The organism is Actinoplanes subtropicus, from assembly GCF_000721705.1.
Lineage (GTDB): Bacteria > Actinomycetota > Actinomycetes > Mycobacteriales > Micromonosporaceae > Actinoplanes > Actinoplanes subtropicus.
This window is the reverse complement of sequence record NZ_JOJL01000011.1, coordinates 280,041-336,462: the sequence shown is the minus strand read 5'-3', so window position 1 is coordinate 336,462 and position 56,422 is coordinate 280,041. Positions and strand designations below refer to the sequence as shown.

Genomic DNA, 56,422 nt, shown 5'->3' with positions numbered 1-56,422 from the left:
CGGCGAAGACGAGGACGGACAGCACCCGCCGCTGCCGCGGTAGGCTTATTGACAGGTCCCTGACGGTCATGAGCTCACCCTCGCAGGATTGTCAGGTACCTGTCAATAGGACGCTGTCGCACAATGGGCGGGTGACACAGAACTTGGGCTGCTCGACCTTTCTCGTCCGCCATGCCTGGCTGGCCCTGCGGGGCGTGGTCGCCGAGGCGCTCGTCCAGCACGACCTGTCGGTGGCCCAGTTCGCCTCGCTGCTGATGCTCGACGAGGTGCCCGGGCTGTCGGTCGCCGACGTGGCCCGCAAGGTGTCCACCGCGCGCCAGTCCGCCAACGAGATGCTCGGCGGCCTCGAGCGGGCCGGCCTGGTCGAACGCCGGCCGCACCCGAGCGATCGCCGTACCCAGCAGATCTTCCTGACCGACGCGGGCCGGCAGCGGCTCGCCGAGGCCGTCCCGACGGTCCAGGCGGTCGAGGCCCGGCTCGCGGCCGGTTTCACCGCCGAGGAGATCGCCGTGGTCACCGCCTGGCTCGAGCGGATGACCGAGGCCCCCGCGCCGGGCGAGGAGATCTCTACTCTGTAGACCTGGCCGGGCAGACCACGAGCGGGTCCGGGGCCGGGACGCGGGCCGCCGGGGAGCAGTCGAAGCGCTGGTTGAGCAGGGCCCGCACCTGCGGGCCGGCGGCGTTCACGTCGAACCATCCCTTGTGGATGATCACGTACCGGTAGTGGTGGCCGGGGTCGGTGAGGCAGCGCAGGTTGTCCTGGTAGCTGGGGAACGCGGTGACCCGGCTCCAGGTGTTCGCCCGCTGCAGCCACTGCGGCGACGGGTATCGGCAGCTCGTCGGGTTCAGGATGGAGTGGTTGAAGGTGCCGAAGGTCAGGTAGAGCACCGGGGTGTCCCGGCCCAGCCGCTTGCTCAGGTCGACGAACCTGCTGTCGCTCGACGGCCGGTTGTAGATGTTGTAGTTGTAGCCGCCGAACGCGTACGGATCGCCGGGCAGCACCGCCGGCACGAGCGCGACGCTGAGCGCCACCACACCCGCCGCCCAGGGCAGCGCGGGCCTCGATCGGCCGGCGAAGAACCAGGTCAAAACCGCAAGGCCAAGACCGATCAGCTCGTACGCGAGGGCGACCTTGCCGTCGTGGGAGTGCCGCCACCCCGCGGGCAGGCGCAGCAGCGCCACGCTCAGCACGGTCACCGCCAGCGTTGCCGCGGCCAGCGGCAGCCGGAACGACGGGACCAGGGCGAAGGCGGCACCGACGACGCCCGCGGCGAGGACCGGGACCGCCGCGAAGTGGTACATGTAGAACTCGCCCTGCCCGTACGCGGAAAGCACCGACAGCAAGCCCGCGGCCAGCGCGACCAGAACGCCCAGCCATTGCGGCCGGCCGGCCGGCAGGCGGCGGATGAGTCGGGCCGCGGCGGCCGGCGCGACCATGACCAGCGGGTTGAGCACGGCGATGTCGCCGATCGCCACGTACAGCCGGTGCAGCTCGGCCAGGCGGATGCCGTGGATCGGCGAGTTGTCGACGAGGTTGGCCTGGTCCCGCAGCCAGATCCACTCCCAGGGCAGGAAATGCCTGGTCACCAGGTACCACAGGCCGACGAAGACGAGCGCCGAGAGCGTCGTCCAGGCGGCCCGGCGCCGGTGGAAGACCGCGATGATCAGCAGGGTCAGCAGCGCGACCGGGAAGGTGGCCAGTTTGACCGCGACCACCAGCATCGTGGCGAAGCCGCCGAGCAGCACGCCGGCCCAGAGCCGCCGGGGCAGCAGCGCGGCGCCGACCGCCAGCACGCCGCAGAGCGGGGCCACCCAGTCCGGCTCGAGGAAGTGCCAGGGCGGCGAGACGATCAGCGCCAGCGCGGTCGCGGCCGCGATCCCCACCGCCGCCGGCCGCCCGGCGACCCGTCGCACGCCCAGGAACAGCACGGCGGCGACCGCCAGGATCAGCACGTACGTCTCGAGCCGGAGCACCAGGTGGCCGGCCGTCGGCGAGTCGCCGACCAGCAGCCGCCGGCCCCCGTCGAGGACGGCCATCAGCAGCTTGTAGACGACCGGGCGGGCGATGAAGATGTCCCAGACGCTGACGCCGCCCTTGCCGGCCGTCTCCAGACCGCCGAGGGCGTACGTCACATCGCCGTTGATGTTGGTGCGGATCGCCAGCCCGACGACGGCGAGGACGGCCAGCGAGGCCACCACGACCCCGGCGACCGGGCGCTCGGTGCGCCGCGCCTCTTCGACGTCGTGGTGCAGCGTGCTCATGCGACCCTCCGGTCGTTCCGTCGGGTCACTTCAGTCTTCCGCGCTGCTCGAGCCCCGTGTTGCCGGATCGTGGATTTCGGGCGGCGGCGGCCGCGTCCGATCCCCCGATCTCGCGAGCAGGATCGTACCGAAGGCGCGCCACCCGCCCTATCGATCGGCGAAGAGTCCTAGGACATTGCTAGCCCTCTCCCAGCATGTCCACAGCGTGCGGGCCGGCCCTAGCCCCAGGTGGTGGCGTGCTCGGCGAAGTCGGCGCTGTGCCGGGGAATCACGCACAGCAGGTGGCCGCCGGGGGCGCGGAGGATGCGGCACTCCAGCCAGCGGTCGACCTCGACGGCGCCGAGCGCGATCAGGCGCGCGGTCTCGGCCTCGACGTCGTCGGTCTCGAGGTCGACGTGGTAGCGGGCCTCGGCGTCCACCGCCTGGACGGCCAGGGTCAGGCCGGCGAGGGCACCGGGGAGCGAGGTGAACTGCTCCTCGCCGGGGACCGGGTCGGCGGGGACGCCCAGGGCGGCGGACCAGAAGGCGGCGGCCCGGCCGGCGTCGGCCGCCGGGACGTCGATCAGAATCGTGGAGAGACGGCTGCGGTGCACGGTCGGAACCTACCTCAGGGGCGCAGCAGCGCCGGGTGGAGCAGCGTCGCCGTGCCGCGGCGGTAGAGCTGGGCGGGACGGCCCCGGTCGCGGATCGTAGACTCGCCGGTGGGCTCGACGAAGTTCTCGGCGCCGGTGACCTTGCGGTGGAAGTTGCGCGGGTCGAGCTTGGTGCACCAGACCGTCTCGTAGACCGCGCGCAGCTCGGCGATCGTGAAGACCGGCGGGCAGAACGCGGTCGCCAGCGGCGTGTACTCCAGCTTGGCCCGGGCCCGCTCCCAGCCGTCGGCCAGGATCCGGGCGTGGTCGAAGGCGAGGGGGTCGCCGGCCGCGATCGGGCGCCAGGAGGCGCCGGCCGCGTCGCTGCCGGCCACCGGGGCGGGCAGGTCGGGCAGCAGGGCCAGGTAGGCGACCGTCACCACCCGGCCGCGCGGGTCGCGGCCGGGCGCGCCGTACGTGGCCAGCTGCTCGAAGTGCCCGGCCGCCGGGTCGACGCCGGTCTCCTCGCGCAGCTCGCGGGCGGCCGCCTCGGCGAGATCCTCGGACTCCAGCACGAAGCCACCGGGCAGCGCCCACTCCCCCTGGAACGGCGGGATCCCGCGGCGGACCAGCAGCACCTGCAGTTCGCCGTTGCGGATCGTGAGGAGCACCAGGTCCACCGTTAGCGTCATGTTGACGATAATAGCGGCATGCTTTATCGTCAGTGTGACGACAAAGAGCGAAGGGCGGCCGAGATGGCTGACGTGACACGACGACTGCACCTGCGGCACCTGCGGGGCACCCCGACCAGCTGGGTGCGCCACACCGTGGGCGGCAAGCCGCGGAAGCAGGGCACCGGGCTCTCGTTCTGGTACCGGCCGCTGACCGCGGTGCTCTCCGAGGTGCCGGTCGACGACCGGGAGCTGCCGCTGCTGTTCCACGCCCGCACCGAGGACTTCGCGGACGTGACCGTGCAGGCGACCGTCACGTACCGGTTCAGCGACCCGGGCGCGGCGGCCGGGCGGCTCGACTTCTCGATCGACCCGTACCAGGGCCGCTGGCGGGGGCAGCCGCTCGACCAGGTGGCCACCCTGCTGGCCGAGCTGGCCCAGCAGCCAGCCCTCGACCTGCTGGCCCGGCTGCCGCTGGCCGAGGCGCTGACCGCCGGCATCGCGCCGGTGCGGCAGGGGGTCGCGGACGCGCTCGCGCACGACCCACGGCTGACCGAGACGGGGGTGACCGTGGTGAGTGCGCGGGTCGTCGCGATCCGGCCCGAGCCCGACCTCGAGCGGGCGCTGCAGACGCCGACCCGCGAGCAGGTGCAGCAGGACGCCGACCGGGCCACCTACGCTCGCCGGGCCAACGCGGTGCAGCAGGAGCGGGCGATCGCCGAGAACGAGCTGCAGAGCAAGATCGAGCTGGCCCGCCGGGAGCAGCAGCTGGTCGAGCAGCGCGGCGCCAACACCCGGCGCGAGGCCGAGCTCGACGCGGAGTCGCAGCTGGTGACGGCCCGCGGCGAGGCGCAACGGCAGGAGGTGGCGGCCCACGGCGCCGCCGAGCGGGCCCGGCTCACCGCGGGCGCGGAGGCGGACGCTTCCCGGGTGCGCGACGAGGCCCGGGCCGCCGGAGCGCGAGTGGTCGGCCTGGCCGAGGCGGAGGCCGAGGCCGCCCGCCTGGCCGCCTACCGGGACCTGCCGCCGGCCGTGCTCCGCTCGCTGGCGCTCAAGGAGCTGGCCCAGCACGTCCCGGCGATCGGCGAGTTGACCGTGACACCCGACCTGCTGAGCAAGCTGATCGGGCGGCTCGGCGAATGAGCACCCTGAGCCCGCGGGTGGTGGTCGTGTCGCGGCGCAGCGAGCTCGACGAGCTGCTCGCCCGGCACGGCACCCGGGGCGCGGCCGCGTATTTCCTGCGGCAGCGCGGCCGCGACCTGGAGGAGGTGACCGCCCGGCACGAGGCGCTGCGGGCGGCGCTGACCGAGGTGGGCGCCGCGGTGCCGGCCGACTGGCGCCGCGGGCACGTGGAGCGGGCCGACCTGCCGCGCTTCCTGTTCGGGCCGGAGGACGTCGTCGTCGCGGTCGGCCAGGACGGCCTGGTCGCGAACGTCGCGAAATACCTGGACGGGCAGCCGGTGATCGGCGTCGACCCGGAGCCGGGACGCCATCCGGGCGTGCTGGTGCGGCACGAGGCGAAGGCGGTCGCCGGGCTCCTGCGCCAGCACGCCCCCAGCGAGGAACGCACGATGGTGGTCGCCCACCTCGACGACGGCCAGGAGCTTTACGGTCTTAATGAGGTATATGTCGGGCATGCGTCTCATCAGTCCGCCCGCTACGTGCTCGGTACACCGGATGGCCATCGGGAGCGCCAGTCGTCGTCCGGCCTGATCGTGGGCACCGGGACCGGGGCGACCGGTTGGTGTGCGTCGATCGCGCGCGAACGCGGGGCGGCGCCGAGGCCACCCGCCCCGGGTGATCGGGAGCTGTGCTGGTTCGTACGGGAAGCATGGCCATCTCCCACCACCGGCGTGCGGCTGGACGCGGGGTTGCTCGCCGGAGGCGAGGAGATCGAGCTGACGAGCGAGTCCGAGCGGCTGGTGGTCTTCGCCGACGGCCTGGAGTCGGACGCCCTGGAGCTGTCGTGGGGTCAGCGCGTGCGGGTCGGCGTCGCGGAACGGAGGCTGCATATGACTTGATCTAAGTATGTAGGGTATGCGCCGATGGAATTGCCGACCCCACCCCCGAAAGCGCCCGAGTTCGGTGCCGACGCGCTGATCGTCTGCGAGAGCCTGGTCCGCATCTACCAGACCGGACCGGTCGAGGTGCAGGCACTGCAGGGCCTCGACCTGGTCGTCGACGCCGGCGAGATGATCGCCGTGGTCGGTGCCTCCGGGTCGGGCAAGTCCACGCTGCTGTCCATCCTGGCCGGGATCGACGCGCCGACCGCCGGGCGGGCCCGGGTCGACCGGTGGAACCTGCTGTCCATGAACCGCTCGGACCGGGTGCGGTACCGGCGGCACACGGTCGGGTTCGTCCGGCAGCAGACCGCCAACAACCTGGTGCCGTACCTGACCGCACGGCAGATGGTCGACCTGCCGATGACGGCGGCGCGCGTGCCCTCCCGTACGCGCAAGAAACGAAGTTTGGATCTTTTGGGCGCGCTCGGGGTGGCGGACTGCGCGGATCGGCGGCCCGGGCAGCTCTCCGGCGGGCAGCAGCAGCGGGTGGCGATCGCGGTGGCGCTGGCCAACGAGCCGCGGGTGCTGTTCGCCGACGAGCCGACCGGTGAGCTGGACACGACCACCTCGGCCGAGGTCTTCGGGGCGCTGCGCACGGTCAACCGCGACCTCGGCGTCACCATCGTCGTGGTCACGCACGACCCGGCGGTCAGCGGCCAGGTCGAGCGGACCGTCGCCATCCGGGACGGGCGCACGAGCAGCGAGGTGCTGCGCCGGACCGCCACCGCCGACGACGGCGGCGAGCACGTGATCGCCGAGGAGTACGCCGTGATGGACCGCGCCGGCCGGGTGCAGATCCCGGCCGACTACCGGGAGGCCCTCGCCCTGACCCGGCGCGTACGGCTGGCCCTGGAACCCGACCACGTCACGATCCGGCCGGACGCATGACCGCCTGCACCGAGCGGCACCTCCGTGAGTTGCGCGCTCAGGCCGCAGGCGAGGGCCAGAAGGGCATGCGAAAGGTGGGCACAGCATGACCGCGCCGATCCTGACGGTCCAAGGTGTGCACCGCACCTTCGGATCCGGGCCCGCCGCGGTGCACGCCCTGCGCGACATCTCGTTCGAGGTGGAGCCGGGCACGATGGTGGCGCTGGTCGGGCGCTCCGGCTCGGGCAAGACCACGCTGCTCAACGTCATCGGCGGCCTCGACCGGCCGGACGAAGGGGCGGTCACGGTGGACGGCGTCGACGTGACCGCGCTGGACGAGGACGGGCTGTCCCAGCTGCGGCGGGAGCGGGTCTCGTACGTCTTCCAGACCTTCGGCCTGATCCCGGTGCTGTCCGCCGCCGAGAACGTGGGCGTGCCGCTGCGGCTGGCCCGGGCCGAACCGAAGGAGCGCGAACGCCGGGTCGAGCTGCTCCTCGACCTGGTCGGGCTCTCCGGGCACGCCGCCCAGCGGCCGGGCGAGCTCTCCGGCGGCCAGCAGCAGCGGGTGGCGATCGCCCGCGCGCTGGCCGCCTCGCCCCGGCTGCTGATCGCCGACGAGCCGACCGGCCAGCTGGACGCCGAGACCGGCCTCGCGGTGATGGCGCTGATCCGCGGGATCGTCGAGTCCGAGGGGGTCACCGCGCTGGTCTCCACGCACGACCCGGTGATGATGGCGCTCGCCGACCGGGTCGTGCGGATCGCCGACGGACAGCTGGTTCCGTGATCGCCCTGCTCGCCCGGCGCGCCCGCGCCCAATGGCCGCTGCTGGCGTCGCTGCTCGCCGTGCTGACCATCGGGGCGACCCTGCTGGGCACCTGCGCGCTGCTGGTCACCCGCACCTCGGAGCGGGCCGTCGAGGTGGCCGCGGCCCGGGCCACCGCGGACGACGTCGAGGTCACCGCGTACACGGTGGAGATCCCGCCGGGGAACGCGCGGTCGGTCGCCGCCGACACCCGCGAGATCCTCGCCGCCTCGATCGAGCCGTTCCCGGCGGCGCTCACCACGCGCGCCTCCTCGGTCATGCGGGCGCTGCCCGGCGACGGACGGGAGGCGTACCTCTCGGGGGTGGAGGGTCTGTCGGCAAGGTCCACGCTGATCAGCGGGCGGTGGCCGCGGGCGGCCGGCGACACCTCCGCCGGGCGGCCGCTGGAGGCGGCGATCTTCGACAACACCGCGCGGCTGCTGGGGCTGAAGGTGGGCAGCCGGATCCGGCTCGGCGCGGAGCTGACCGTCGACCCGGCCGGGCCGGTCACGGTGACCGTGGTCGGGCTGGTGCACCCGCTGCCGGACGCCGGGTGGGACCGGGATCCGCTGGGCGGCGAGGGCTTCGACCCGGACCCGAGCGACGCCGCGTTCGGGCGCAAGATGCAGGCGTACGGGCCGTTCCTGGTCGACCTGGCCGACCTGCTGGCCAGCGGCTCGGCGCTGGACCGGCTCGAGGTGAACGCCCGGCCGGACCTGGCCGATCCGAAGGCCCGCGACCTGGACACGCTGAGCGCTTCGGTGCTCGGCGCCGACGCGCGGCTGGCCGCGAAGCTCACCGGCCGGGTCCGCGTCGAGCGCGTCTCCTCGGCGCTGCCCGGAACCCTGGCCGGTGCCCGGGATCAGCAGGAGCTCACGGCCGAGGCGGTGCTCGCGCTGGCGCTGATCGGCATCGTGCTGACCGCGATCGCGCTGGCCCTGGCCGGGCGGCTGGCCACCGGCGTACGGGCGGACGAGAGCGAGCTGCTGAGCGCGCTCGGCACGAGTCGCCGGCAGTTCGCGGCCGCCGCCACCGTCGAGGCCCTGGCGCTGGCCGTGCTCGCGGTGGCGCTGGCCGTCCCGGCGTCGGCCGCGCTGCACGCCGCGCTCACCCGGATCCCGCCGCTCTCCGGGGCCGGGCTGGCCGCGCGGCCGGCGGTGACCGGGCCGCAGGTGCTGTCGGTCGCCGGCGGCGCGCTGGTCCTCGCCGTCCTGCTGATCTCCCTGGCGGTCTGGCCGGCCGCCTCCTCCGGCGACCGGCGCTCCCGGCGCGAGCTGCTCGCCCGCTCCGGCGCCGACCTGCTGCTGGTGGCGCTGGCCGGGGTCGGCTGGTGGCAGCTGACCACCCAGCCGGCGGGGGCGGGAACCCGGGCCGATGCCGTACGCGTGCTGGCTCCCGCCCTGCTGCTGACCGCCGGCACCGCCCTCGCCCTGCGGCTCGTCCCGCCCGCGCTGAACCGCGCCGAACGCCTCGCCGCCCGCACCCGGGGGCTGGTCGCGCCGCTGGCCACGGTCCAGGCCGCCCGCCGCCCGCAGGCCGTCGCCGCCGGGCTGCTGATCGGGCTGGGCTGCGCCGCCGCCACGTTCGGCGCGGCGTTCGACGACACCTGGCACGCCGCCCAGCACGACCAGGCCGATCTCGCGGTCGGCACCGACCTGTCGGTGGTGCTCGGCGCTCCCCCGCTCACCGGGCAGAGCACCGCGGTCGCCGCGGCCGTCGGCGGGGTGGTCAGCCCGGTCGCCGAGCACACCGTCGCGGTCGGCCAGTGGCTCGGCGGCGCGGGCGCGGCGCCCCGGCTGCTCGCGCTGGACACCCGGAAGGCGGCCGCGGTGCTGCGCGGCCGCGGCGACTGGCCGTCGGTCGCGAAGCCGCTCATCCCGGCCACGCCGGTCCCCGGGATCGCCCTCCCGCGCGGATTCGTGCCGGTCATCTCGGGCACGGCCACCGACAACGCCGCCGTCACCGTGACCCCGTTCCTGGTCCTCGAGGACGCGACCGGGCTGCGCACCGCGTGCAGCGGCACCGCCGTCCCGCTCGACGGGCACGCCTACCCGGTGCCGGGCTGCGTGCCGGACGACGGACTGCGGCTGGTCGCCGTCGCGCTGCCGGTCAGCGGCGTGCCCGGCGGGTGGGCCGCGGTCAGCACCGTGGACGTCGGCCTCACCGTGCCCGGCGGCGCCACCGCGGACAAGTGGGGCGTCAAGGCGGCCTCCCCGGAGTCGGGACAGCTCAGCGGCACCACCGTCGCGATCGCCGGCGGCCGGCTGCGGATGACCGGCACGGTGAAGTTCGCCGAGCCGATCGCGGCGAGCCGGACCTTCGTCGCGACGGCGTTCGGCAACCCCGGCCCGGTGCCGATCGCCATCTCGACCCGGCTGGCCGGGGACGTGAGCGCGCAGGTCGGCTCGAAACTCAGCCTGACGTACGGGGTGACCCCGGTCGACGCGGTGGTCACCGAGGTGGTCCCGGCCATCCCGTCCGCGCCCGGCGCAGCCGCCGCGATGGCCGATGTGGACAGCCTCTCCCGGGCCCTGATCAGCCGCGGCGACCTGGACTCGCCGGTGACCGCGTGGTGGGCCGGCCACCCGCGCGCCGACGCCGCCGCCCGGGTCGCCGGGCTGCACGTCGGGCCTACCATCACCCGGGCCGGCGAGACCGAGCGGCTGACCGGCAGCCCGCTGCGCGCCTCGGTGCCGGCCGTGCTGCGATTGCTGGTCGCCGCCGCGGTCGTGCTGCTGCTCGGCGGGGTGGTGCTGCACGTGACCTGCGACGTCCAGCTGCGGGCGCTGGAGGTGGCCCGGCTGCGTGGGCTCGGCATGTCCCGCCGGTCGATCCGCCGGGCGCTGCTCGGCGAGCACGCCGCCGTGCTGCTGCCGCTGCTGGTCGCGGGCGCGGCGGTCGGCGCGCTGGCCACCCGGGTGGTGGCGCCGCTGATGATCCGCTCGGACACCGGGGGCGCGCCGATCCCGGCCGCCCACGCGCACTGGCCCTGGCTCACCGAGGGGCTCCTGTTCGGGCTGCTGGTGGCCGGGACCGGGCTGGCCGTGTTCGCGGTCGTCACCGTGCAGGCCCGCCGCGCCGACGCCGCCCACCTGCGGGTGGCCTGATGAAATACTTGCCTGCCCTGCATTGGCCGAGCATCCGGGGCCGGGCCCGGGCTGACTTCGGGCCGCTGCTGCTGGTCGCGCTGGTGGTGGCGGCGGTCAGCCTGCTCGCCGCCGCGGTGCCGCCGCTGATGCGGGCCACCGCCGACGACGCCGCCCGGGCCGCCGTCCGCGACAACCCCGACGAATCGGCCGTACGGGTGGATGCCCGCTGGGAGGACGACTACGGCCCGAACGGCGGCCGGGTCCGCGACCCGCACCTCGCCGACGACGTCGACTCCCTCGGCGAGCGCGCGGCCGACACTCTCGACCCGGAGCTGAGCGCCCTGCTGCGCCCGCCGGTCACCACCGCCACCAGCATCTCCCTCATGATCGCCGACGGCAGCGTGCAGCGGCACTTCCAGGTCGACTACCTGCGCAGCGGCCCGGACGGCCCGAAGGTCACCTGGGTCGCCGGCCGGGCGCCGGCCGCCACCCGGGCCGGCAACCCGGAGATCGTCCAGTTCGTCGGGCCGCCGTGGGAGATGCAGGTCGGCGTCTCCGAGGCCGAGGCGGCGCAGCTGAAGGTCCGCCCCGGCGATCACCTTCCGGTCAAGGACGAGCTGCGGACCCCGTACAACGTGAAGGTCTCCGGCATCTTCCGCCCGGCGGACCCGGCCGACCCGGCCTGGAAGCAGCTGCCCTCGCTGCTCAAACCGGTCGCCGGGCTGGACGGGGCCGGCGCCACCCGCTTCGGCGGGCTGCTGTCGGCCGACTCGCTGCCGGACGCCCGGCTCGCGTTCCAGCAGGACCAGTTCCGGCGTACGGTGTGGTTCGCCGCCGAACCGGACCGGCTCACCTGGCAGTCGGCCCAGCGGCTCGCCGCCACCGTGGCCCAGCTCAAGGCCCGGTCGGCCTCGTCCGCCGAGCGCGACACCTCGCTCAAGTGGCAGACCGAGCTCGACCTCGTGCTGCGCGAGGTCAAGGCCCGGGTCGACGCCGCCGAGGCGCAGGCGTCGGTGCTGCTGATCGCGGTCCTGGCGGGCGCCGGCCTGGTGCTTCTGCTCGCCGCCGACCTGCTCGTACGCCGGCGGTCCGCCGCGCTGATCGCGGCCCGCCGGCGCGGCGCCTCGCTGCCGAGCCTGGCCACCGAACTGCTGCTCGAATCGGTCGCCGTGACGCTGCCGGCCGCGGCCCTCGGGATCGGCCTCGCCCTCGCCCTGGCCGGCGGCGCGGCGATCGGCTGGGCGGTCCCGGTGGCGGCCTGCGCGATCCTCGCCGGCCCCGCCTTCGGCACCGTCGCGGCCGCCCGGGGCACCCGCGACCGGCGAGCGGCGGCCAACCGCGCGGCCCGCCGCTTCGCCGAGCGCACCGCCCAGCTGCGGCGCGCGGCGCTGGACGTCGCCGTCGTCCTCTTCGCCGCCGGCGCGGTCGTCGCGCTGCGCCAGCGTGGCGTCGGCGACTCGGCGCTGCCGGCCACCGCGCCCGCCCTCGGCGTCCTCGCCGGCGCCGTCCTGCTGCTGCGGCTGATGCCGGCCGGCACCGGGTTCGCGCTGCGGCGGTCGCTGCGCTCCCGGCGGCCGCTCGCCGTCTTCGGGGCCGCCCAGGCGAACGCGACCGCCGCCCGGGCGCTGCCGCTGCTGGTGCTGACCACCACCGTCGCGCTCGCGTCGTTCGCGGTCACCCTCGCCGCCACCACGTCGAACGGCCTCGCCGACGGCGCCTGGCGCACGGTCGGCGCGGACGCCCGGCTCGACGTCGCCCCCGAGGAGACCGGCTCGACAGCCGCCGTGACCGCGAAGCTCGCCGCGGCGCCCGGGGTGACCCACGCGGTCGCCGGCGCCTTCGTGACCGGCGCCCGGATCGTCGCCGGCGACACCTCGGTCACGCCCGGCGTCGTGGTCGTCGACGCGGCCGCCTTCCAGTGGATGCTCGCCGACACGCCGCTGCCGGCCGCGCCGGACCTGGCCAAGCTCGGCCCGGGCAAGGCGCTGGTCCGCGGCAGCCTGCGCCCCGGCCAGTCGTTGAAGCTCTACCTGACCACCGAGGACGAGGGCTACGCCGCCCACGGCTACGCGACGGACAAGGACGCGATCGCGCTGACCGCGGTGGGCACCGCCCCGGCCGTCGACGGCCTCGACGACGTGGTGGTGCTCGACGCCTCCGCGCTGCCCAGCACGCCGGACACCATCTGGGTGACCGGCCCGGGCGCGGCGGCCGCGGTCAACGCGGCGGCCGCGAGCGGGCATCCGGTGGTGCGCCAGGAGATCCTGCGTACGCGGCAGCAGTCGCCCCTGACCGCCGGATTGGTGGCCCTCGCCCGCACCGCGGCCGGGGTGCTACTCGCGCTGGGCGTGCTCGGCTTCGCGCTCGGCGCGGCCGCCACGGCACCCGAGCGCTGGCGGACGCTGGCCCGGCTGCGCACGCTCGGCCTGCGGCCCCGCGACAGCCGCCGGGTCGCGACCGGCGAGCTGCTGCCGCCGGTGCTGGCGGCGGCGGTGTGCGGGCCGCTGCTCGGGGTGCTGTTCGTCCGGCTGACCTTCGGGCCGCTGTCGCTGCGCCTGATCACCGGGCAGAGGGCGCGGCCGGCCACGGTCGTGCCGTGGTGGCTGCTGGGGGCGGCGGCGATCGTGCTGCTGCTGAACCGGGCACCGGGCACCGGGCACCGGGCACCGGGCACCGGGCACCGGGCACCGGGCACCGGGCACCGGGCACCGGGCACCGGGCACCGGGCACAGGGCACCGGGCACAGGGCACCGACGACGCGAGGGGGCTCGGCGGGGGCGGCCGCGCCGTGTTGCCGTTGGCCGAAGGACGGTTACCCCTCCCACCACCGCCCAGATCGGCCTGGCATGTCACGAACCCGCAGGTCAGCCACCCCCCGCCAACCCCTTTGCTCTGCGCACCTATACGCACCGAAACCGAACGCCCGTTCCTTTTCGGTGCGTATAGGTGTGCAGAGCAAAGTGCCCCGCACCGATGGCCTGAGCTGGGACGATCCCGCCGAAGCGGTGCTCGCGGCGGACCGGGCCCGGCCTCGACGACGCGCCCGCTGTGGAGACGACGCGGTCCTCGGCTCGTCGTGCCGACGCTGGTGGACGAGGCGATCAGCACGGACTTACTCGGTTACCGAGAACGGTGATGCTGCGCTCGACGGTGGCCGACCGGCACAACCCTGCCCGGTGCCGACCAGCACAACCCAGTCGTGGTGGCGAGCTCGCGGAACGCCCGGCGGGTGGTGGGCGGGGCTGCTGCGGCGGGCAGGACGGCTGCTGCGGCGGGGGCGGCGGAGGCGGCGGAGGGGCGGCTGGGGCGGGAGCGGCGGCAGGCGGCAGCTGCGGCGCGGGCAGGCGGCAGCTGCGGCGCGGGCAGGCGCAGCTGCGGCGCGGGCAGGCGGCAGCTGCGGCGCGGGCAGGCGGCAGCTGCGGCGGGGGCGGCGGCAGCTGCGGCGGGGGCGGCGGCAGCTGCGGCGGGGGCGGCGGCAGGCAGCGGGGCGGCGGCAGGCAGCGGGGCGGCGGCAGGCAGCGGGGGCGGCTACTGCGGCGGGGCTGCGGCGGCGGGGGCGGCGGCAATCAGGTTGCCCCGTCCTGGTCGATCGATAGACTTCGGCGCATGCCCGGGCAATCGCCTACGCGCTGACCTTTCCCCGTCATCGCGTGCCGCATCGGATGGGTGCGGCCCTCATCAGGGTGTTGCCTTTCCGTGCCTGCGTTTCGCCTGGCCTGCCTGGCCTACATCGGTGCCGCCCTGCCCGGCTCGACCCTGGGCCTGCTGTGGCCGTCCATCCGAGTCGGTCTTCATCAGCCCGTCGCCACGCTCGGCGTCCTGGTCGTCTTCGGGGTGGTGGCGTCGGCGGTGGCCAGCACCGCCGCCGGGCGGCTGCTCGCCCGGTGGAGCGCGGGGGCGCTGCTGGCCGTGGGGACGCTGCTGACCGGGGTCGCGCTGGCGGTCGAGTCGGTCGCGTCGTCGGTGGTGGTGTTCGGCACCGGGATGGTGCTGTTCGATCTCGGCTTCGGGACGGTCAACGCGGCGCTCAACGCCTATGCGGCGGCGCACTTCGGGCCGCGGCGGATCAACTGGATGCACGCCGCGTACGGGCTCGGCGCCACCGCCGGGCCGGTCCTCGCCACCGCGATGCTCGGCGCCGGGATGTCCTGGCGCGGGGTGTACGGCTCGATGGGCGCGGCCCTGGCGCTGGTCGCCGGCGCCTTCGCGCTGACCCTGTCGGCCTGGGCGGCGCCGCGGCCCCGGCCCGCCGGGAAGACTCGGCGGCCGGCGGTGCTCGGGTCGCTCGTGTTCACCGCGGTCGAGGCGGGCATCGAGGGGGCCGCCGGCCTCTGGGGATACGTGTTCCTGACCGAGGGCCGGGGGGTGCCGGCGACGGTCGCGGGGCTAGTGGTCTCGGCGTACTGGGGAATGATGTTCCTGGGTCGGGTTCTGCTCGGCGCGGTGGCCGAGCGCCTCGGCGCGCGCCGGGTGCTGGGCGCCGCGGTGCTGGGGGTGAGCGCCGGCGCCGCACTGATGATCGTGCCCGAGGCGGCCACCGCGGCCGCCGGGCTGATCGTGCTGGGGCTGGCCGCGGCGCCGGTGTTCCCGCTGTTCGTGCTGACCACCGGCGGCGCCGACGAGGTGGTCGGCCTGCAGGTGGCGGCATCGGCGGTGGGCAGCGCGGCGCTCCCGGCCGGCATCGGGCTGGCGATCGGCGCCTCGACCGCGAACGCGCTCGCCCCGCCCCTGCTGGCGCTCGGCCTGACCATGTGCGTGGTCTACCGCGCGGTGTCACGCTGACGGCGGCGTGCGGTGCATACCCGGCTCGGACCGGGGTATGCGGTCCCCATGCGGATCCTCACCCGACTCGAAACGGCCCGCGAGCTCGACCCGGTCAGCGACAAGCTGCAGGAGGTGGTCACCGCCGTGGTGCGTCCGCGCCGGCTGCGCGACCTGCTGCACGGCACCTGGCTCGGCCACCCGCTGCACCCGGTGCTGGTGGATTTGCCGGTCGGAGCGTTCCTCTGCGTCGGCGCGCTCGACCTGATGCGGGGCCGCCGGCGGGCGGCGACCACGCTGGTGGCGCTGGGCGTGGCGACGGCGGGACCGGCCGCGGTGGCCGGCTGGGCCGACTGGTCCGAGATGACCAAGGACCGGCGCCGGGTCGGCCTGGTGCACGCGGCGTCGAACCTGCTGGCGGTCGGCCTCTACGCCGGCTCGCTCGCCGTCCGCCTGCGCAGCAACGGCATGCGGGGGCGGGCGCTCGGCTTCGCCGGCCTGTCGGTGGCCGGGCTGGGTGCGTTCCTCGGCGGGCATTTGGCGTACGCGCAAAGCGCCGGCACCAATCAGGCCGCGCCCGAGATCGCCCGCCTGCCCGAGGACTGGACGGTGGCCGGCTCCCTGTCCTTCCTGCCGGAGGGCAAGACCTCGGTGCGCACGGTCGGCGGCGTACCGGTGCTGTTCTACCGGCAGGGCGACCACGTCTCGGCGCTGATCGAGCGCTGCGGCCACGAGACCGGCCCGCTCGGCGAGGGCGAGGTGACCGGCGCCGGCCCGGACGCCTGCGTGGTCTGCCCCTGGCACGGCAGTACCTTCCGGCTCGCCGACGGCGCGGTGGTGCACGGCCCGGCGGCCAGCAGCCAGCCGGTGCTCCCCTGCCGGGTCCGCGATGGCATGGTCGAGGTCCGCCAGCCCTAATCGCCTGCGCTGACCGACTTGTCCTCCTGCTCGTCGTCCTCGTCGATCCAGTTGTGCCGGTAGATCGGGATGCCGCCCCAGAGGACCAGGAAGAAGACCGCGGTGGCGCCGCCGAGCAGCCCTGCCATCGACGGGCTGAGCAGGAAGTCGACGATGAGGAAGACGCTGGTGACCATCGAGATCAGCAGGAACCCGAGGCCGCCGGTGGCCATCCGGTGCGCGTAGCGGACCAGTTCCGGCTTGCGGCCCTGGCGGAACAGCGCCCGGTGGAAGGCGACCGGCCCGATGATCATCGCGGCGGCGCCGGCCGCCGCCAGCAGCGCCACGACGTAGAGGTCCTTCTGGAAGGACGTGGTCTTGGGGAAGCCGTTGCTGAACGGGAGGGTGAGCAGGAACGCGAAGAGGATCTGGACGCCGGTCTGCGCCACCCGCAGCTCCTGCAGCAGATCGCCGAAGTTGCGATCCCAGCGGTGCTTCTCGTCCTCGTCCTTGATGTGGCGCTTCTCCTCGGTCATGCCGCTGGCGAGTGCCCCGATCAGCGATCATCCAAACGGCGTACGACCAGCAGCGCCACGTCGTCGGTGGGCTCGTCCAGGCCGACCGTCGTCATGACCTTCTCGCAGAGCTGCTCGGCCGGGGCCGGAGTGATCGCCTGGGCCAGCCGCTCGATGCCGTCGTCGATCAGCTCGCCGCGCCGCTCGATCAGGCCGTCGGTGTAGAACGCCAGCACCGCGCCGGGCGGCAGGGCGACCGTGGTGGTACGCCGGGGCTGCCGGGTGATGTCGATGCCCAGCGGCGGGTCGGCCGGCAGCTCGAGCACCCGGGCCGGCTCGCCGGGGGCGGCCAGCACCGGGGGCAGGTGGCCGGCGGTGGAGACGCGCACGGTGGAGCGGTCCGGCGAGATCAGCGCGTACATGGCGGTGGTCATGCTGCCCGCCTCGAAGTGCCGCACCTTGCGGTCGAGCAGGGTGAGCGCCTCGGCCGGGTCGTCGGTGATCAGGGTGTACGCGCGCAGGGCGCTGCGGACCCGGCCCATCACCACCGCGGAGGCCAGGCCGTGCCCGGAGACGTCGCCGATCACCACGCCGAGCCAGCCGGAGGGCAGGGTGAACACGTCATACCAGTCGCCACCGATGCCGAAGGCGTGGCCGGGGACGTAGCGGGCGGCCAGTTCGACGCCCGGCAGCCGGGGCAGGGTGGTGGGCAGCAGGCTGCGTTGCAGGGCGAGCGCGGTGGCCTGCTCGAGCTTCTGGTTGCGGATCTGCCCGGCGGTGCCGGCTCGGTCGGCGGCCAGCTCCAGCAACTGCACGTCGTCCTGGGTGAACTCCCGAGGGTGCAGCGAGCCGATGTGCAGCACCCCGATCACCTCGCCGGCCGCCATGATCGGCACGCCGAGCAGCGACCGGATGCCCAGGTCGAGCAGGATCGGGTTGACCACGTCGTCCGCGGTGACCTCGGGCAGGATCAGCGGCCGGCGGGTCTCGGCGACCCGGCCGGCGAAGCCCCGGCCGATGGCGATCCGCACGCCACGCCGTACCTCCTCCTCGATGCCCTTGGCCGCGGTCGCGACCAGCTGGCCGGAGTGCGGGTCCAGCAGCAGGATCGCGGCGGTGTCCGCGCCGAGCAGATCCCGCACCCGGTCCAGCAGCTCGTCGAGCAGGTCGGAGGCGTCCAGGCGGGACAATGTCGCGTCGGTGACGGCCTCGAGACGACGCAGGCGCTCATCGGTCCGCACGCTGTCGACATCCATGGGCAACAACCTACTCAATCGTGGTCACCGAGCAGGTCACGGACCGCCCGCTCGCTGTCCCGGGCAATCGTCTCGCCGTCCTCGTAGCGCTCGATCACCCGGGGATCCACATATGATGCCCGAGCCACCGCCGGGGTGTTACCGAGCCGGTCGGCGACCTCCTTCATCGCGGTCGCGACGACCTTCCTGCGCTTGGCGGCGGTGGGCCGCGGGCCGGCCTCGGCGAGCGCGGTGGCGGCCGTGACGGTGCCGTGCCAGGTGCGGAAGTCCTTGGCCGTCATCTTCCCGCCGCTGATCTCCTTCAGGTAGTCGTTGACCGCCGCCGCGTCGACCTCACGCCAGCGGCGGGCATGCCCGTCCCAGTACGCGAAGAGCCGCTTCTGGCCGCGCCGCCGCCGCTTGAGGTCGGTGAGCACCGCGCAGACCTCGCCCTCGTCGACCGTGCCGGAGTGCTCGACGCCCGATTTTCCGGGGAAGGTGAGCAGCACGCAGCCGTTCCGGGTGCTCAGATGCTCCGGGCGCAGGGTGGACAGCCCGAACGAGGGGTCCTCGGCCCGGGCCGCGTACTCGTCGCTGCCGACCCGGAACATCCCGAGGTCGAGCAGGCTGACGATGGCCGCGAGGACCCGCTCCCGGCTCATCCCCCGGCCCGCCGTGAGGTCGGCGCGCAGCCGCCGGCGTACCGCGGGCAGCTTTCCGGCCGCCGCGAGCACCCGATCGAACTTCTCGGCGTCCCGGGCGGTGCGCCACTGCGGGTGGTAGAGGTACTGCTTGCGGCCGGCGGCGTCGACGCCGGTGGCCTGGATGTGCCCGCGCGGGTCCGGCGAGATCCACACCTGCTGCCAGGCCGGCGGGATGACCAGCCCCTTGATCCGCTCCAGCGTCGCGGCGTCGGTGACCCGGGCGCCGTCGGCGTCCAGGTAGGTGAAACCGCGGCCGGACCGGCGGCGGGACAACCCCGGCCTGGTCAGCTTGCTGCGCCGCAGCCGCACCACGGACCCCTTCCTTCCCATCCCGGGCCGACGGAATGCCCGAGTGGTGAAGCGCGCAAACTTGTCACATCCGGGTGTGGGGCGGCGGTATCGGGGTAGCCGCCATGCGTGGCAGAAATTACTTCGGAGCTATTGATCACGCGGCTGGCCGAGTGGGGCGTCGACACGATCTTCGGCCTGCCCGGCGACGGCATCAACGGAATCATGGAGGGCCTGCGCCGGCACACCGACAAGGTCAAGTTCGTGCTCGTGCACCACGAGGAGGCGGCGGCGTTCATGGCCACCGCGTACGCGAAGGCGACCGGGAAGATCGGGGTCTGCCTGGCCACCTCGGGCCCGGGCGGCATCCACCTGCTCAACGGCCTGTACGACGCGAAGCTGGACCACGCTCCGGTGCTGGCGATCACCGGCATGCAGGAGTCCGCCGTGCTCGGCACCGGCTACCAGCAGGAAGTCGCGCTGGACAAGCTGTACGAGGACCTCACCGAGTACAACCAGGTCGTGATGAACCCGGCGCAGCTGCCGACGTTGGTCGACGTGGCGATCCGGACGGCGTACGCGCGCCGCGGGGTGGCCCATCTGACCGTCCCGAACGACATCCAGATCGCGCCGGCCGGCAAGGACCCGTACTCGACGGTCGCGCCGGTCCGCCCGCCGTCGACGGCCCCGGTCTACCTGGCGCCCGCCGTCCGTCCCCGGGACGCGGATCTGCGCCGGGCGGCCGACCTGCTGAACGCCGGCGAGAAGGTCGCGATCCTGGTCGGCATCGGCGCGCGCGGCGCGGGCCGGCTGGTCGAGCAGGCCGCCGACAAGCTCGGCGCGCCGATCGTGAAGTCGCTGATGGGCAAGATGGTCGTCGCGGACGACTCGCCCTACGTGACCGGCGGCATCGGCCTGCTGGGCACCAAGCCCAGCGAGGAGCTGATGGAGGAGGCCGACACCCTGCTGATGGTCGGCACGAACTTCCCGTACACGAAGTTCCTGCCGGAGCCGGGCAAGGCCAAGGTCGTGCAGATCGAGATCGAGCCGGCCCGGGCCGGCACCCGGATCCCCACCGACGTGCCGCTGGTCGGCGACGCGGCAGCCACGCTGGAGGCGCTGCTGCCGCTGCTCGACGCCAAGGACAAGGGGCTGCTGGCCAAGTACCGGGAGAAGATGAAGGACTGGCGGGAGTCGATGACCGCGCTCGAGTCGGGCGAGCGGGACCCGATCGCGCCGCAGTACCTGGCCCAGCAGCTGGACGCGCTGGCCGCCGACGACGCGGTGCTGACCTGCGACTCCGGCACGATCGCGACCTGGGCGGCGCGGCACTGGCACATCCGCGGCAACCGTGAGTTCTACCTGTCCGGCACGCTCGCCACGATGGCGCCGGGCCTGCCGTACGCGCTCGGCATCCAGCACGCCTATCCGGGCCGGCAGGTCATCGCGTACGTCGGTGATGGTGGTTTCGCCATGCTGATGGCCGAGTTCCACACGGCGGCCCGGTACCAGCTGCCGATCAAGGTCGTGATCAACAACAACAACTCGCTCGGGCAGATCCTCTGGGAGCAGATGGTCCTGGGCTACCCCGAGCACGGGATCCGGTTCGGCGAGCCGAAGCCGGACTTCGCGGCCTGGGCGCGCGGGTGCGGCGGCTTCGGCGTGCACGTCGAGAAGCCCGGCGACCTGCCGGGCGCGCTGCGGGAGGCGCTCGCCCACCCCGGGCCGGCGCTGATCGACGTCGCGGTCAACCCGGACGAGCCGCCGCTGCCCGGCAAGGTCAGCTACGACCAGGCGAAGAAGTTCGCCGAGGCCTGGCTGCACGGCCAGCCGCGGAAGGCGTCGATCGCCTCCACCCTGTTCAAGGACAAGATCCAGCAGTTGAAAGGCTGACGATCGATGGCGGTCATCTCGCTTCCCACCCCGACCGCCCGCCGCTCCGCCCCCACCACCGACTACACGGCGCTCGAGAAGGCGCTCAAGGCGGTGGTGCGGGGTGACGTGCGGTTCGACGCGGGTGCTCGCGCGGCGTACTCCACCGACGCGTCCAACTACCGGCAGGTGCCGATCGCGGTGGTCTGCCCGGTCGACGTGGACGACGCGGTCGCCGCGGTCAAGATCTGTCACGAGCACGACGTGCCGCTGCTCAACCGGGGCGGCGGCACCAGCCTCGGCGGCGAGTGCTGCAACGTCGCGGTGGTGCTCGACTGGACCAAGCACGTGCACGGCGTCGAGTCGGTCGACCCGGTCAACAAGAAGGCGATCATCCTGCCGGGCACCCCGCTGGACGACGCGAACAAGGTGCTGGCCGAGCACGATCTGATCATCGGGCCGAAGCCGGCCACCCACTCGCACTGCACGATCGGCGGGATGGTCGGCAACAACTCCTGCGGAGCGACCGCGCAGTGGAGCGGCACGATGGCGGCCAACGTCTCCCGCCTGGAGATCCTCACCTACGACGGCCTGCGGATGTGGGTCGGGCCGACCGCGCCGGAGGAATTTGAGGAGATTGTCGCGGGAGGCGGCCGGAAGGCGGAGATCTACCGCTCCCTGCGCGACCTTTACGGCCGGTATGCCGAGCAGATCAAGACCCGCTTCCCGGACATTCCCCGGCGGATATCCGGGTTCAATTTGCCGGATCTGTCGGACATGAACGTGGCCCGGGCCCTGGTCGGCTCCGAGTCCACGTGCGTTACCGTGCTTCGGGTCGAGGTGGACCTGATGGTCCCGCCGAAGAAGAAGGCGACGGTCGTGCTCGGCTATCCCGACCTCCCGTCGGCGGCCGACGCCGTGCCGGAGATCGCCGCGCACGACCCGATCCAGCTGGAGGCCGCCGACGAGAAGCTCTTCCTCTACGAGCGCGAGGAGCACCGGCCCACCGAGATCCTCAGGTTCCTGCCGGACGGGCGGGCCTGGCTGGTGGTCCAGCTCGGCGCGGACACCGAGGAGGAGGTCCGGGCCAAGGCGTCGGCACTCGCCGGTGACCGCGGGGTGATCCTGGAGGGCGATCAGGAGGAGCGGCTGAGCAAGGTGCGGGAGGCCGGGCTGGCCACCACCGCACGCACCCCGAACGGGCCGGACGCGTGGCCCGGCTGGGAGGACTCGGCGGTCGCACCCGATCGGCTCGGCGACTATCTGCGCGCTTTCCTGGCGCTCCTGAACGACTACGGCTACGGCGCGACCAGCATTTACGGGCATTTCGGGCAGGGTTGCGTGCACTGCAGCATCCCGTTCGACCTGACCAGCGTGGACGGAATCGCGTCGTACCGATCGTTCGTGACCAAGGCCGCCCGGTTGTGCGTCGAACACCACGGATCGCTCTCCGGCGAGCACGGCGACGGCCAGGCCCGCGGCGAACTGCTGGGCATCATGTACGGCGAGGACGTGGTCCGCGCGTTCGAGGAGTTCAAGGCGATCTTCGACCCGCGCAACCGGATGAACCCCGGCAAGGTCGTGCACGCCCGGCCGCTCGACCACGACCTGCGGCTCGGCGCCGACTACGCGCCCGCCCAGCCGGTCGTCCACTTCGGGTACCACGAGGACGACGGCAGCTTCGCCCGGGCCGCGCTGCGCTGCGCCGGGGTCGGCGAGTGCCGCCGCTCCGGCCCGACCGGCGAGGTGATGTGCCCCAGTTACCAGGTCACGCGGGACGAGGAGCACTCCACCCGCGGCCGGGCCCGGCTGCTGTTCGAGATGCTCAACGGCGGAGTGATCGACGACGGCTGGCGCAGCACCGCCGTGCGCGACTCGCTCGACCTGTGCCTGGCCTGCAAGGGCTGCAAGCACGACTGCCCGGTGCAGGTGGACATGGCGACCTACAAGGCCGAGTTCCTGTCGCACCACTACGCCGGTCGGATCCGGCCACTCGACCACTACTCGCTCGGCTGGCTGCCGGCCGTCGCGCAGGCGGCCGCGCTCGCGCCCGGACTGGCCAACACGATCGCCCGGATCCCGCTCGCGAAGCGGCTGGCCGGCGTCGACCCGAAGCGGGACGTGCCGAAATTCGCCCCCGCGCGGATCGATCGGTGGCTGCGCAAACGCCGGTCGCCGAAGGGCACGCGCGGGCAGGTGCTGCTGTTCACCGACTCGTTCACGACCGCCTTCTCCCCCGGCGTCATGGCGGCCGCGGTCGGCGTGCTGGAGGCGGCCGGCTTCGAGGTCGTGGTGCCGCCGAAGACCGTCTGCTGTGGACTGACCTGGATCTCGACCGGGCAGCTGGGCATCGCCGAGCGGGTGTTGCGCCGGACCGTGGACGTGCTCTCGCCGTACGTGCGGAAAGGTCTGCCGGTGGTCGGTCTGGAACCGTCCTGCACGGCGGTCTTCCGATCGGATCTGAGCGAGTTGTTCGGCCGGGATCAGGACGCCGACCGGCTCGCCCGGCAGACGCACACACTGGCCGAGCTGTTGCTGGACCGGGCCCCGGACTTCCAGCCGCGGCTGTCCGGTGGCCCGGTGAAAGCGATCGTACAAAAGCATTGCCACCACCACGCGATCCTCGGCTTCGACGCCGATCGTCAGGTGATGGAGCGGACCGGGGTCGAGGCGGAGGAGCCGGACTCGGGCTGCTGCGGGCTGGCCGGCAACTTCGGGATGACGCCCGGGCACCGGGATGTGTCGCTGGCCTGCGCCGAGCAGGGGCTGCTGCCGGCCGTGCGGGAGGCGGCGCCGTCGACGCTGGTGCTGGCCGACGGGTTCAGCTGCCGTACGCAGATCGATTACGCGCACACCGGCAAACGGCCGCTGCACCTGGCCGAGGTGCTCAACGCCGCGGTGCGGGGCGACCATGTCTGACATCGGGGCCCCCATCGAGGCCGCCATCGGGGCCGTCGAGTGGGCCGCCTACAAGGTGCCCACCGACGGCCCGGAAGGGGACGGAACGTTCGCGTGGGAGGCCACCACGATCGTGGTCGTGCACGTCCACGCGGCCGATCAGGTCGGGCTGGGCTGGACCTACGCGCCGGCCGCGGCCGGGCACCTGATCGGCGAGATGCTGGCCCCGGCGATCGGCGGCCGGTCCGCGTTCGACGTGCCGGCCGCCCAGGAGGCGATGGTCCGCGCGGTGCGCAACGCGGGCCGCTCCGGCGTCGCATCGACGGCCATCTCTGCCGTCGACGTCGCGCTCTGGGACCTCAAGGCAAGGCTTCTGGGCGTACGCCTGGCGAAGCTCCTCGGCGTCGCCCGCCCGTCGGTCCCGGTCTACGCCAGCGGCGGCTTCACCACGTGGGACTCTTCTCGTCTCGCCGAGTGGCTTTCCGCCTCGCTCGACATCGGCCGGGCAAAGATCAAGATCGGTGAATCCTGGGGTACGCATGAACGGCGCGACCTTTCCCGGGTGGAACTGGCCCGTCGCGTACTCGGGGACCGGGAACTCTATGTGGACGCCAACGGCGGCTACTCGGCCGCCCAGGCGATCCGGCTCGCGGCGGAATTCCCCGACGTGCGCTGGTTCGAGGAGCCGGTGTCCTCGGACGACCTCGACGGGCTGCGCCGGGTGCGCGACGCGACGGCCCCCGACGTGACGGCCGGCGAGTACGGCTACGACCTGCCCTGCTTCGCCCGGCTGATCCCGGTGGTGGACTGCCTGCAGGCGGACGTCTCCCGGTGCGGCGGCATCACCGACTGGCTGCGGGTCGCCGCGCTGGCCGCGACCCACCAGCTGGAGGTGTCCGGCCATTGCGCACCGGCCCTGCACGTGGACGCCGCGGCGGCGACCCCGAACCTGCGGCATCTCGAGTACTTTCACGACCACGTACGGATCGAATCGATGTTCTTCGACGGGGTCACGCCGCTCGGTCCGGGCGGCACGCTCACCCCGGATCTGTCCGCGCCCGGCCACGGGCTGACCTTCAAGGCCGCCGACGCCAAGCAGTTCCAAGTGGCGGGCTGACCGATGGGCCACGTCGCCGAGGCGGTCGTCTGGTGGGTGGTGCTGACCGCCGTCTACGTCACCACGCTCGGCACCTTCACCGGGCCGGAGTTCGCGGTGGCGATCGGCGTCGGCCTGCTCTGCGCGGTCTTGGCGGTCGTGGCCCGGCACGCGGCCCGCGCCCGGTGGAGTGTCGAGCCACGCTGGGCGGCCTGGCTCGTTCCGCTGCCGGCGGCGATCGCGGCCGACACCGTACGGCTGCTGTCCCGCCTCCCCCGCGGCGGCACGATCCGCGACCTTCCCGCGCCGGGCTCCGCCTTCCGCCGGGCCTGGGGCACCGTCGTGCTCTCCTCCTCGCCCGGCAGCGTCGTGCTCGACTGGCCGCCGGACGGGCCGCTGACCCTCCACGAACTCGGCTCCGGGCCACCGCACCTGGACGGCCGGGTCACCCGGGCGAACTGATCAGGCGTCGATCTGCGGGGCGGCGTTGATCAGGGCCAGGTGGCTCAGGGCCGCGGCACGTTGCCCAGCGCGCCCCGATCCTTCACGCTGACCTCCTCGCTCATGATGCCGAGGTCGTTGGCCAGGGCGACCGTCCCGTCCAGCTGCTCGGCCGCCTCGTCCCGGCGGCCGAGTGTCCCGAGGGCGGCTGCCGGTGTGGCCGTGGATCAGCGGGCCGCCGGCCAGTTCGCGTCCGGTCGCGTTCGTTGCGCCAGCGATCGGCATGGTTGCCCGGGATCTGGCCCTTCTCGTGCAGCCGGACCGCCCGGTCCAGCGCCGCCCAGCAGCCCATCTTGGACTGGGTGTACTGCCGGTTCTCGGCCGGCTCCCAGATGCCGGAGTCGGCGCCCGGCCAGTCGTCGCAGCAGCGGTCGGCGAGCAGGCGGCCGGTACGCGGGTCCAGCACGTGCCCGGCGTCCACGTACCGGCCGACCGCGTCGAGCAGGTGGCCGAACGTGCCCAGCTGAGTCCAGTCGGCGGCCGAGTTACCCGAGCGGACCGGGCGGCTGCCGCGGTAGCCGGGGCGATCAGCCGCTGTTCGGTGCTGTCCAGCCGGCCGTCCAGCCGGTAGAAGATCTTCAGCTCGAGGCCGGTCGAGCCGATGCACCGCAGCAGGAAGGCGAGCGCCGCGTGCGCCTCCGCCTGCAGCTTCAGGCCGAGCAGAGCGTCGACGGTGAAGGAGGCGTCCCGCACCCACATCGGCGAGCTGCGCCAGTGCGTTCACCATGTGCCGAAAGATGTGGCGTCCTCCCGCTGAGGCGCGTGAGCTGACGCTCCCACAGCCCATGGCTGCGTGGCACGATTGCCCACACAAGCGCGGGCACAGCGCGGCGGTCGATGCGCGCGCCGCCAGCTGCTGCCGCTTCCGAACCGGCCCGCCGTCGACAGCTGCGAGCCGCCCGCAGTGATCACCGGGCGCCCAGCCAAGCGGCATGCGCCGGCGGCATGAGCCCGAGCGACCCGGACTGCCGCTGAGGCGTCACCGAACCGTGGGCCCGGGCATCGCCGGAGGGCGGTGGCTGGTCGTTACATGTCGAACGACGCGCGGATATGCGGCGCGGATGCGTAAGCGCCGGCGTGCTCCGGGCAGGCGAAGCAGGCATCTGCCGATCTCCTTGCTACCCTCCTGCGGTTCAGCAGAAGCGGGGGAACGCTCATGCGTCACGGTGTGGCAACGGTGATCGTGGCGGTGCTCGCCGCTGGGCTCGGCGCATGTCACGAGGCCGCCTCCGGTCCTCCGGTCAGGGCCGCCTCCGGCGCTCCTCGCCCGGCAGCCGACGCTTCGGGTGCTCCGGGCGCCGCGTCCCCGGGATGCGCAAGGCCGGTCCTGCCCGCCTTCCGGACCGCCGCCGTCGCACGCCCGGGCGGGGCGGATATCGCGCAGCCGGGCGGCGGCGGGGCGATCACCGTGACCGCCACCGGCTTCAGCCAGACCAGCAAGGGCATGCTCAGCATCGGGGCTGAGGTCGGCAACTCCGGCACCCACATCGCGTATGACACCAGCCTGGTCTTCCACGCCTACGACAGCGGCCACGCCGACGTCCTGCGCTCGAAGACCGTGACGATCCCGGTGATCCTGCCCGGCCAGCGCGTGCCCGTCGGGCTGCCGGCGACCTCGTTGCAGGACCTCGCCTGGCGGTTCTATCCGAAGGTGCGCAGCGTACGGGTGACGCTCACGCGGACGCAGTGGTTGCCGACCATCGGCGTCGGCGAGTTCCCCCGGGTTTCGGTCCGGGTGCAGCTCCCCGTCCGGAAGATCCTGCCCGCCGGCATGCTGACCGCGCTGCAGCTCGCGGGCGACACGAACGCCTGCGTCAGCGAACCCGCCACCGAGGTCGGCATCGTCTATCGCAACAGCACGGGCGCCATCGTCGGCGGCGCGGTCGCCAGCACCGGGGACGTCACCGGGCTCGTGGCGATCTCCGGCTGCGTGGCGGGCGGCTTCCACGGCGCCGTCTACGCGTACGGCGCGCTGCCGTCGGCGGCGGTGCCTTCGCGTACGGATGTCGCCCTCTACTGCGACCCCGCTAAGACCGTCCAGCACACAGCCGACCCGGTAGGGTAGCGGCGGCCCCGCATCCGCCGCGCCCGTGCCGGGCGTACGCACCGGAATTCGGCGATCCGGAAGCATGGTGCCGGGAACGTCACCGCCGGCACCACGTAGCGTCACCGCTGATTCGGGACGAAACGTTTGCCGGGCCGCAACCGGGGGTACGCCGCACCGCGTGACGCTCTTGCTGGGCGCGGGGCTGGTGCTGATCGTCGGGGCGCTCGCGCCGGCCGTCTACCTGGGCCTGCGCGGCGACCCGCTGGAACGCCTGGTCGGTCTTCAACTGTCCGGCGCCCTGCTGGTCCCGGCGCTGCTGCTGCTCTCCTACGGCTACGGCCAGACCCCGTACCTGATCGTGCCGCTGGTCCTGGCCGTGCTGTCGTTCGCCGGTGTCCTGGTGTTCCTGCGCCTGCTGGGCGACCGCCCGTGACCGTTCTGATCGCCGCCGGCGTCCTCGTCTGCCTGCTCTCCGCGGCCGGCGCGGTGCGAGCCCGCACGGTTCTGGACCGCCTGCACTTCCTCACCCCGGTGACCAGCGTCGGCACCCCGCTGATCGCGATCGGTTTGGCGATCCACGCCGGCTGGCACCTGGCGACCGCGCTCCTGCTGCTCTGCGCCGCCGTGATGCTGCCCGCCGGGCCGGTGCTGGCGTCGGCGACGGGCCGGGTGGCGCATCGGGCGAACAAGTGAGCGCGGCGCTGATCGTGGTCGCGCTGCTGCTGGTCGCGGCGGCCGGCACCGCCGTGGTGGCCACCGGCGACCCGGCGCGGCAGGCGATCACGCTGAGCGCGTACGGCATCGTCCTGTCCTTGTTGTTCCTGGTGTTGCAGGCGCCGGATGTGGCGCTGTCGCAGATCGCGGTGGGCACCGCCCTGGTACCGCTGATGGTGATGCTGACCGTGCGGAAGACGAAGAAGTGAGCCGTCGTTCGCGCACCGTCGTGTTCGCCGCCGGCGCCGCCGTGCTGGCGGCGTTCTTCGCGCTGGCCGTCGCCGGGTTGCCGCCGTTCGGCAACACCGATCACCCGTATCGGGACCTGGCCGTCGCCGCCTCGCTCCGGCAGTCGACCGCGAACGTGGTCTCCTCGCTCACGTTCGATCTGCGCGGCTTCGACACGCTCGGCGAGGAAATGATTCTGCTCGGTTCGGTGGTCGGCGCGGTGGCGCTGTTGCGGCCGCGGCCGGACGAAAAGGAACAGAACCGATCGCGGACCGAGACCAACCAATCCGTCGCGCTCATCGCGTACGTCTTCCTGCCTTTGACGTTGTTGCTCGGTTTCGACCTGTTGGTGCACGGGCACCTGACGCCCGGCGGCGGTTTCCAGGGCGGCGTGGTCCTGGCGACCGGCCTGCACCTGCTGTACCTCTCCGGCGGTTACGACGCGCTGCGCAGGCTGCGCCCGCTCGCCTGGTACGAGTGGGTCGAGGGCTTCACCACCGCGGCGTTCGCGGCCGCCGGACTGATCGGGGTGCGCAACTTCCTGCCGCGCGGCGTCGTCCAGCAACTGTTCTCCGCCGGCACCGTGCCGATCCTGAACATCCTGGTCGGCTTCGCCGTGGGCGCCGGCGCGGTGGTCCTGCTCGCCCAGTTCCTGACCCAGGCGATAGCGCTCGAGGACAAGGACGATTAAATGCAGATCATTGCGTACGGGGTGGCCGGCTGGCTGATCCTGGCCGGCGCCTACGGCATGGTCCGCAGCCGGAACCTCATCCACGCCACGGTGTGCCTGTCGGTCTGCCAGTCCGGCACCTACGTGCTGCTGCTCGCGATCGGTTACCAATGGAACGCGCCGGCCCCGGTGTTCAGCCCCGGCTCCCCGGTCAAGCTGCCGGTCGCCGATCCGGTCGTGCAATCGCTCACCTTCACCGACATCGTGGTGTCGGCGACCGTGACCGCGCTGCTGCTGGCCCTGGCGATCCAGATCGACAAGACGCACCACACCCTCGACCCGGACGACCTGCAGAGCCTCAAGGGCTGACATGCTGCTGCCGCTGTCCGTCGCGCTGCCGCTGCTGGTCGGCGCCGTCCTGCTGGCGGTCGGCCGGCATCTGCCGCGCCGGCTGGCCGACGCGGCCGCGTTGCTGACCGCGGTCGCGGTGGCCGTCCTCACTGGACTGATCGCGCTCACGGCCACGCACGGCCGGCTGGTGAGCTGGGTGGGCGGCTGGCGACGGGTCGGCATCGTGCTGGTGGCCGATCCGCTGGGGGCCGGGCTGGCGTGTCTGGCGGCGCTGCTGACCGGGTGCGCGCTGCTGTACAGCCGCCGGTACCTGGAGGATGCCGAGACCCACTACCACGTACTCATGCTGCTGTTTCTCGGTGGCATGACCGGGTTCGCGCTGACCGGCGACCTGTTCAACATGTTCGTGTTCTTCGAGCTGATGGGCGCGGTCGCGTACGCGCTCACCGGGATGCGCATCGAGGAGCCGGCCTCGGTGCAGGGCGCGTTCAACTTCGCCGTCATCAACTCGCTGGGCGCGTACCTCACGCTGGTCGGCATCGGACTGCTGTACGCGCGGACCGGCCAGTTGGGCATGCCGCAGGCCGGCGCCGCGCTCGCCAGGCACCGGGAGGACGCGCTGGTGGTGGCCGCGTTCGCGTTCATCGCCACCGGGCTGCTGGTCAAGGCGGCGATCGTGCCGATGCACTTCTGGCTGGCCGACGCGCACGCGGTCGCCCCCGCGCCGGTCTGCATGCTGCTCTCCGGCGTGCTGGTCGAGCTCGGTCTGTACGGCGTGTTCCGGGTGTACGAGGTGGTCTTCGCGGGAACGGTCCCGCCCGCCGCGGTCACCCGGGCCTGGCTCGTGCTCGGCCTGCTGACCGCGCTGGTGGGCACCGTGATGTGCGCCGGGCAGCGGCACCTCAAGCGGCTGCTCGCCTACTCGACGATCGCGCACCTGGGGCTGTTCACCGCCTCGGCCGGGCTGGGCACGGCCGGGCCGGTCGCCGGGGTGGCGCTGGGGATCGCCGGGCACGCCGGGGCGAAGGGCGCGCTGTTCGGCCTGTGCGGCCTGCTGCTCGACCGGCACCGCAGCGTGGACGAGGGCGAGCTGCACGGGCGGGGCGGCGGGTGGCGCGAGCCGACGTGGTGGCTGTTCCTGGCCGGCGGGCTGCTGCTGGCCGGGCTGCCGCCGTTCGGGCCGGGGCTGGGCGCGGCGGTGGCCGAGGAGGGCGCGTGGTGGCTGCCGGCCGTTTCGCTGCTGGTCTCGGCGGTCACCGGGGGCGCGGTGCTGCGGGCCGGCCTGCGCGTCTTTCTCGGGCTGGGACGCCGGTTGCCGCCGCCGGGACCGGACGAGACGTACGGCGGGAACGAGTCGCCGGAGACCGAGGAGCCGCTGCCGCGTACGCCCGTCTCGATGCTCACCGCGCTGGCCCTGCTGCTGGCCGGCAGCGCCGTGGTCGGCCTTCTTCCCGGGCTGGCCCGGGGCGCGGCCCGCGGCGCGGCGATGTTCCTCGACCGGGGCGACTACCTGAGCCAGGCGCTGACCGAGGCGGCGGCCCGGCTGCCGGCGACGGTGCCGGAGGTGGGCTGGACGACCAGCGGCGTGCTGCTCGGCCTGCTGTCCACGGGCGCGGCGTTCGCGGTCGCGGCGATCCAGCTGCGGGCCGGCGAGTCGGGGGTGGGCGTGCCGCGCCCGCTGCGCCGCCTGCACCTCGGCCACATCGGCGACTACGTGGCGTGGCTCTTCGCCGGGGTGGCCGCCTTCGCCCTGCTGATCGCGACACCCCTGCGCTGACCCGTGAACACCTCCTGCCCAGCCCTGGCCATCGAAGGTCTACATATGTAGCCTATAGTGCTGGGCGCGGCCATCGCGGCGGCGAACATCGTCTACCGCACGCTCGGCCCGGAACCCGCCCACGAGATGAAGCCGCCGGGAGTGGCCGGTGCGGCAACCCTGCTGGTCCTGATCGTTCCGGCGCTCGTGGCGGCGTACCTCGGCGCCGGCGCGGCCTGGCTGTGGATGATCGCCGTGGCATCGATCGGGGTGCTCGCCGGCCTGATCACCGGATCGGCGGCCGGCGGCGTGGGCATCGCCTTCGGCTACTACGCGGTCGCCCGTGTGCTGACGCAGATCGACTCCCTGCGCGGGATCCACCCGGCACTGCTGCCGTACTGGCTCGGCCGCTGGACCACGGTCGGCCGGGCCGCGCCGGACTGGCCCGGCCTCGCCGCCGGTGTGGGTTGCGCCGTCGCGTACGCCGTGATCTGCACCGCGGCCGGTCTCATCCTCATCCAGCACCGCGACATCGACGCTTGACGCCACATCGACCGATCAAGCGCGCTTTTGATCGGTCGGGCACCGACGCGCCGCAAGCCTGGTGACCGGTCAGCCACCGATGCGGCGGGCGAACATCGCGGCGCGGGCGTGCGCGAGCTCCGCGCGTCATCGGGATCCTCCTCGCCGTTCGCACCGGACGCTAACGAACGGCGGCGGCGCCGGTCACCTCCTCGATCGCCTGTAGCACCGCCTGCTCGCCGATGGCGAGCAGGGCGGGATGCACGTCGGGGCCGGGCTGATCGCCGGGCTCACTCCGGGTGCCGTGCCAGATCGTGCGATGGTACGGGCGGGGCGGCGGCCCCCAGCGCTGCGGCGACATCGGCCCGAACAGCGTGACCGAGGGCGTGCCGTACGCGGTGGCCAGGTGCGCGATGCCGGTGTCGCCGCTGACCACGAGCCGGGCGTGCGCGACCAGGGCGGCGAGCTCGGCCAGCCCGGTGACCGGCAACGGGGAGGCGGCCAGCCCAGCGCCCTCGGCCACCCGTACGCGCAAATCCCGCTCCGCGGCGGAACCGGTCACGACCACCTGGTGTCCCGCCTCCCGGAGACGCCGCGCGATGGCCGCGAAGCGGTCGGGCGGCCAGCGACGCGACGGTGACTTCGCGCCCGGGTGCACGATCGTCACGCCGCGCGGCACCGGCAGCGGCGGCACCGCGAGGGCCAGATCGGTCTCGTCGGTCGCGACCCCGTAGTGGCGCAGCAGCCGGCACCAGCGGTGCACCTCGTGCTCCTCGTCGATCCATCCGGGACCGTCGAGGTGGTCGGCCTCCGGGTTGGCGAAGGCCCACAGCTCGCCCGGCGCGGCGGCGTGCAGCAGGCGGTGCGACTCGGGACCGCGGCCGTGCAGGTTGACCGCGAGCCGGGGCGGCGCGATGTCCCAGCGATGCGGGGCGAGCCCGTCGGTGGGCAGCACCCGGTCGACGCCCCCGATCAGGCCGATCAGCGGGGTCAGCGAGGGCGGCGCCGCGAGCGCCAGCGGTTCGCGGTAGAACGCGGCGGACAGGCCGCGCAGCGCGGGCACGGCGGTGACCAGGTCGCCGACGCCGAGCGCGCGGAGCACCAGGATCACGGGTACGACGTCTCCTTCTCGGACGCGACGACCAGCTCGCGCACCGAGCAGCCGGGCGGCTGGGAGAGAGCGAAGACGACCGCATTGGCGGTGTGCGCGGGATCGTTCAGCGACGCGTCCGGGCCGGGCTTGTAGCGCTCCTCGCGGTCGTCGAAGAACCGGGTCCACATCCCGCCCGGGATCAGCAGCGTGACGTTGACCTCGCCGGCCAGTTCGGCGGCGAGCGACCGGGTGAAGCCGACCACGCCGAACTTCGCGGCGCAGTACGCGGTGGCGTCGCCGACCGCCTTGACGCCGAGCGTGGAGGCGACCGTGACGATGCTGCCGTGCGACCGTTTCAGGGCCGGCAGCGCGGCCCGGATCACCGCGGCGGTGGCGAGCAGGTCCACGGTGACGATCCGTTCCCAGGTCTGCCGGGACAGTTCGGCGAGCGCGCCGGGCACGTCGAAGCCGGCCGCGGTGACCACGCCGCCGATCGTGCCGCCGGCCCGGGCGACGGCTTCCCGGGTCGCATCCTCGGCGGCCGCGGTGTCGGCCAGGTCGCACTCGATCCAGTCCAGCCCGGCGGCCGGCCGCTGCCGGTCGATGACCAGCGGACGGCCGCCCTCCTTGGCGACCGCCTCGGCGACGGCGGCGCCCAGGCCGCTCGCGCCGCCGGTGATCAGTACCGTGTCCATGGTGGTTACCTCCTGCCGCCGCGGGCCGCGGCGATCGTCCGGGTGGTGGAACGTCCGTCCAGATAGGGCACGATCACGGTCTGCCCGCCCCAGCGTTCGACCAGCGCCGACTCGGGCAGCTCGGGGCCGCCGTCGGCGTAGTCGCCACCCTTGACCCAGATGTCGGGGCGCAGCCAGGAGAGCACCGCCTCGGGCGTCGGCTCGTCGAAGACGACGACGGCGTCCACACAGTCCAATGCGGACAGCAGCCGGGCCCGGTCGTGCTGGTTGTTCAGCGGGCGGTCCGGGCCCTTGAGCGCGCGCACCGACTCGTCGCTGTTGAGGCACACGACGAGGCAGTCGCCGAGTTGGCGGGCGGCTTCCAGGGTGGCCAGATGACCGGTGTGCAGCAGATCGAAGCAGCCGCCGGTGGCGACCACGACGCCGTTCCTGGCTCGTACCTCCTCGATAGTGCTTTTGTCTGTTTTTTCATGGCTTATTCGGTTGGTTGCGGCGTGCACCGCCTGTTCGACCGCCTCGGACAGCAGAGCGCCGCCGGCCAGCGCCAGCGCGGCGGTGGCGGCAAACCGGTCGCCCGCGCCACACGTGTCCCCCGCGGCCACGTGCGGCGCGGGCACGACCAGCGGGGTGGGTCCGGAATGGCAGAGCACGGCGCCGCCCGGGCCGCAGGTCACCGCGACCGCCGCGGCCCGCCAGCGCTGCCGCAGCACGTGCCCGGCCCGCTGCGCGGTGGTGAGCGTCGAGCCCTGCCCGGCGTCGCCGGTGAGCGCGCACACCTCGGCGAGGTTCGGCGTGACCAGCCGGCAGTCGGGCACCGGCGCCGGGCCCTTCGGGTGCGGGTCCCACACCACCGGGGCGGTCGCCTTCTCGAGTGCGGCGCGCAGGGCCGGATGCCGAGTCACACCGCGGCCGTAATCGCTCACCAGGATCGCGTCGGCGTCCCGCAACACCTCCAGCGCGGCCGGCGGCGCCTCCTCCGGCGGCTCGGGATCGCCGCCGCGATCGAGGCGCAGCAGCACCTGACCGTTCGCGCGCAGCCGGACCTTCTCCGGCGTCGCGCCCGGCAGCGGCAGTGGGTACAGCTCGACGCCGGCCGCGGTCAGCAACTCGCTCAGCCGGGCTCCGGCGGCGTCCGAGGCCAGCGCGGTGACCAGCGCGACCCGGTGCCCGTCGCCGGCCGCGAGCAGCGCGGCCAGCCCGGCCCCGCCCGGTCGCTCGTGGACGGTCCGCTCGTCGAGAACCGGCGCCGGCGCGTCCGGCGCGATCCGGCTGACCTCGCCGTCGACGTCCCGGTCGAGCAGCGTGTCCCCGACGATCACCAGCTTCCTCATCGTCATCCTCCGCAGGTTCAGATCGACGTGCTCGCACATCACGTGCACCGCGAGCAGATGTAGTTCCTGCACCACCTGGGCGCTCGGCGACGGGCAGCGCAGCACCTCGTCGCAGGCGTCGCCGAGCGGGCTCGGGCCCGGCCCGGTCATCGCCCAGGTGCGCAGGCCGCCCTCGCGCGCGGCGCGCACGGCGGCGAGCAGATTGGGGCTGCGCCCGCTCGTGGACAGCACCAGCAGCACGTCGCCCGGGCGGCCGTGCGCGCTCACCTGGCGGGCGAAGACCTGCTCGTAGCCGTAGTCGTTGCTGATCGCGGTCACCGCCGAGGAGTCCGGGGTGAGCGCGATCGCGGACAGCGGCCGGCGGTCCTCGCGCAGCTTGCCGACCAGTTCGGCGGCCAGGTGCTGGGCCTCGGCGGCGCTGCCCCCGTTGCCGGCGATCAGCAGGCGACCGCCGCCGCCCAGATGCCGGGCCAGCTCGGCGCCCCAGCCGGCCAGCCGGGCACCGACCGTCCGAAAGGGATCGACGGCGGCGGAGAGCGCGGTGAGATGCTCCTCGAGCGGGTCCATCAGGCCACGGCCTCGGTCGGCGCGCCGATCATCTCGGCATACACCACGGCCAGCCGGTGGGCGATCCGCGGCCACGCGTACGACTGGACCGCCCGGTCGTGCGCGGCCGCGCCGTACGAGACCCGCCGGGTCTCGTCGTGCAGCAGTTTGCGCAGCGTGCGGGAGAGCCCGGCCGGGTCCCGGGGCGCGACCAGCTCGCCGGTCACCCCGTCGACCACGGTGTCGACCAGCCCGCCGACCGCCGAGGCGACCACCGGCACCCCGCAGGCCATCGCCTCGAGGACGGTCAGCCCGAACGGCTCGTACCACGGGGTCGCGGCCAGCAGGTCGGCCGAGCGGTACCAGGCCGGCATCTCGTGCGCCGGGACCGCGCCGGCCAGCCGGAGCCGGTCGTCGACGTGGCAATCGCGGGCGAGGGCGGCCAGCTTTCGCACGTACGGGTCGGACTGCGCCCCGCCGACCACGACCAGTTCGGCATTCGGCACCCGGGGCAGCGCCCGGATCAGGTCCTCGACCCCCTTGCGCTCGACCGGCCGGGCCACGGTGAGGATCCGCCGCAGGCCCGGCACGCGCGACACGGCCGGGCCTCCGGGATGAAAACGGTCGGTGTTGACCCCGGACGGGACCAGCGCCATCCGGCCGCGCGGCACGCCCATCCGGACCAGCTCGCCGATCTCTTCCTGGCACTGAACGACGATCCGGTCGACGGCCCGGCCGAGCGCCCGCTCGTAGCCGATCCGCTGGGCCGGGCTGGTGTCCGCGACACCCTGGTAGCGCCGCTTCACCGAGCCGAGCGCGTGGAAGGTCTGCAGCACCGGCAGATCGAACCGGCGCGCGGCGGTGACCGTCGCCAAACCGCTCATCCAGAAGTGCGCGTGCGCCACGTCCGGCTTCCAGGTCTCCCGCCAGTCGTCCGCCAGCCACTCGGCGAACCCGCCCATGTGCGGCAGCAGCTCGTCCTTCGGCAGCGCCTCGGGCGGCCCGGCCGGCACGTGCACCACGTCGACGCCGTCGCCCAGCGGCACGATGTCCGGCAGGTCGTTGCCATCTCGGCGGGTGTAGACGCGCACGTCGTGCCCGTCCCCCGCGAGCGCCGCCGACAGCTCGGCGACGTGCGTATTCTGGCCGCCGGCGTCGACGCCACCGAGGGTGGCGAGCGGACTGGCGTGCTCCGAAATCATCGCGATCCGCATGTCTCCTCCTCCAGCAGCCGGTCCCAGTCCGCGAGGAACCGGTCCAGGCCGTATCGGGTCCGGGCCACCTGACGCGCCCGCTCGCCGAGGCTCTTCGCCGCGTCCGGCTCGTCGAGCAGCCGGCGGGCGGCCTCGACCAGCACGCTCACGTCGGTGGAGAGCACGCCGGCGTCCGGCGGAACCGCCTCGATCGCCTCGGTGGTGGCCAGGGCGACCACCGGCATGCCCATCCGCATCGCCTCGATCAGGCTCAGCCCGAGCGAGGTCCAGCGGGTCAGGTGCAGGTACACGCCGCGCCGCGCGAGCTCGGCGTGCATCGCGCGCTGCGGCGGGTCGTCGTGGGTGGTGATCCGGTCGCCGCTGAGCCCGGCGACGCCCATGCCGAACACGTCGAGCGGCGCCACGGGCGTGAACCGCTCGTACAGGTCGGTGCCGGTGACCCGGCCGCGCCGGACCGGATCGTTGGTGACCACGGCGAGGCGGCGCAGTTCCCCGCTCCACCGCACGCCCGGATCGGCGATGCCGTGCTCGACGACCGTGGTCCGGGTGCTTCCGCAGTCCCAGAACAGCTGATTGAAGTGGGTCACGTGCACGATCAGCACGTCGTCCCGGTCAGCCAGCGGATGCCTGGTGTTCGGGACGTCGCCCTTCGGCGTGTTGTGCTCCACGTAGACGATCGGGATGCCCGGCGGCACCAGCCCGAGTTCCTCGACCCGCTGAACGATCGCGACATCGGCGTCCCGGATGGCGCCCAGCGGCTTCTCCTCCACTGTGGGCGGCCAGTCGTAGGTCTGGGCCCGGCCGCGCCCCCACTCGTCGCGGGCCGCGTTGACCGGGATCAGGTAGCGGTGCTTGCCCTGGACGAACGCCGTCGTCCACGAACCGTGCACATGCCAGAGCAGGACATTCATGCGGCTACCTCACGCGGGGCCTCCGGCTCGGCACCCAGCAGGTGTACGGCGTCGAGCACGTCGGCCGGCTCGATCGCGGACAGGCACGGGTGGCCCGGGACCGGGCAGTCGGTGGCCCTGGTGTCCTGGCAGGCGGCATCGGCCGCGCCGAGCCGGACGACCGGCACCCGGTAGGGCCCCCACCGTCCGAACGGGACGGTCGGCGCGAAGAGACTCACCACGGGGGTGCCGACGGCGGCGGCCAGATGCGCGGGCCCGGTGTTGCCGGCGATCAGGCAGGAGGCGCCGGCCAGCAGCCCGGCCAGATCGGCGAGCGAGCCGGGAACGGTCCATCTGGCGGCGGCGCCGGCCACCTGGGCGGCGAGCAGTTCCTCGCCGGGGCCGGCGGTCACCCGCACGTCGTGGTCGGCCGCGGTGAGGGCGTCGACGATCCGGCGGAGTGTCGTGGGTGGGCAGGCGCGCGCGGGGGCGGCGGTTCCGGGGTGGACGACCACGTAGCCGCCGGCGGGCCGATTGGCCGCGGTCACCTGCAGGCGGCCGTCGTCGTCCTCCGGCAAGGCGAATCCGGCGGCCGCGGCGATGCTCCGGGCCCGTTCGGGCTCCGGCAGGTCGTCCCGTACGCGGTGGCGCACGTCCAGGAGCGACCCGGGGTAGTCGTCGCTGATCGCGGTGATCCGTCGCACCCCGGCGAGCCGCAGCAGCAGGGCGAGCGGCAGCGCCGACTGATGGAACGAGGTGAAGACGACGGCCTCCCGCGCCCCCGTCGCTCGCAGGCGGTCGGTGAGCGCGGCGATGTCGGCCGGGTCGACCGGCCGGGGCTCCGGGTCGATCCAGGCGAGCGACCACTCCACGATCTCGTCGACGCCCGGCAGCAGCTCGGCCGCGGCCCGTCCCCGAGGCCCGCACAGCAGCACGACCCGCTCGGCCCCCGCCGCCACGGCCCGGATCGCCGGCCCGGTCACCAGCACGTCGCCGGCCGAATCCGAGCGAACCACGAGAACCGTCCCGGCCGGCTCCGGCCGTTCCACCGGCGTCACCAGCTCCTGCCGCCGCAGAATCGTGTCGACCGCCGCGGTGATGCCGCCGGCGATCGCGGGCGCCGCCGCGACCTCGGCCGGCCGCGTCTCGGGCGTCGGAACGAGGATCCCGGCCGCCCCGGCGGCCGCCGCGGCGACCATGTCCCGTCCGATGTCGCCGACCACCACGCAGCGCGCCGGGACCGTACCCAGCGCGGCGGCCGCGGCGGTGACCAGGCCGGGCGCGGGCTTGCGGCAGCGGCAGCCGGCGGTGTCGTCGTGCGGGCAGACCTGCCAGGTGTCGAACGGCCCGAGCAACTCCTCGACCCGCCGGTTGACCGCGCCGAGCTGCTCCGCGGTGAAGCGACCACGAGCCAGACCGGACTGGTTGGTGACGACACCGAGACGCAGACCGGCCTCGCGCAGCCGGTCGAGAGCCGCCCGGGCGCCCGGAACGGCGACAACCTTGCCCGGATCGCCGTTGTAGGGAACGTCAATGATCAGCGTGCCGTCCCGATCGAACAGAACAGCGTCGAAGAGAGGGCTCATCGCGCGGCTCCCACTGATTCCGGCGCCGACGGCTCGATGTGGCCCGCCTCAACGATCGGAATGGGGCGGGCGTTCCGCCATTGCCACCAGCCGCGCAGCCAATGAGCCACAGCCAGCGGCGGGATCGCGACGCTGGTGGCAAGCATGACGCCCACCTCGCGGCGGTCACGCGGCCCGGGCAAGATGCGCGCCGCGGCAAACTCGGTGGTGCCAGCCCCCCACACCGCCGCAGCAAGCGCGGCGGCGCGGACCCAGCCCCGACGTCCCCCAATGACGGCGGAGCAGCCGCACACCATCGCGGAGGCGCCGGCCAAGACGATTGCCGCGTGGCGGTGGCGGCGGCCGGGCGGCGCCTCCAGGTCCACTCGCCAATGCCGGCCGTAGAGCCGGCGCAGCAGCGCGTCGTCGGCGTTGCCCCGCTGGGTGCGCAGGCTGACCCACGGGCCCTCGGGCCGCACCGGATGCGTGACCCGCCTTGCCCCGCGGCTCAGCGACCAGCCCGCCCGGCGCACCCGGAATGCCAGCTCGGCGTCCTCCCGGAAGGCTCGCGGCAGCCGCTCGTCGAATCCTCCGGCGCACGCCAGCGCGGCCCGCCGGTAAGCCATGTCGGCGGTGATCCACCGGCCGGTCGCCAGCCCGGCCGTGACCGCCTCCCAGTCGGTGGGCCGCCGATCGGCCGGCAGCGGCACGCGCACCTGGCCCTGCACGCCGCCGACCTCCGGCGGGGCGGACGCCAGGTCCTCCGCCAGCCGGTCCAGCCACCCGGGCTCGGGCAGCACGTCGTCGTCGAGGAACGCGACCCACTCGGTGCCGGCCGCCCGCCAGCCCACGTTGCGAGCGGCGGCCGGCCCGCGCCCCGGCCCGGCCAGCACGGTCACCCACTCGGGCACCGCCAACGGCCGTGCGCGCTCACGGCGATCGTCCACCACCACAACCTGCGACAACGCCGACGGCCGGGCGCGCTCACGCCCGCCGTCGATCGCCGACAGGAGGGCGTAAAGGCTGGGGCGGCCGAGCGTGGGAATCACGACGGTGATGCTCATCGGGCGAACGCCTCTCCGCGGCGCACGGCGAACGGGCCCATCGCGAGCAGGTCGACCGGTGCCGAGCCGAACAGCTCCATCGCCTCGCGCGGCGTGTCGACCATCGGGCGCCCGGCCGTGTTCAGCGACGTGTTCACGACCACCGGCAGGCCGGTGAGGCGGTCGAATTCGGCCAGCATCTCGGCGACCAGCGGTTCCGAGTCCGCGTCCACGGTCTGCACCCGCGCGGTGCCGTCCACATGGGTCACCGCCGGTATCCGGTCGCACCATCCGGGCCGCACGCGGTGCACGAACAGCATGTACGGGCTCGGGCAGACCCCCTCGAAGATCTCGCTGAACCGCTCGGCGCGGACCATCGGCGCGATCGGCCGGAACTGTTCGCGGCCCTTCACGTCGTTCATCCGGCGCTGGGTGTCCGGGTCGCCGGGATGGGCGAGCAGCGAGCGGTGCCCGAGCGCCCGTGGCCCGTACTCGGACCGGCCCTGATACCAGGCGACGATCCCGTTTCCGGCCAGCACCTTCGCGGCCTCGACGGCGATCGAATCCGGTCGCGAGTACGGCAGCGCCGCGCGGCGCAGTTCCGCCTCGATCTCCTCGTCGCTCCACCCACGACCGAGCGCCGCCGTGCCGAAGACACTGGGCGTACGGCCGAGGGCGAGCGCGGCGCCGAGCGCCGTCCCGGAATCCCCGGCCGCCGGTTGCACCCAGACCCGTTCGAACGGCCCCTCGGCGGCGATCCGAGCGTTGGCCACGCAGTTCAGCGCGGTGCCGCCGGCCATGGTCAGCGTCCGCGGGCCGCCGGCCGCGTCGAACGTCCAGCGCACCAGGTCGAGCAGCACCTCCTCGAGCCGCGTCTGCACACTCGCGGCCAGATCGGCGTGCGCCGACGTGAGCCGGCCATCGCCGTGCGCGGAAATGAGCGAGTCGTCGGCGTGCGCCGAAGTGAGCTCGCCGTCGGCCGGGCGCGCCTTGGTGAGCGCATTCCAGTCGATGTGCTCGACCCGGAAACCCCCGTCCCCGGTCGCGTACACCATCTGCTTGAAGAGATCGAGAAACCGCGGGCGACCGTACGACGCGAGCGCCATCACCTTGTACTCGTCGCTCGAGTGCTGGAACCCGAGGTGCCGGGTCAGGTCCTCGTAGAGCAGGCCGAGCGAGTGCGGCAGCTCCTGCGTGCGCAGCGTGGTCAGCTCGCCGGCGCGGTAGACCCCGGCCAGGTGGCTGGCCACCTCGCCGCGGCCGTCAAGCACCAGCACCGCGTTGTCCTCGGCGACCGACAGCCCGGCCGAGGCGGCGTGCGCGACGTGATGCGGCACGAACCGCACCCGATCCGGGTCCAAACCGGGCAGCGCCGAGGCCAGGAACTGCGGCGCCCGGCGCGCATAGTCGACCCGCATGTCGTCGGACGGATCGGTCACGCCCAACTCGGCCAGGTCCCGGCACAGGCCCGGGTCGAACGAGTACCCGACCGCGTCGATGTCGGCCGGCTTCAGACCCGCGGACCGCAGGCACCAAGCGGCCGCTTGCTCGGGCAGTTCCCACGCGGCGAACGGCACCGGCCGCTTGCCGTGCTTGCGCCGGCTGAACCGCTCCTCCTCCGCGGCCGCCACCACGCGGCCGTCCACGACCAGCGCCGCGGCCGGGTCGTGGAAGATCGCATTGATTCCCAGAACTCGCATGGGCCGCCGGGTACCCCTCGATCACCGACTTACTCTGCTCGATCATCGACTTCTCCGCCTTTTCTTCGGCAGGGGCGCTGAGCTGCACTGATGGCTTCGAAGTTTGTTTCGGTCGCTGCGGGGCACACCGCCGCCATGCGTGAAATCGAACAGTTGGCCCACGGCAAATGGTCGCCCGGAAACGGCGGCCGGGAGTTGACTGTGGTCAATCCGCGGGACGACGAGCCGGTCACTCGGGTGGCCTGCTCCTCCGACGAGGAGGTCGCCGAGGCGGTATCCGCCGCACGGTCGGCCGCGCCCGGCTGGAGCGGTGTCCCGGCGGCCGATCGGGGCGCCGCCCTGCGCTCGGCCGCCTCCGCCGTCGAGGCCGCCGCCGACGAGCTCGCCGCGATCATGTCCGACGAGATGGGCAAACCGGTCGGCGAGGCGCGCGAGTCGATCCTGGCCGGGGTCGGAACCCTGCGGCAGTACGCCGAGCTGGGCCCGGTCCACCGTGGCCGCTCGCTGGCCGGCGATCCGTCGGCGACCGACCTGATGACCTTCGAGCCGCGCGGCGTCGTCGCGGTGATCACCCCGTGGAACGATCCGGTGGCGGTGGCCTGCGGGCTGCTCGGCGCGGCCCTGGTCACCGGCAACACGGTCGTGCACAAGCCGAGCGAGCGCACCCCCGCGACCGGATGGCGGCTCGTCCAACTCGTCGCCCCGCACTTCCCGGCCGGCGTGCTGAACCTGGTCAACGGCGACGGCCCGGTCGGCGCCGCCCTGGCCGCCGCGCCGGTCGACGTGGTCGCGCACGTCGGGTCGTCCGCGACCGGCCGCGCGATCGCCGCCGCGTGCGCCCGTACCGGCGCGAAGGCTTTACTGGAGAACGGAGGCTGCGATCCGCTGATCGTCGACGCCGGGGTGGACCCGCGGTGGGCGGCGGCCCAGGCCGCGCTCGGGGCGTTCGCCAACGCCGGGCAGATCTGCGTGTCGGTCGAGCGGATCTACGCCCACCGCGCGGTGCTCGACCCGTTCGTCGCGGCGCTGGCCGAGGAGGCCGAGAGGTGGCAGTCGCGGATCGGGCCGCTGGTCGACCGCCGGCTGCGGGACGCGGTCGACGACCAGGTCCAGCACGCGATCAAGGCGGGCGCGGTGATCGTCCGCGGCGGCGCGGCCCCGGCCGGCCCGGGCGCCTGGTATCCGCCGACCGTGCTGGCCGAGTGCACCGACGACATGGCGGTGATGCGGGAGGAGACCTTCGGGCCGGTCGCGCCGGTTGCCGAGGTGGACTCCTTCGACGAGGCGCTGGCCCGGGCCGCGGACTCGCCCTACGGGCTGGCCGCGACGGTGCTGACCCGGTCGATGAGTCACGCCCAGCGGGCCGCGCGGGTGCTGCCCACCGGCACGGTCAAGGTCAACGCGGTCTTCGGCGGGGCGCCGGGCGGTGCCGCGCATCCGCGTCGCGGGAGCGGCCAAGGATTCGGGTACGGCCCGGAGCTGCTCGACGAGATGACCGCCACCAAGGTCGTCCACTTGGCGGCGCCGCCGACGGGCTGGTGACGCCGCCGATCGCACGCTGAGCGAGATACTCGCTGAGTTAGTATCTCGCTCCGCGAGCATCTCGCCTAGTAAGTATCTCGCTCGGCGAGCATCTCGCCCAACAAGTATCTCGCCGAGCTAGTATCTCGCTCAGCTAGTATCTCGCCCGGCGAGCGAACCCAGCGAGCGAACCCAGCGAGCGAACCCGGCGAGCGAACCCGGCGAGCGAACCCGGCGCGAAAGTCAGGCCGCCTGCTCAGCGACCCGCCCCCCCCCCGGCAAGCCGATCCCGGCGACCCGCCCCAGCGCCACCGCCCCACCCACCGCCACCACAGTGGTGACCATCCCGCAGACGATCAGCCCTCCCCGAGCCCCCAACGTGTCCGCCAGCCACCCCACCGCCGGCGCTCCCACCATCCCCGACAGCGACGACACGATCCCCATCGTCGCCAGCACCCGTCCCCGCATGTCCTCCCGCGTGTCCAGCTGAACCCGGGTCGACACCACCGTGTCGAACACCACCGCCCCCGCCGCGATCGGCAGCAGCACCCCGGCAAAGCTCGCCACCGACGGCGCGACCCCCGCCCCGATCTGCAGCACGCTGATCCCCACTCCCGTGGCCACCAACACGCCCAAGGTCGAGCGCCCACTCCCCGCCAGCAGCAGCCCACCCGCCACCGCCCCCACCGCGAACGCCGTGGAGAGCAGCCCGTACGCCCCCGCCCCGCCGTGCAGCGGCCCCGCCGCCATGGCCGCCATGCTGACCTGGTAGTTGCGGCCCAGCGACCCCAGCACGAACGACAGCCCCAGCACGATCAGCACCACCGGGCGGCCCAGCACGTACCGGAACCCGGCCCGGATCCCGCCCTCGCCGGCGGCCGCCGCCGGCAGCGCCCGCAACGATCCGGTGCGCATCGCGACCAGCGCCGCGATCACCCCGAGGTACGAGACGCCGTTGATCAGGAAGAGCACTCCCGGCCCGGTCAGACCGACCAGCACGCCGCCGAGCGCCATCCCGCCGATCCGCCCCGCCGAGCTCAGCACCGAGCCGAGGGCCAGCGCCGACCCGAGCGCCGACCGCGGCACCAGCGCCGAGCCGAAGCGTCCCAGGACCGGCCCCTCGAAGGCGCTGATCACCCCGGAGGACAGCGCGACCGCCACGATCAGCGCGTGGCTCGCGCCGGCGAGCAGGGCGAAGGCCAGCGCGGCGCGCAACGCCTGGCAGGCGATCAGCGCCGGCCGGGCCGGCAGCCGGTCGGCCAGCGCACCGCCCCAGCTGCCCAGCAGCAACACCGGCAGGGACTGGAGCAGTACGACCGCGCCCATCAGCGCGGCCGAGCCGGTGGTGGACAGGATCACCCAGTTCAGCCCGAGCACCTGCATCCAGGTCCCGGCGGTGGACACCAGGTCCGCCCCGGCCCACAGGCGGTAGTTACGCTCCCTCAACGGCGCGAATCGCAAGACGGACAACCCCAAACCGATCTCGTACGCCGTCTCTCGGCGCCGATCACCTGTTCGGGAAGCGCTCGTCGTTTGCTTCGCCCGCCGTCGCGGGTACTCCCGATCCGCAACTACATGCAGGGTGGAAATGTTTGAACCAGTGCAAGCGGGGGAGAGAGTTTTGTTGACACAGGGCAACGAATTCTGCGGAGGGGTCCGCCATGCCGGTCACCGACGAGTTCGAACCGCTCGAGGATCTTGACCTCGCGGCCGAGGAGTACACGCGGGCCTGCGCCGGCGCGGAGGAGCCGGCCCGGGAACGGCTGCGGGCCGAGTTCGTCGGGGTCGCGCTGCCGTTCGCCCGCCGGCTGGCGCGGCGCTACCGCGGGCGCGGCGAGCCGGCCGACGACCTGGAGCAGGTGGCCCGGCTGGGGCTGGTCAAATCGGTCAACCGGTACGACCCGGAGCGGGGCTCGTTCACCGCGTACGCCATCGTCACCATCACCGGCGAGCTCAAGCGGCACTTCCGTAACCACGGCTGGGGCGTGCACGTACCCCGCCGCCTGCAGGATCTCAGCCTGGAGGTCGCCCAGGCCCGCGTCGCGCTGACCGCCGGGCTGTCCCGCCGCCCCACCGAGGAGGAGGTCGCCGACCGGCTCGGCGTGCCGGTCGCCGACGTGCGGGAGGCAGTGGTCTCGGGCGCCGCGTACGCCCCGGGCTCCCTGAACGCGCACGCCGAGGGCTACGACGGCGTCGAGGTGGGCGATCTGATCGGCGCCGACGACCCGGATCTGGAGCTGGTCGACGACCGGGCCAGCGTGGAGCGGCTGATCCTCCGGCTGCCCGAGCGGGAGCGGCGGATCCTGGGGCTGCGCTTCTACGGCAACCTGAGCCAGGCGGAGATCGCCCAGGAGCTGGGTGTCTCGCAGATGCACGTGTCCCGGCTGCTGGCCCGGGCGCTGGCCTGGCTGCGGCAGGCGATGCTGACCGACACCCTGCCGCCGTGGTCGGGCGCCGACGAGACCGATCACCGGCTGGCGCTGACCACCCGGTTCCACGGCGACGCGATCGAGACCCGGGTGTCCGGGGAGATCGACCGGGACAACGCCGGCCACCTGCGCGACGAGTTGCTCACCGTGCTGCGCGACGGCGGGCGGATGCGGCACCTGACCGTCGACCTGGGTGGCGTGCCGCTGCTCGACGCGGCCGGCGTCGGCGTCCTGGTGACCGTGCACCAGGCGGCCCGGGTGCGCGGCGTGAAGATCAAGGTCACCGGGCTTCAGGCGTACGTGAAAAAGATCGTCGCGGCCTCGGGGGTACCGGACCTACTCACGGAGTGACGCCCACACCACTTTGCCGTCGCCCGTCGGCAGCCAGCCCCAGTGCCGCGCGATCGCGTCCACCAGCAGCAGCCCCCGGCCGCGCTCGGTGAGCCCGGCCGACCGGTTGAGCAGCGGCGGGTCGGTCGAGCCGTCCCGCACCGCGACGTGCACGTACCGGGTGCGCCTGGTGATCCGGACGGTCATCATCGTGCCCGCGTGCTCGACCGCATTGGCGGTCAGCTCGCTGGCGACCAGGCTGGCCGGCCCGACCAGCTCGGGCAGCTCCCAGGCCAGGCAGGCCTCGGTGACCACGTCGCGGGCGTGCCGCACCGCGCCGGCGATCGGCAGCAGCTGGTCGCTGAGCGAGGGCGTGACCACCGCGCCCGAGGCGACCTCGCGCCGGGCCTCGGCGACGCCGGAGCGGATCGCCACCTTGCCGTACCGGCCGCCTTCCAGCAGCTCGGTGACCTGCGGGGAGGGACCGCAGAGCAGGATCGGGGTGCCCGGCCAGCGGGCGGCCTGCCGGGCCACCGCGGTGAACAGGGCCAGCGCGGTGTCCTCGACCAGCTCCATCTCCGAGAGGTCGACCAGGACCGCCTCCGGCTGCTCGGCCAGGCACTTCAGCAGCGCCGTACGGAATCCCGGGGTGCCCCCCAGGTCGAGGCGCCCGCGGACGGTGACCAAGGCGAGCCCGGCGGCCTCACCGACCGTCCATGCCAGCGGGCCCGTCATCGTCCATCCCTCCGTTCGGTCTACGGATGCCCACCGCGTCCAGGGGCAAACTCCCCGGCCTCCATGGCGATGATCGCCCCGGACGGCTCCCCCACGCTCGCCAGCGGGCTGCAGACCACCCGCACGCTGACCGGCCGGCCCCGCCGGTTCACCGCTTGGAGGACGAGTTCGTCGGTGGCCGCGTCGCCGGACAGCGCTCGGCGCACCAGCGGGCGGTGCCGGTCGACCGGCAGGCCGATGTCGAGGTTGAGCAGCGCGCCGCCCTCGGCGCGCAGGTAGTCCCAGGCCTCGGAGTCGCGGAAGAAGGCGGTCACGTTGATCAGGATGGTGTTGAACAGCGCGGTGAACTCGTCCTGGTGGACCTCCAGGTAGTCCTGGTACTCCGGGTAGCCCTCGATCTGCACCTGGCCATCCGGCGGTCGACCCGGCGCACCAGGCTGGACCGTTCGTACCCGGTGAAGTCGAAGCCGCGCACCTCCTTGACATGCAGAAGGAGGTCCTCGAACTGCCCGTCCACCGCCTCCACGGCCGTCACCGTACCTCAGCGCTTGCTCGGCGTGGCTCGCCGTGCTCGCGGCGAGCCGGGTGAGCAGATCGCGAATCAGCCGTCCGGCGTGCTCCGCGTCCTCGGCCATCCGGGTGAACCGGGCGCGGCCGGGGCGCTCGCGGTCGGCCATCCGGCGGCTGAGCGCCGATTTCTCCTCCAGCGCGCGCAGCGCCGTCCACAGCGCGCCCTCGGTCGCCACCGCCTGCTCCTCGAGCACCACCGCGATCACCCGCGGCCCCGGCCGCGCGGGCGGCCGAGCGGAACAGCGGGTCGACCGCCGGGCGGTGCCCGTTCTCCGACGGGCCGCGGCTGAGCCGAACCCGGTGGTCGAGCACGAGCAGGTGCCGGCCGGGCGGCGCCACATAGATGCGCCCCGGCAGCAGCGGCTCGCCGTCGAAGGCGGTGCGCGCGGGGAGCGGGCCGGAGCGGTCGAGGATACGCGGGAGGGCAGTCGGGGAATCCGGCGGCACGTGCAGCACCACCAGGATCGACGCGGCGAAGGCGGCTGGCAGGCCGCCCACCATGGCCCGGAGCGCCTCGACCCCACCGGCCGAGGCACCCACCACGACCACGTCGCGATGCGCCACGACCTAGCCTACCTCCAGCGGGGCGCCGGACTCGTCGCGCCGCAGCCGCTCCCACGGGATCTCGACGGCGTTGCGCCGCCAGGCCCGCCGGGCCAGCTGTTCCAGCAGCCACGGCCCGCGCATCTCGTCCCGTTCGTAGCCCAGCAGCCGCCCCCAGCGACCGCGCACGACCATCACCGCGGTGATCCGGTTGCGGTCGTCGACGACCAGGTCGGCGATCCGGCCCAGCGGCTCGCCGCCGGTGTCCGCGACCGTCCGGCCGAGCAGGTCGCTCGCCCGTCCCCTAGGCATCGCCCGCCCCCGGGATCCGCCCGATCAGGTGAGTGGCCAGCCAGCCCTCCAGCGGCGGGTCGGGCAGCAGTTCCCGGGCCACCGACAGGGACACCGCGCTGGTGACCTCCGCGACCAGGTCGTAGCCGATCCGGATCGGCGGCTGGTCGGGCGGCTCGGACATCCGCCGGGCCACCGCCGAGATCCACCGGCCGAGCCGGCCGCCGATCCGCTCGCCGAGCGCCTGCTGGCCGGCCAGCAGCCCGGTCACGTACGCGTCGCCGCGCTCGTCGTACTCCAGCTCGACGTCGTCCACCTTGCCGACCGGCTCGGCGTCCCGGTCGACGATCTGCCGGTCCAGCAGGTCGAAGCCGATGAGCATGTCAGCCGCCTCCCATCCGCGTGATGATCATCAAGGGCACCGCCGCGACCGCCGCGAGCACCACCACGATCAGGTACGTCACCCCCAGCACGTTGGCGAACCGCCCGTTGGCCCGGTCGCCGAGATAGCCGCGGTCGTTGGCCACCACCAGGATCGGCAGGTAGGTCAGCGGCAGCGCGACCGCGCTGAACAGCAGCGTGTACTCGGTGAGCTGGATCGGGTCGATCGTGGTGAACAGCACCGCCACCCCGACCAGGATGCCGATGATGACCACGGTGTGGAACCGGGCGGCCTCCCGCGGCCGGCGCAGCTTGCCCCAGTTCCAGCCCAGGTACTGCGCCACCGTGTAGCCGGTGGACAGCGCGGTCTCCATCGCCGCGCCGAAGGTGGCCGCGAAGAACCCGAGGATCGCCACCGCCATCCCGATCTTGCCGAACGCGATCGCGGCCGGCATCGCCGCCTGCGACAGCGTGTCCACCGAGGCGCCCAGCGGCTGGAACACCGCTGCCGAGGTGAGCATCAGGGCGAAGGCGAGCAGCCCGCCGAGCGGAAAGCCGACGAAGACGTTCACCCGCGAGGTGAGCAGGTCCTTGCGCGACCATCGCTCCTCCACCGCGCCCGAGGAGAAGAAGAAGACCTCGTACGGCGTGAGCGCCGACGCGAACAGCGCCACCGCGAAGAACCAATAGGTACCCCAGTCCTCCCCCGGCGGCGGCCCCGGATGCCACAACTCCGCCGGACTCACCCCGAGCCTGAAGAACGCGATCACGAACACCACCAGGGCCAGCCCGGTCAGCCCGAACACGTTCTCCAGCACGGTGAACTTGGCCCGCCACAGCACCACCCAGAGCACGAACGCGACCAGCGGCACCCACAGCAGGTAGCTGACGCTGGTGGCCAGCTGCAGCGCCAGCCCGACGCCCCCGATCTCCGCGCCCAGCGTCAGCACGGTGACCAGCAGCGAGCCGCCCAGATTGGCCAGCGCCACCCGCGGTCCGAGCCGCTCGCGCACCAGGTCGAAGACCGGACGCCCGCTCACCGCACTGACCCGCCCGCTCATTTCCGCGTACGCGCAGATCCCCACCACCCCGACCAGCAGCACCCAGGCGTGCGCGATCCCGAACCGCGCACCCGCCTCGGCGTTGGCCACGATGTCGCCGATGTCGACGAACCCGCCGATAGCGGTCAGGATCCCGAGGGCGATCGACAAGAGGCGTTTCATTGCCCGTACGCCTTGAGAAAGTCGTCAAGCTTGCCCGCGAGCTCGTCCAACCGGTGCACCCCGTCCCGCAGCGCCGCATCGTCCGGCGCCTCGGCGGTGTCCCCGAGCGCCACCACGGCCGAGGCCAGCAGCGGACTGAGCCGATCCCGCAGCCCCGCCGACCGCTGATCGGGCGGCCCTTGGCTCGCGAACTTCTTCTGCGCCCCGGCCAGCGCCTTGGCCGCGTCGTCGAACGACGTCCGCGCGAATAGCTGGGTCACGTTCCCGGCCAGCTCCTGCTCCCCGGTCAGCCGCCCGGTCTGCGCCGCGTCGTGCGCCGACCCGGCCACCTGGACCATGGTCCGCTCGTACGCCCGATAGCCGGCAGGCTTCGAAACGTCGTACGCGAACCCACCCCACAGCACCAGCACGGCGGCCCCCGCGATCGCGACCCTGCCTTTTCCGTTCACGCCACGCCGTATACCCCGTTCCCGCAACTTTCGATCACGCCTTGACGGCATCAACGGACATCGATTAGACAGGGCCGGTTGGGGGACTTCAGGGAGGGTCGATGATCCAGGCGTTGCTGAAACGAACACTCGTCGTCGCGCTCGCGGTGGTCACGCTCGGCGCCGGCGGGGCCGCTCCGGCGTGGGCGGCGGGGGCCGGCTCGCCGGGGCCTACCAGTGGGCCGTGCGCGTACACGCCGACGCCGGACGAGCCTGCCGCGCGGCCGGTGCCGCTGCCGCGCGACCCGGCGCCCACGCCCAGCCGGGGCTACGTCCGGGTGCTGCTGCGTACCAACCTCGGGCCGATCCCGCTGCGGCTCGACCGGGCGGAGGCGCCGTGCACGGTGCAGAGCTTCCTGCACCTTGTCCGGCACCGGTTCTACGACCGGACGATCTGTCACCGGCTCACCGCCTATCCGACGCTGAGCGTGCTGCAGTGCGGTGACCCCACCGGTACCGGCGAGGGTGGCCCGGGCTATCAGTTCAAGGACGAGCTGCCGACCAACCTGCCGCCCGCGCCGACCGACCCGACCGGCGTCCGGCGCGTGTACGCCCGCGGGGTGCTGGCCATGGCCAACGCCGGACCGGACACCAACGGGAGCCAGTTCTTCCTGGTCTACGCCAACTCCGCGCTGCGGCCGAACTACACCATCTTCGGCACGGTGGAGCCGGCGGGATTGCGGACGCTCGACCGCGTCGCCGCCGGCGGGGTGCAGCCCACCCCGGACGACCCGGCGCCGGTCGACGGGCCGCCCGCCTTGCGTACCGAGATCGTCAAGGCCGGCACCTGCTGAAAGCGACGGCCGTGAGCGGCGGCAGTGAGGGTGGGCCGACGCCCGGGCCGGCCTGCCCGCGTTGCAGTCTCCGCCCGGATGCGGGCGGCAAAGGGCCGGGACGGCACCCAGCTCGCCCGGCCGAGGCGGGACCCGGCCGACCCGTACGGTAGCGGGAATTTGATCTGGTTATTTGCGCCGGTGAATCGGGTACGAGCTGGGTATGGCCGGCGGAAGTTACCGTACGGTGATCGTTGCGGTGGCTGCCAACCTCGCGATCGCCCTGGCGAAGATCGTGGCGGCGGTGCTGACCGGGTCGGCGTCGATGTGGGCGGAGGCGTTGCACTCGGTCGCCGACACCGGGAACGAGGTGCTGCTCTTCGTCGGGCTGCGGAAGTCGACCAAGGGGCCGGACCCGTCCCGGCCGTTCGGCTACGGGCAGGAGCGGTACTTCTGGGCCTTCCTCGCCGCGCTCGGCATCTTCCTGATCGGCGGCACGCTCTCGATCGGTGAGGGCGTGCGCAGCCTGCTGGTCCCCGAGCCGGTCGAGTCACAGTGGATCGGGATCGGCGTGCTGCTGGTCGCCGCCGGCTTCGAGGGCTACTCCTGGCACACCGCCCGCAAGCAGCTCAAGCAGGAGTCCCGGCGGCGCAGCCGGTCGATGCGGCAGCATCTGGTCCGCGCCTCCGACCCGAGCGCCACCACCGTCTTCCTGGAAGACACCGCGGCGCTGATCGGCATCGCCCTCGCGTTGGCCGGGCTGGTCCTGCACGCGGTGACCGGCTGGGCGGCCTGGGACGCGATCGGCAGCATCGCGATCGGCATTCTGCTGATCGGGGTGGCGATCCTGCTCGCCCGCAAGTCGAAGGGGCTGCTGCTCGAGGCGTCCGCGCCGGAGGACGTGGTCGAGCCGATCCGGCGGCGGGTGGCGGAGACCGACTGGGTCGGCGAGCCCACCACCGTGAACGCCGTCTACGTCGGGCCGTCGAGCCTGCTGGTCAACGTCCTGGTGACGCCGGCGCTCGACGGGGTTTCGGCCGGCGCGCTGATCGAGAGGGTCGACCGGCTCCGTGCGGAGCTCCAGGCCGACCCCTCGATCGCGCAGGTCACCGTGACGGTCACCGCTTCCTGAGCCCGACGGCCGCCAGGGTGAGAGCCGCGGCCCCGGCCACGCCCAGCAGGCCGTGATGCTGCGACGCCCACACCTGCACGCTGCGGTCCTTGGACTTCGCGTCGAACTCGCCGTGCGCGCCGAAGTCGTGGCCGTCCTCGTCGTCCTCGGCGCGCCACAGGTTGCCCGGGTCGTGGGGATCGTGCGGCTGATCGGTCTGCTGGGACTGGAAACCGGTGCGGGCCAGGTAGCGGTCCAGGACGGCTGGCGCCACCGCGTTGGCCAGCAGGGTGCCGGCCGTGGAGGCGCCCACCCAGTATTCGCGCCGGCCGGGGTGGTCCGACGCGTACACGATCGCCCTGGCCGCGACCTCGGGCTGATAGATCGGCGGAACCGGCTGGGCGTGCCGACTCAGCCGGGAGCGCAGCCAGGTGAACTGGGGCGTGTTGACGGCCGGCAGCTGCACCATGGTGGTCCGCACGCCGCTGTGCTCGTGCAGCAGTTCGCAGCGCAGCGCCTCGTTGAAGCCCTGGATCGCGTGCTTGGCCCCGCAGTACGCGGTCTGCAGCGGGATGCCGCGGTAGGCCAGCGCCGAGCCGACCTGCACGATCGTCCCGCGGTCGCGCGGCTTCATCCTGGTCAGCGCCGCGTGCGTGCCGTGCACGTAGCCGAGGTAGCTGACCTCGGTGACCCGCCGGAACTCGCTGGGCTTGATCTGGTCGAACGGCGCGAAGACCGAGGAGAACGCGACGTTGACCCAGATGTCGATCGGGCCCAGTTCGCTCTCCGCCTTGGCCGCCGCGGCGTCGACCGCGTCGTAGTCGGCGACGTCGGCGGGCAGCGGCAGCGCCCGGCCGCCCGCCCCGGTGATCTCCTCGGCGGCGGCCTCCAGGCCCTTCTCGCCGCGGGCCACGAGGGCGACCCGGTCGCCGCGCGCGCCGAACCGGCGGGCCACCGCCCGGCCGACGCCGCCGCTCGCCCCGGTCACCACCACGACTCGTGGATCGGACATGATGTTTCCTCCCTCATCGGCTCGATGTCCGAGACGTACCCGCGGCCGGCCCACCGAACACCCGGATCGGCCCACGGGACGGCCCGGGTGTGCCTAGGCTCGGGCTGTGTTGTCGGAGAGCGCCCGGCCGGTCGTCAAAGCCACGCTGTCGCTGGTGGCCGGCCACATCGAGGAGATCGCCGCCCGGTTCTACGCGCACATGTTCGCCGCGCACCCGGAACTGCGGGACGGCCTGTTCAACCGGGGCAACCAGCGGGCGGGCTCGCAGCCCAAGGCACTGGCCGGCGCGGTCGCCGTGTTCGCGTCGGCGCTGCTGGCCGACCCGCCGCAGCTGCCCGACCGGCTGCTCACCCGGATCGCGCACAAGCACGCCTCGCTCGGGCTGCGCCCGGACCAGTACGAGATCGTCCGGGACCACCTGATGTGGGCGATCGGCGACGTGCTCGGCGACGCGGTCACCCCGGCGGTCGCCGCGGCCTGGGAGGAGGTCTACTGGCTGATGGCGTACGCGCTGATCCACCAGGAACGCGGCCTCTACAGCGCCCGGGGCGTCACCGCCGAGCGGGTCTGGCGGCGCTGGCGGGTGGCGAGCAAGGTGCGGGAGACCGACGACGTGGTCCTGTTCGTGATGCGCCGGATGGACGACCGCTCGGTGCGCACGTCGCTCCCCGGCCAGTACGTCAGCGTCCTGGTCCGGATGCCCGACGGGATCCGCCAGCCCCGCCAGTTCAGCCTGGTGCGCGCCGACGACGGCGAGCACCGGTACTTCGCGGTCAAGCGCACCCCGGGCGGCGAGGTGTCGAACCTGCTGCACGACGACATCCAGCCGGGCGACGAGCTGACCATGAGCGTCCCGTACGGCGATGTGGTCCTCGACGACGCCGGCCGCCCGGTGGTCTTCGCCAGCGCCGGCATCGGCGTCGCCCCGATGGCCGGCATGGTGTCCCACCTGGTCGCGGCCGGCTCCCACCTGGACGTCACGGTGCTGCACGCGGACGGCGAGGAGTCCGCGTTCCCGCTCCGCCGCCAGATCGTCGACGACCTGGCCCACCTGCCCAAGTCCCACCTGTACCTGTGGTACGAGAACGGCCCGGAGAGCGACCTGCCGGCCGACGGCGTCTTCGAGGGCACGATGGACCTGAGCCACGTCGACCTGCCGGAGGACGCGCTCTACTACCTGTGCGGACCCCTGCCGTTCCTGCAGTCGGTGCGCAGCGCGCTGATCGGCCGCGGCGTGGTCCCGGCCGACATCCAGTACGAGGTGTTCGGCCCCGACCTGTGGCAGGCCGACCGGGAATGACCCGGCGACGTTAGATCCACGCCCGATGGGGTACGCCGCCCCGGCATGACCCCTGAGACTGGCGACGTCACCGTAGTCGTGGTGTCCCACAACCGGCCCGACCGGCTGCGGGAGACCCTCCCCCGGCACCGCGCTCCCGTCATCGTGGTGGACAACGGTTCCGACCAGCCGCTCGGCGCCGACGGGGCGCGCCTGATCCGGCTCGACGACAACCTGGGCGCGGCCGCCCGCAACATCGGCGTCGAGCGGGCGGACACCCCGTTCGTGGCGTTCGCCGACGACGACTCGTACTGGGCGCCCGGCTCGCTGGCCCGCGCCGCCGAACTGCTGCACGCGCACTCCCGGACCGCCGTGCTCACCGCCCAGGTGCGGGTCGGCGCGGCCGGTCGCCTCGACCCGGTCTCGGCCGGAATGGCCACCGCGCCGCTCGGCAATCCCCCGGGCAGCCCCGGCCCGTCCGTGCTGGGCTTCCTCTCCTGTGCCGTCGTGGTGCGGCGGGAAGCGTTCCTCGCGGTCGGCGGTTTCCAGCCAAGGCTCTTCCTGTACGGCGAGGAAGCCCTGCTGGCGATGGACCTGGCCGCGGCCGGCTGGCGCCTCAGCTACGCCCCCGACCTGGTGGTCCGGCACTTCCCGGAACAGGCCGGCCGGGACCCGCGGGCGCGGCGCCGCCGGGAGACCCGCAACCGGGTGCTGACCGCGCTGCTGCGCCGGCCACCGCAGCAGGTGGCCGGCGCGTTCGCGGCCGCGCTGCGCAGCGACCCGGTCGCGGTCGCCGGCCTGCTCGGCGATCTCCCGTGGGCGCTGCGCCGCCGCCGCTCCCTGCCGTACGAGGTGGAGACCGCGCTGCGCCTGCTCGGCAACTGAGTTACCTGGTGGCGCGTTGCGTGATCAGGTCCTTGACCCGGTCCACCAGGCCGACACCAGGGCCGGCGATCTTGTGGAACAGCTCGCTGTGCGGCGCGCTCGGGTGCGGCCGGGTCGGTGCCAGCTTCTTGGCCCGCTCGACCTTCGCGGCCATCGCCACCAGCTCGTCGTGCGGGATGCGCTGGCGCAGCTCGGGGAACTGCTCGGACTCCTCGTCCTGGATGTGGTCGGCGAGCATCGTCTCCAGCCGGCGCAGCGTCCCGTCGAACTTCGGGTCGTTCACCTCGAGCCCTTCGAGGTCCTTCATGGCCTCCTCGAGCTCCTGGTGCTCCTCGGTGTCGTGGGCGACGGCCTTCTCGCCGTCGGGCAGGTGCTTGCGCATGGCCGGGTAGACGTACATCTCCTCGGCCACGGCGTGCCGGACCAGCTCGCTGATCGCGGTGTCGGTCAGGTCACGGCGCATCATCGGGTCACGGATCGTCCAGATCTCACCGATCAGCGCGGTGACGTCACGGTGGTCGGCGGTGAGGACGTCGACCACGTCGGGGGTTGCGGTGTCAGTCATGGCTCCTGGCGTACCCCTTCTGACATGTCGTATGCACGGCAACACCGATGCCGGAACGCCTCGAACGGTGTCAGCCTCGGCTGTCCCGATCGGGCACGAGGGGAGCAAACGTCATGGTCGCAACCACCGGCGAACACGCGCTGGTGCTGGGCGGGAGCATCGGCGGCCTGCTGGCCGCGCGGGTGCTGGCCGACCGCTACACCACCGTCACCATCATCGAAAAAGACCATTTACCCGGCACGGGGGTGCCGCGCCGGGGCGTACCGCACGGGCACCACGTGCACGCCATGCTGCCCCGCGGTCTGCAGGTCATCGAGGACCTGCTGCCGGGCTTCACCGCGCGGGTGACCGCCGCCGGCGGGCTGACCGGCGACATCCTGGCCAACGTCCGCTGGAACCTCAACGGGCTGGCGCTGCGCCGGAAGGTGGCCGGCCTGACCGCCCTGTCGGCGAGCCGGCCGCTGCTGGAGGGCACGGTCCGCGAACAGGTGCGGGCACTGCCGAACGTCAAAATCCTTGAGGCGTACGACGTGACCGGGCTCCGCACGTCGGAGGGCCGGGACCGGATCACCGGCGCGGCCGTGGCCCGCCGGGACGGCTCGGGCGCGTCCGTGCTGGCGGCCGATCTGGTCGTCGACGCCACCGGCCGCGGTTCCCGGACACCGCGGTGGCTGGCCGAGCTGGGCTACGAGTCGCCGTCGGCCGACCGGGTCGGCATCGACCTGGCGTACAGCTCGTGCCTGGTCACGGCCCCCGGCGAGCTGATGGGCGACGACCTGGTGGTGGTCACCGCCCGCTACCCCGGCCAGCTGCGCAGCTCGGTGATGC

At 73.5% G+C, this 56,422-nt stretch carries 53 protein-coding genes and 2 pseudogenes (2 of these 55 only partly in view); 28 read left to right on the top strand and 27 right to left on the bottom strand.

What is annotated here, in order from left to right; genetic code table 11:
- Positions 1 to 70: the 5' end (the start) of an MFS transporter gene (locus IH26_RS0118050; RefSeq protein ID WP_245665267.1), read on the bottom strand. 854 nt of this gene lie to the left of the window's left edge; only the first 70 of its 924 coding nucleotides appear in the window; it begins with the start codon at positions 68 to 70; its stop codon lies off the left edge, out of view.
- 61 nt (positions 71 to 131) lie between these two features.
- On the opposite strand from IH26_RS0118050, the gene IH26_RS0118045 reads away from it, so the two are divergent.
- Positions 132 to 578, top strand: a complete 447-nt coding sequence (locus IH26_RS0118045; RefSeq protein ID WP_030437373.1) for a MarR family winged helix-turn-helix transcriptional regulator — start codon at positions 132 to 134, stop codon at positions 576 to 578.
- On the opposite strand, the gene IH26_RS0118040 is transcribed toward IH26_RS0118045, so the two are convergent.
- The 3 genes from IH26_RS0118040 to IH26_RS0118030 form a co-directional block, all read right to left on the bottom strand.
- Positions 568 to 2,262, bottom strand: a complete 1,695-nt coding sequence (locus IH26_RS0118040; RefSeq protein WP_030437372.1) for a hypothetical protein — start codon at positions 2,260 to 2,262, stop codon at positions 568 to 570. The two genes, IH26_RS0118045 and IH26_RS0118040, sit on opposite strands and share 11 nt — an antisense overlap.
- Before the next feature lie 218 nt (positions 2,263 to 2,480).
- A complete protein-coding gene (locus IH26_RS0118035) occupies positions 2,481 to 2,855 on the bottom strand; it encodes a VOC family protein (protein ID WP_030437371.1) in 375 nt (124 codons plus the stop codon).
- 14 nt (positions 2,856 to 2,869) lie between these two features.
- A complete protein-coding gene (locus IH26_RS0118030) occupies positions 2,870 to 3,526 on the bottom strand; it encodes an NUDIX hydrolase (RefSeq protein ID WP_030437370.1) in 657 nt (218 codons plus the stop codon).
- Between the two features lie 63 nt (positions 3,527 to 3,589).
- On the opposite strand from IH26_RS0118030, the gene IH26_RS0118025 reads away from it, so the two are divergent.
- From IH26_RS0118025 to IH26_RS0117990, 8 genes are all read left to right on the top strand, one after another.
- Entirely contained in the window at positions 3,590 to 4,648 is a 1,059-nt protein-coding gene (locus IH26_RS0118025) for an SPFH domain-containing protein (RefSeq protein WP_030437369.1), read from the top strand.
- Positions 4,645 to 5,526: an NAD(+)/NADH kinase gene (locus IH26_RS0118020; protein WP_030437368.1), complete on the top strand. Its 882-nt coding sequence runs from the start codon at positions 4,645 to 4,647 to the stop codon at positions 5,524 to 5,526. The genes IH26_RS0118025 and IH26_RS0118020 overlap by 4 nt, the downstream gene beginning before the upstream one ends.
- A 24-nt stretch (positions 5,527 to 5,550) precedes the next feature.
- Complete coding sequence (locus IH26_RS0118015) at positions 5,551 to 6,456, top strand: ABC transporter ATP-binding protein (RefSeq protein WP_030437367.1); 906 nt, start codon at positions 5,551 to 5,553, stop codon at positions 6,454 to 6,456.
- An 85-nt stretch (positions 6,457 to 6,541) separates the two neighbouring features.
- Positions 6,542 to 7,219 carry an ABC transporter ATP-binding protein gene (locus tag IH26_RS0118010; protein WP_030437366.1) on the top strand — a complete coding sequence of 226 codons (678 nt, stop codon included), beginning with the start codon at positions 6,542 to 6,544 and terminating at the stop codon, positions 7,217 to 7,219.
- A complete protein-coding gene (locus tag IH26_RS0118005) occupies positions 7,216 to 10,344 on the top strand; it encodes an FtsX-like permease family protein (RefSeq protein ID WP_030437365.1) in 3,129 nt (1,042 codons plus the stop codon). The genes IH26_RS0118010 and IH26_RS0118005 overlap by 4 nt, the downstream gene beginning before the upstream one ends.
- On the top strand, positions 10,344 to 13,922 hold the full coding sequence (locus IH26_RS0118000) for an ABC transporter permease (protein ID WP_211268668.1): 3,579 nt from the start codon (positions 10,344 to 10,346) through the stop codon (positions 13,920 to 13,922). The genes IH26_RS0118005 and IH26_RS0118000 overlap by 1 nt, the downstream gene beginning before the upstream one ends.
- Positions 13,923 to 14,022: 100 nt before the next feature.
- Entirely contained in the window at positions 14,023 to 15,108 is a 1,086-nt protein-coding gene (locus tag IH26_RS0117995; protein ID WP_030437363.1) for an MFS transporter, read from the top strand.
- Positions 15,109 to 15,156: 48 nt separating this feature from the next.
- Positions 15,157 to 16,005, top strand: coding sequence for a Rieske (2Fe-2S) protein (locus tag IH26_RS0117990; protein WP_030437362.1), 849 nt, complete (start codon positions 15,157 to 15,159; stop codon positions 16,003 to 16,005).
- Here IH26_RS0117990 and IH26_RS0117985 read toward each other — a convergent pair.
- Genes IH26_RS0117985 through IH26_RS0117975 form a run of 3 tightly spaced genes read right to left on the bottom strand, consistent with a single transcriptional unit; the run spans position 16,002 to position 18,747 of the window.
- Positions 16,002 to 16,520, bottom strand: coding sequence for a DUF6328 family protein (locus IH26_RS0117985; protein WP_030437361.1), 519 nt, complete (start codon positions 16,518 to 16,520; stop codon positions 16,002 to 16,004). The two genes, IH26_RS0117990 and IH26_RS0117985, sit on opposite strands and share 4 nt — an antisense overlap.
- A 20-nt stretch (positions 16,521 to 16,540) precedes the next feature.
- The gene (locus IH26_RS0117980) at positions 16,541 to 17,755 is read right to left on the bottom strand and encodes a PP2C family protein-serine/threonine phosphatase (protein ID WP_030437360.1); all 1,215 of its coding nucleotides are present in this window, start codon (positions 17,753 to 17,755) and stop codon (positions 16,541 to 16,543) included.
- A gap of 14 nt (positions 17,756 to 17,769) precedes the next feature.
- Entirely contained in the window at positions 17,770 to 18,747 is a 978-nt protein-coding gene (locus IH26_RS0117975) for a DNA topoisomerase IB (protein WP_030437359.1), read from the bottom strand.
- Positions 18,748 to 18,855: 108 nt separating this feature from the next.
- Between IH26_RS0117975 and IH26_RS0117970 the strand changes: the two genes are divergently transcribed.
- Genes IH26_RS0117970 through IH26_RS0117955 form a run of 4 tightly spaced genes read left to right on the top strand, consistent with a single transcriptional unit; the run spans position 18,856 to position 25,054 of the window.
- The gene (locus IH26_RS0117970; RefSeq protein ID WP_030437358.1) at positions 18,856 to 20,619 is read left to right on the top strand and encodes a thiamine pyrophosphate-dependent enzyme; all 1,764 of its coding nucleotides are present in this window, start codon (positions 18,856 to 18,858) and stop codon (positions 20,617 to 20,619) included.
- Between the two features lie 6 nt (positions 20,620 to 20,625).
- A complete protein-coding gene (locus IH26_RS0117965) occupies positions 20,626 to 23,517 on the top strand; it encodes an FAD-binding and (Fe-S)-binding domain-containing protein (protein WP_030437357.1) in 2,892 nt (963 codons plus the stop codon).
- Positions 23,510 to 24,613: an enolase C-terminal domain-like protein gene (locus IH26_RS0117960; RefSeq protein WP_051808237.1), complete on the top strand. Its 1,104-nt coding sequence runs from the start codon at positions 23,510 to 23,512 to the stop codon at positions 24,611 to 24,613. The genes IH26_RS0117965 and IH26_RS0117960 overlap by 8 nt, the downstream gene beginning before the upstream one ends.
- Positions 24,614 to 24,616: 3 nt before the next feature.
- On the top strand, positions 24,617 to 25,054 hold the full coding sequence (locus IH26_RS0117955; protein ID WP_030437355.1) for a hypothetical protein: 438 nt from the start codon (positions 24,617 to 24,619) through the stop codon (positions 25,052 to 25,054).
- Between the two features lie 100 nt (positions 25,055 to 25,154).
- On the opposite strand, the gene IH26_RS61305 is transcribed toward IH26_RS0117955, so the two are convergent.
- On the bottom strand, positions 25,155 to 25,700 hold the full coding sequence (locus tag IH26_RS61305; RefSeq protein WP_169789765.1) for a glycoside hydrolase family 15 protein: 546 nt from the start codon (positions 25,698 to 25,700) through the stop codon (positions 25,155 to 25,157).
- An 801-nt stretch (positions 25,701 to 26,501) separates the two neighbouring features.
- Between IH26_RS61305 and IH26_RS0117940 the strand changes: the two genes are divergently transcribed.
- From IH26_RS0117940 to IH26_RS0117905, 8 genes are all read left to right on the top strand, one after another.
- Positions 26,502 to 27,158: a hypothetical protein gene (locus IH26_RS0117940; protein WP_030437353.1), complete on the top strand. Its 657-nt coding sequence runs from the start codon at positions 26,502 to 26,504 to the stop codon at positions 27,156 to 27,158.
- A 160-nt stretch (positions 27,159 to 27,318) separates the two neighbouring features.
- On the top strand, positions 27,319 to 27,573 hold the full coding sequence (locus tag IH26_RS0117935; RefSeq protein WP_030437352.1) for a monovalent cation/H+ antiporter complex subunit F: 255 nt from the start codon (positions 27,319 to 27,321) through the stop codon (positions 27,571 to 27,573).
- Positions 27,570 to 27,833, top strand: a complete 264-nt coding sequence (locus IH26_RS0117930; RefSeq protein WP_030437351.1) for a monovalent cation/H(+) antiporter subunit G — start codon at positions 27,570 to 27,572, stop codon at positions 27,831 to 27,833. The genes IH26_RS0117935 and IH26_RS0117930 overlap by 4 nt, the downstream gene beginning before the upstream one ends.
- A complete protein-coding gene (locus IH26_RS0117925; RefSeq protein WP_030437350.1) occupies positions 27,830 to 28,063 on the top strand; it encodes a Na(+)/H(+) antiporter subunit B in 234 nt (77 codons plus the stop codon). Before IH26_RS0117930 ends, IH26_RS0117925 begins: the two co-directional genes overlap by 4 nt.
- Entirely contained in the window at positions 28,060 to 28,773 is a 714-nt protein-coding gene (locus tag IH26_RS0117920; protein ID WP_030437349.1) for an MnhB domain-containing protein, read from the top strand. The genes IH26_RS0117925 and IH26_RS0117920 overlap by 4 nt, the downstream gene beginning before the upstream one ends.
- Positions 28,774 to 29,121 carry a sodium:proton antiporter gene (locus tag IH26_RS0117915; RefSeq protein ID WP_030437348.1) on the top strand — a complete coding sequence of 116 codons (348 nt, stop codon included), beginning with the start codon at positions 28,774 to 28,776 and terminating at the stop codon, positions 29,119 to 29,121.
- A gap of 1 nt (position 29,122) precedes the next feature.
- Positions 29,123 to 30,880, top strand: coding sequence for a complex I subunit 5 family protein (locus IH26_RS0117910; protein ID WP_030437347.1), 1,758 nt, complete (start codon positions 29,123 to 29,125; stop codon positions 30,878 to 30,880).
- A 57-nt stretch (positions 30,881 to 30,937) separates the two neighbouring features.
- Complete coding sequence (locus tag IH26_RS0117905; RefSeq protein ID WP_030437346.1) at positions 30,938 to 31,402, top strand: hypothetical protein; 465 nt, start codon at positions 30,938 to 30,940, stop codon at positions 31,400 to 31,402.
- 160 nt (positions 31,403 to 31,562) lie between these two features.
- Here the strand turns inward: IH26_RS0117905 and IH26_RS0117900 are convergent, their stop codons facing one another.
- From IH26_RS0117900 to IH26_RS0117865, 9 genes and pseudogenes are all read right to left on the bottom strand, one after another.
- Positions 31,563 to 32,492, bottom strand: a complete 930-nt coding sequence (locus IH26_RS0117900; protein WP_030437345.1) for a glycosyltransferase family 9 protein — start codon at positions 32,490 to 32,492, stop codon at positions 31,563 to 31,565.
- Positions 32,489 to 33,169 carry an SDR family oxidoreductase gene (locus IH26_RS0117895; protein ID WP_030437344.1) on the bottom strand — a complete coding sequence of 227 codons (681 nt, stop codon included), beginning with the start codon at positions 33,167 to 33,169 and terminating at the stop codon, positions 32,489 to 32,491. The genes IH26_RS0117900 and IH26_RS0117895 overlap by 4 nt, the downstream gene beginning before the upstream one ends.
- Positions 33,170 to 33,174: 5 nt before the next feature.
- The gene (locus IH26_RS0117890) at positions 33,175 to 34,506 is read right to left on the bottom strand and encodes a PfkB family carbohydrate kinase (protein ID WP_030437343.1); all 1,332 of its coding nucleotides are present in this window, start codon (positions 34,504 to 34,506) and stop codon (positions 33,175 to 33,177) included.
- A gap of 15 nt (positions 34,507 to 34,521) precedes the next feature.
- A pseudogene (locus IH26_RS62895) lies at positions 34,522 to 35,067 on the bottom strand (D-sedoheptulose-7-phosphate isomerase); the annotation flags it as partial.
- Positions 35,067 to 36,260 carry a glycosyltransferase gene (locus IH26_RS0117885; RefSeq protein WP_030437342.1) on the bottom strand — a complete coding sequence of 398 codons (1,194 nt, stop codon included), beginning with the start codon at positions 36,258 to 36,260 and terminating at the stop codon, positions 35,067 to 35,069. The gene IH26_RS0117885 and the pseudogene IH26_RS62895, both read right to left, overlap by 1 nt.
- The gene (locus IH26_RS0117880; protein WP_030437341.1) at positions 36,245 to 37,171 is read right to left on the bottom strand and encodes a glycosyltransferase; all 927 of its coding nucleotides are present in this window, start codon (positions 37,169 to 37,171) and stop codon (positions 36,245 to 36,247) included. Before IH26_RS0117880 ends, IH26_RS0117885 begins: the two co-directional genes overlap by 16 nt.
- Positions 37,168 to 38,736, bottom strand: coding sequence for an HAD-IIIA family hydrolase (locus IH26_RS0117875; protein WP_030437340.1), 1,569 nt, complete (start codon positions 38,734 to 38,736; stop codon positions 37,168 to 37,170). Before IH26_RS0117875 ends, IH26_RS0117880 begins: the two co-directional genes overlap by 4 nt.
- Complete coding sequence (locus tag IH26_RS0117870) at positions 38,733 to 39,779, bottom strand: glycosyltransferase family 2 protein (RefSeq protein WP_030437339.1); 1,047 nt, start codon at positions 39,777 to 39,779, stop codon at positions 38,733 to 38,735. The genes IH26_RS0117875 and IH26_RS0117870 overlap by 4 nt, the downstream gene beginning before the upstream one ends.
- Positions 39,776 to 41,458, bottom strand: a complete 1,683-nt coding sequence (locus IH26_RS0117865; protein ID WP_030437338.1) for a carbamoyltransferase family protein — start codon at positions 41,456 to 41,458, stop codon at positions 39,776 to 39,778. Before IH26_RS0117865 ends, IH26_RS0117870 begins: the two co-directional genes overlap by 4 nt.
- A 135-nt stretch (positions 41,459 to 41,593) precedes the next feature.
- On the opposite strand from IH26_RS0117865, the gene IH26_RS0117860 reads away from it, so the two are divergent.
- On the top strand, positions 41,594 to 43,000 hold the full coding sequence (locus IH26_RS0117860) for an aldehyde dehydrogenase family protein (RefSeq protein ID WP_030437337.1): 1,407 nt from the start codon (positions 41,594 to 41,596) through the stop codon (positions 42,998 to 43,000).
- A 222-nt stretch (positions 43,001 to 43,222) separates the two neighbouring features.
- Here the strand turns inward: IH26_RS0117860 and IH26_RS0117855 are convergent, their stop codons facing one another.
- Complete coding sequence (locus IH26_RS0117855) at positions 43,223 to 44,425, bottom strand: MFS transporter (RefSeq protein ID WP_245665265.1); 1,203 nt, start codon at positions 44,423 to 44,425, stop codon at positions 43,223 to 43,225.
- Between the two features lie 215 nt (positions 44,426 to 44,640).
- On the opposite strand from IH26_RS0117855, the gene IH26_RS0117850 reads away from it, so the two are divergent.
- Positions 44,641 to 45,759: a SigB/SigF/SigG family RNA polymerase sigma factor gene (locus tag IH26_RS0117850; RefSeq protein ID WP_030437335.1), complete on the top strand. Its 1,119-nt coding sequence runs from the start codon at positions 44,641 to 44,643 to the stop codon at positions 45,757 to 45,759.
- On the opposite strand, the gene IH26_RS0117845 is transcribed toward IH26_RS0117850, so the two are convergent.
- The 7 genes and pseudogenes from IH26_RS0117845 to IH26_RS0117820 form a co-directional block, all read right to left on the bottom strand.
- Positions 45,745 to 46,473, bottom strand: a complete 729-nt coding sequence (locus IH26_RS0117845; RefSeq protein ID WP_030437334.1) for an ATP-binding protein — start codon at positions 46,471 to 46,473, stop codon at positions 45,745 to 45,747. The two genes, IH26_RS0117850 and IH26_RS0117845, sit on opposite strands and share 15 nt — an antisense overlap.
- A gap of 20 nt (positions 46,474 to 46,493) precedes the next feature.
- A complete protein-coding gene (locus IH26_RS64505) occupies positions 46,494 to 47,240 on the bottom strand; it encodes a hypothetical protein (protein WP_425394386.1) in 747 nt (248 codons plus the stop codon).
- Between the two features lie 76 nt (positions 47,241 to 47,316).
- A pseudogene (locus tag IH26_RS64500) lies at positions 47,317 to 47,544 on the bottom strand (chemotaxis protein CheB); the annotation flags it as partial.
- A gap of 66 nt (positions 47,545 to 47,610) precedes the next feature.
- Positions 47,611 to 47,898, bottom strand: coding sequence for a PRC-barrel domain-containing protein (locus IH26_RS0117835; RefSeq protein WP_030437332.1), 288 nt, complete (start codon positions 47,896 to 47,898; stop codon positions 47,611 to 47,613).
- Entirely contained in the window at positions 47,891 to 48,259 is a 369-nt protein-coding gene (locus tag IH26_RS0117830) for a hypothetical protein (protein WP_030437331.1), read from the bottom strand. Before IH26_RS0117830 ends, IH26_RS0117835 begins: the two co-directional genes overlap by 8 nt.
- Position 48,260: 1 nt before the next feature.
- Positions 48,261 to 49,481, bottom strand: coding sequence for an NRAMP family divalent metal transporter (locus IH26_RS0117825; RefSeq protein ID WP_030437330.1), 1,221 nt, complete (start codon positions 49,479 to 49,481; stop codon positions 48,261 to 48,263).
- Positions 49,478 to 49,930 (bottom strand): hypothetical protein, encoded by a 453-nt coding sequence (locus IH26_RS0117820; protein ID WP_030437329.1) that lies wholly within the window; start codon positions 49,928 to 49,930, stop codon positions 49,478 to 49,480. Before IH26_RS0117820 ends, IH26_RS0117825 begins: the two co-directional genes overlap by 4 nt.
- Positions 49,931 to 50,031: 101 nt before the next feature.
- Between IH26_RS0117820 and IH26_RS0117815 the strand changes: the two genes are divergently transcribed.
- Positions 50,032 to 50,763 carry a peptidylprolyl isomerase gene (locus IH26_RS0117815; protein ID WP_030437328.1) on the top strand — a complete coding sequence of 244 codons (732 nt, stop codon included), beginning with the start codon at positions 50,032 to 50,034 and terminating at the stop codon, positions 50,761 to 50,763.
- A 238-nt stretch (positions 50,764 to 51,001) separates the two neighbouring features.
- Entirely contained in the window at positions 51,002 to 51,874 is an 873-nt protein-coding gene (locus IH26_RS0117810) for a cation diffusion facilitator family transporter (protein WP_245665263.1), read from the top strand.
- On the opposite strand, the gene IH26_RS0117805 is transcribed toward IH26_RS0117810, so the two are convergent.
- Positions 51,861 to 52,865, bottom strand: coding sequence for an SDR family oxidoreductase (locus IH26_RS0117805; RefSeq protein WP_030437326.1), 1,005 nt, complete (start codon positions 52,863 to 52,865; stop codon positions 51,861 to 51,863). The two genes, IH26_RS0117810 and IH26_RS0117805, sit on opposite strands and share 14 nt — an antisense overlap.
- A 106-nt stretch (positions 52,866 to 52,971) precedes the next feature.
- Here IH26_RS0117805 and IH26_RS0117800 point away from each other — a divergent pair, with 106 nt between their 5' ends.
- Positions 52,972 to 54,165 carry a globin domain-containing protein gene (locus IH26_RS0117800; protein ID WP_030437325.1) on the top strand — a complete coding sequence of 398 codons (1,194 nt, stop codon included), beginning with the start codon at positions 52,972 to 52,974 and terminating at the stop codon, positions 54,163 to 54,165.
- Between the two features lie 45 nt (positions 54,166 to 54,210).
- Positions 54,211 to 55,029, top strand: a complete 819-nt coding sequence (locus IH26_RS0117795; protein WP_030437324.1) for a glycosyltransferase family 2 protein — start codon at positions 54,211 to 54,213, stop codon at positions 55,027 to 55,029.
- A 1-nt stretch (position 55,030) separates the two neighbouring features.
- Here the strand turns inward: IH26_RS0117795 and IH26_RS0117790 are convergent, their stop codons facing one another.
- Positions 55,031 to 55,594: a hemerythrin domain-containing protein gene (locus tag IH26_RS0117790; RefSeq protein ID WP_030437323.1), complete on the bottom strand. Its 564-nt coding sequence runs from the start codon at positions 55,592 to 55,594 to the stop codon at positions 55,031 to 55,033.
- A gap of 113 nt (positions 55,595 to 55,707) precedes the next feature.
- Here IH26_RS0117790 and IH26_RS0117785 point away from each other — a divergent pair, with 113 nt between their 5' ends.
- On the top strand, positions 55,708 to 56,422 hold the 5' portion of the coding sequence (locus IH26_RS0117785) for an FAD-dependent oxidoreductase (RefSeq protein WP_030437322.1). The gene runs 629 nt beyond the window's last position; the window shows 715 of its 1,344 coding nt (coding positions 1-715); its start codon is at positions 55,708 to 55,710; its stop codon lies beyond the right edge, outside the window.

Coding starts and splice junctions, on each gene's coding strand:
- IH26_RS0117835 (WP_030437332.1), bottom strand. CDS start 47,898: ATGCCTAGGGGACGGGCGAGCGACCTGCTCGGCCGGACGGTCGCGGAC.
- IH26_RS0117870 (WP_030437339.1), bottom strand. CDS start 39,779: ATGAGCATCACCGTCGTGATTCCCACGCTCGGCCGCCCCAGCCTTTAC.
- IH26_RS0118040 (WP_030437372.1), bottom strand. CDS start 2,262: ATGAGCACGCTGCACCACGACGTCGAAGAGGCGCGGCGCACCGAGCGC.
- IH26_RS0117965 (WP_030437357.1), top strand. CDS start 20,626: ATGGCGGTCATCTCGCTTCCCACCCCGACCGCCCGCCGCTCCGCCCCC.
- IH26_RS0118000 (WP_211268668.1), top strand. CDS start 10,344: ATGAAATACTTGCCTGCCCTGCATTGGCCGAGCATCCGGGGCCGGGCC.
- IH26_RS0117850 (WP_030437335.1), top strand. CDS start 44,641: ATGCCGGTCACCGACGAGTTCGAACCGCTCGAGGATCTTGACCTCGCG.
- IH26_RS0117880 (WP_030437341.1), bottom strand. CDS start 37,171: ATGAATGTCCTGCTCTGGCATGTGCACGGTTCGTGGACGACGGCGTTC.
- IH26_RS0117795 (WP_030437324.1), top strand. CDS start 54,211: ATGACCCCTGAGACTGGCGACGTCACCGTAGTCGTGGTGTCCCACAAC.
- IH26_RS0117885 (WP_030437342.1), bottom strand. CDS start 36,260: ATGCGGATCGCGATGATTTCGGAGCACGCCAGTCCGCTCGCCACCCTC.
- IH26_RS0117990 (WP_030437362.1), top strand. CDS start 15,157: ATGCGGATCCTCACCCGACTCGAAACGGCCCGCGAGCTCGACCCGGTC.
- IH26_RS0118010 (WP_030437366.1), top strand. CDS start 6,542: ATGACCGCGCCGATCCTGACGGTCCAAGGTGTGCACCGCACCTTCGGA.
- IH26_RS0118025 (WP_030437369.1), top strand. CDS start 3,590: ATGGCTGACGTGACACGACGACTGCACCTGCGGCACCTGCGGGGCACC.
- IH26_RS0117910 (WP_030437347.1), top strand. CDS start 29,123: ATGCTGCTGCCGCTGTCCGTCGCGCTGCCGCTGCTGGTCGGCGCCGTC.
- IH26_RS0117865 (WP_030437338.1), bottom strand. CDS start 41,458: ATGCGAGTTCTGGGAATCAATGCGATCTTCCACGACCCGGCCGCGGCG.
- IH26_RS0117980 (WP_030437360.1), bottom strand. CDS start 17,755: ATGGATGTCGACAGCGTGCGGACCGATGAGCGCCTGCGTCGTCTCGAG.
- IH26_RS0118030 (WP_030437370.1), bottom strand. CDS start 3,526: ATGACGCTAACGGTGGACCTGGTGCTCCTCACGATCCGCAACGGCGAA.
- IH26_RS0117915 (WP_030437348.1), top strand. CDS start 28,774: ATGCAGATCATTGCGTACGGGGTGGCCGGCTGGCTGATCCTGGCCGGC.
- IH26_RS0117890 (WP_030437343.1), bottom strand. CDS start 34,506: ATGACGATGAGGAAGCTGGTGATCGTCGGGGACACGCTGCTCGACCGG.
- IH26_RS0117830 (WP_030437331.1), bottom strand. CDS start 48,259: ATGCTCATCGGCTTCGACCTGCTGGACCGGCAGATCGTCGACCGGGAC.
- IH26_RS0117825 (WP_030437330.1), bottom strand. CDS start 49,481: ATGAAACGCCTCTTGTCGATCGCCCTCGGGATCCTGACCGCTATCGGC.
- IH26_RS0118015 (WP_030437367.1), top strand. CDS start 5,551: ATGGAATTGCCGACCCCACCCCCGAAAGCGCCCGAGTTCGGTGCCGAC.
- IH26_RS0117895 (WP_030437344.1), bottom strand. CDS start 33,169: ATGGACACGGTACTGATCACCGGCGGCGCGAGCGGCCTGGGCGCCGCC.
- IH26_RS0117960 (WP_051808237.1), top strand. CDS start 23,510: ATGTCTGACATCGGGGCCCCCATCGAGGCCGCCATCGGGGCCGTCGAG.
- IH26_RS0117815 (WP_030437328.1), top strand. CDS start 50,032: ATGATCCAGGCGTTGCTGAAACGAACACTCGTCGTCGCGCTCGCGGTG.
- IH26_RS0117985 (WP_030437361.1), bottom strand. CDS start 16,520: ATGACCGAGGAGAAGCGCCACATCAAGGACGAGGACGAGAAGCACCGC.
- IH26_RS0117845 (WP_030437334.1), bottom strand. CDS start 46,473: ATGACGGGCCCGCTGGCATGGACGGTCGGTGAGGCCGCCGGGCTCGCC.
- IH26_RS0117860 (WP_030437337.1), top strand. CDS start 41,594: ATGCGTGAAATCGAACAGTTGGCCCACGGCAAATGGTCGCCCGGAAAC.
- IH26_RS0117955 (WP_030437355.1), top strand. CDS start 24,617: ATGGGCCACGTCGCCGAGGCGGTCGTCTGGTGGGTGGTGCTGACCGCC.
- IH26_RS0118020 (WP_030437368.1), top strand. CDS start 4,645: ATGAGCACCCTGAGCCCGCGGGTGGTGGTCGTGTCGCGGCGCAGCGAG.
- IH26_RS0117790 (WP_030437323.1), bottom strand. CDS start 55,594: ATGACTGACACCGCAACCCCCGACGTGGTCGACGTCCTCACCGCCGAC.
- IH26_RS0117805 (WP_030437326.1), bottom strand. CDS start 52,865: ATGTCCGATCCACGAGTCGTGGTGGTGACCGGGGCGAGCGGCGGCGTC.
- IH26_RS0117875 (WP_030437340.1), bottom strand. CDS start 38,736: ATGAGCCCTCTCTTCGACGCTGTTCTGTTCGATCGGGACGGCACGCTG.